This is a genomic window from Chloroflexus sp., assembly GCF_034434295.1.
Lineage (GTDB): Bacteria > Chloroflexota > Chloroflexia > Chloroflexales > Chloroflexaceae > Chloroflexus.
Window position 1 is genome coordinate 1 of sequence record NZ_DAOTZQ010000010.1, and the last position, 57,671, is coordinate 57,671.

Annotated in this window: 53 protein-coding genes, 1 tRNA gene and 1 pseudogene (1 of these 55 running past the window's edge); 25 read left to right on the forward strand and 30 right to left on the reverse strand. The window is 55.5% G+C overall.

Annotated features, from left to right (window positions below; all coding sequences use genetic code 11):
* The first annotated feature begins 625 nt into the window (after positions 1-625).
* Both VAE57_RS02105 and VAE57_RS02110 read left to right on the forward strand, forming a co-directional pair.
* On the forward strand, positions 626-2,359 hold the full coding sequence (locus tag VAE57_RS02105) for a hypothetical protein (protein WP_322820263.1): 1,734 nt from the start codon (positions 626-628) through the stop codon (positions 2,357-2,359).
* Positions 2,360-2,369: 10 nt separating this feature from the next.
* The gene (locus VAE57_RS02110) at positions 2,370-2,660 is read left to right on the forward strand and encodes a hypothetical protein (RefSeq protein WP_322820264.1); all 291 of its coding nucleotides are present in this window, start codon (positions 2,370-2,372) and stop codon (positions 2,658-2,660) included.
* A gap of 217 nt (positions 2,661-2,877) precedes the next feature.
* Here the strand turns inward: VAE57_RS02110 and thpR are convergent, their stop codons facing one another.
* The 10 genes from thpR to VAE57_RS02160 form a co-directional block, all read right to left on the reverse strand.
* On the reverse strand, positions 2,878-3,450 hold the full coding sequence (gene thpR / locus VAE57_RS02115; protein WP_322820265.1) for an RNA 2',3'-cyclic phosphodiesterase: 573 nt from the start codon (positions 3,448-3,450) through the stop codon (positions 2,878-2,880).
* A gap of 206 nt (positions 3,451-3,656) precedes the next feature.
* Positions 3,657-4,439, reverse strand: a complete 783-nt coding sequence (locus tag VAE57_RS02120) for a DsbA family protein (RefSeq protein ID WP_322820266.1) — start codon at positions 4,437-4,439, stop codon at positions 3,657-3,659.
* A gap of 372 nt (positions 4,440-4,811) precedes the next feature.
* Entirely contained in the window at positions 4,812-7,184 is a 2,373-nt protein-coding gene (gene lon / locus VAE57_RS02125) for an endopeptidase La (protein WP_322820267.1), read from the reverse strand.
* A complete protein-coding gene (locus tag VAE57_RS02130) occupies positions 7,181-7,588 on the reverse strand; it encodes an Hsp20/alpha crystallin family protein (RefSeq protein WP_322820268.1) in 408 nt (135 codons plus the stop codon). The genes lon and VAE57_RS02130 overlap by 4 nt, the downstream gene beginning before the upstream one ends.
* Positions 7,589-7,606: 18 nt before the next feature.
* The gene (locus VAE57_RS02135) at positions 7,607-7,867 is read right to left on the reverse strand and encodes a hypothetical protein (protein ID WP_322820269.1); all 261 of its coding nucleotides are present in this window, start codon (positions 7,865-7,867) and stop codon (positions 7,607-7,609) included.
* Positions 7,868-7,988: 121 nt separating this feature from the next.
* Positions 7,989-8,306 carry a chaperone modulator CbpM gene (locus tag VAE57_RS02140; RefSeq protein WP_012256213.1) on the reverse strand — a complete coding sequence of 106 codons (318 nt, stop codon included), beginning with the start codon at positions 8,304-8,306 and terminating at the stop codon, positions 7,989-7,991.
* A gap of 18 nt (positions 8,307-8,324) precedes the next feature.
* Positions 8,325-9,515: a S1C family serine protease gene (locus tag VAE57_RS02145; protein ID WP_322820270.1), complete on the reverse strand. Its 1,191-nt coding sequence runs from the start codon at positions 9,513-9,515 to the stop codon at positions 8,325-8,327.
* A 141-nt stretch (positions 9,516-9,656) separates the two neighbouring features.
* Positions 9,657-10,586, reverse strand: a complete 930-nt coding sequence (locus tag VAE57_RS02150) for a DnaJ C-terminal domain-containing protein (protein WP_322820271.1) — start codon at positions 10,584-10,586, stop codon at positions 9,657-9,659.
* A 112-nt stretch (positions 10,587-10,698) separates the two neighbouring features.
* Positions 10,699-11,880: a VLRF1 family aeRF1-type release factor gene (locus tag VAE57_RS02155; protein WP_322820272.1), complete on the reverse strand. Its 1,182-nt coding sequence runs from the start codon at positions 11,878-11,880 to the stop codon at positions 10,699-10,701.
* Between the two features lie 20 nt (positions 11,881-11,900).
* On the reverse strand, positions 11,901-12,122 hold the full coding sequence (locus tag VAE57_RS02160; RefSeq protein ID WP_322820273.1) for a DUF2905 domain-containing protein: 222 nt from the start codon (positions 12,120-12,122) through the stop codon (positions 11,901-11,903).
* Between the two features lie 251 nt (positions 12,123-12,373).
* Here VAE57_RS02160 and VAE57_RS02165 point away from each other — a divergent pair, with 251 nt between their 5' ends.
* The 3 genes and pseudogenes from VAE57_RS02165 (at position 12,374) to VAE57_RS02175 (ending at position 15,512) form a co-directional block, all read left to right on the forward strand.
* A complete protein-coding gene (locus VAE57_RS02165; protein WP_322820274.1) occupies positions 12,374-13,309 on the forward strand; it encodes a prohibitin family protein in 936 nt (311 codons plus the stop codon).
* A 368-nt stretch (positions 13,310-13,677) separates the two neighbouring features.
* Positions 13,678-14,298 (forward strand): annotated as a pseudogene (locus VAE57_RS02170) (ApaLI family restriction endonuclease).
* 11 nt (positions 14,299-14,309) lie between these two features.
* On the forward strand, positions 14,310-15,512 hold the full coding sequence (locus VAE57_RS02175) for a site-specific DNA-methyltransferase (RefSeq protein ID WP_322820275.1): 1,203 nt from the start codon (positions 14,310-14,312) through the stop codon (positions 15,510-15,512).
* A gap of 647 nt (positions 15,513-16,159) precedes the next feature.
* Here VAE57_RS02175 and VAE57_RS02180 read toward each other — a convergent pair.
* The 5 genes from VAE57_RS02180 to VAE57_RS02200 form a co-directional block, all read right to left on the reverse strand.
* Entirely contained in the window at positions 16,160-17,257 is a 1,098-nt protein-coding gene (locus tag VAE57_RS02180) for an ABC transporter ATP-binding protein (RefSeq protein WP_322820276.1), read from the reverse strand.
* 22 nt (positions 17,258-17,279) lie between these two features.
* Complete coding sequence (locus tag VAE57_RS02185; protein ID WP_322820277.1) at positions 17,280-19,004, reverse strand: iron ABC transporter permease; 1,725 nt, start codon at positions 19,002-19,004, stop codon at positions 17,280-17,282.
* A gap of 42 nt (positions 19,005-19,046) precedes the next feature.
* The gene (locus VAE57_RS02190) at positions 19,047-20,177 is read right to left on the reverse strand and encodes a Fe(3+) ABC transporter substrate-binding protein (protein WP_322820278.1); all 1,131 of its coding nucleotides are present in this window, start codon (positions 20,175-20,177) and stop codon (positions 19,047-19,049) included.
* Positions 20,178-20,392: 215 nt separating this feature from the next.
* Positions 20,393-21,205 carry a YwiC-like family protein gene (locus VAE57_RS02195; RefSeq protein WP_322820279.1) on the reverse strand — a complete coding sequence of 271 codons (813 nt, stop codon included), beginning with the start codon at positions 21,203-21,205 and terminating at the stop codon, positions 20,393-20,395.
* A gap of 40 nt (positions 21,206-21,245) precedes the next feature.
* A complete protein-coding gene (locus VAE57_RS02200) occupies positions 21,246-21,566 on the reverse strand; it encodes a cupin domain-containing protein (RefSeq protein ID WP_322820280.1) in 321 nt (106 codons plus the stop codon).
* Between the two features lie 959 nt (positions 21,567-22,525).
* On the opposite strand from VAE57_RS02200, the gene lysS reads away from it, so the two are divergent.
* The 8 genes from lysS (at position 22,526) to argC (ending at position 28,914) form a co-directional block, all read left to right on the forward strand.
* Complete coding sequence (lysS, locus tag VAE57_RS02205) at positions 22,526-23,653, forward strand: homocitrate synthase (protein ID WP_322820281.1); 1,128 nt, start codon at positions 22,526-22,528, stop codon at positions 23,651-23,653.
* A gap of 15 nt (positions 23,654-23,668) precedes the next feature.
* On the forward strand, positions 23,669-24,925 hold the full coding sequence (locus tag VAE57_RS02210; RefSeq protein WP_322820282.1) for a 3-isopropylmalate dehydratase large subunit: 1,257 nt from the start codon (positions 23,669-23,671) through the stop codon (positions 24,923-24,925).
* Positions 24,926-24,947: 22 nt separating this feature from the next.
* Positions 24,948-25,448 carry a homoaconitate hydratase gene (locus VAE57_RS02215; protein WP_322820283.1) on the forward strand — a complete coding sequence of 167 codons (501 nt, stop codon included), beginning with the start codon at positions 24,948-24,950 and terminating at the stop codon, positions 25,446-25,448.
* A complete protein-coding gene (locus VAE57_RS02220) occupies positions 25,448-26,440 on the forward strand; it encodes an isocitrate/isopropylmalate dehydrogenase family protein (RefSeq protein ID WP_322820284.1) in 993 nt (330 codons plus the stop codon). Before VAE57_RS02215 ends, VAE57_RS02220 begins: the two co-directional genes overlap by 1 nt.
* A gap of 20 nt (positions 26,441-26,460) precedes the next feature.
* Entirely contained in the window at positions 26,461-26,628 is a 168-nt protein-coding gene (lysW, locus tag VAE57_RS02225) for a lysine biosynthesis protein LysW (RefSeq protein WP_322820285.1), read from the forward strand.
* A 44-nt stretch (positions 26,629-26,672) separates the two neighbouring features.
* Entirely contained in the window at positions 26,673-26,840 is a 168-nt protein-coding gene (lysW, locus tag VAE57_RS02230; RefSeq protein ID WP_322820286.1) for a lysine biosynthesis protein LysW, read from the forward strand.
* Positions 26,841-26,902: 62 nt separating this feature from the next.
* Positions 26,903-27,751: a lysine biosynthesis protein LysX gene (gene lysX, locus VAE57_RS02235; RefSeq protein WP_322820287.1), complete on the forward strand. Its 849-nt coding sequence runs from the start codon at positions 26,903-26,905 to the stop codon at positions 27,749-27,751.
* Positions 27,752-27,879: 128 nt separating this feature from the next.
* Positions 27,880-28,914, forward strand: coding sequence for an N-acetyl-gamma-glutamyl-phosphate reductase (gene argC / locus VAE57_RS02240; RefSeq protein ID WP_322820288.1), 1,035 nt, complete (start codon positions 27,880-27,882; stop codon positions 28,912-28,914).
* A 108-nt stretch (positions 28,915-29,022) separates the two neighbouring features.
* Here the strand turns inward: argC and VAE57_RS02245 are convergent, their stop codons facing one another.
* Complete coding sequence (locus VAE57_RS02245; RefSeq protein WP_322820289.1) at positions 29,023-29,295, reverse strand: hypothetical protein; 273 nt, start codon at positions 29,293-29,295, stop codon at positions 29,023-29,025.
* A gap of 258 nt (positions 29,296-29,553) precedes the next feature.
* On the opposite strand from VAE57_RS02245, the gene VAE57_RS02250 reads away from it, so the two are divergent.
* Positions 29,554-29,985 carry a DUF3592 domain-containing protein gene (locus VAE57_RS02250; RefSeq protein ID WP_322820290.1) on the forward strand — a complete coding sequence of 144 codons (432 nt, stop codon included), beginning with the start codon at positions 29,554-29,556 and terminating at the stop codon, positions 29,983-29,985.
* 672 nt (positions 29,986-30,657) lie between these two features.
* Here VAE57_RS02250 and VAE57_RS02255 read toward each other — a convergent pair.
* The 4 genes from VAE57_RS02255 to polA all read right to left on the reverse strand — a co-directional run bounded on the left by VAE57_RS02255 (position 30,658) and on the right by polA (position 37,873).
* A complete protein-coding gene (locus VAE57_RS02255) occupies positions 30,658-31,683 on the reverse strand; it encodes an SPFH domain-containing protein (RefSeq protein WP_322820291.1) in 1,026 nt (341 codons plus the stop codon).
* Positions 31,684-31,697: 14 nt separating this feature from the next.
* Positions 31,698-32,717 carry a glycosyltransferase family 2 protein gene (locus VAE57_RS02260; protein ID WP_322820292.1) on the reverse strand — a complete coding sequence of 340 codons (1,020 nt, stop codon included), beginning with the start codon at positions 32,715-32,717 and terminating at the stop codon, positions 31,698-31,700.
* A 274-nt stretch (positions 32,718-32,991) separates the two neighbouring features.
* Positions 32,992-35,031: an ArnT family glycosyltransferase gene (locus VAE57_RS02265; protein ID WP_322820293.1), complete on the reverse strand. Its 2,040-nt coding sequence runs from the start codon at positions 35,029-35,031 to the stop codon at positions 32,992-32,994.
* Between the two features lie 13 nt (positions 35,032-35,044).
* Positions 35,045-37,873 (reverse strand): DNA polymerase I, encoded by a 2,829-nt coding sequence (gene polA / locus VAE57_RS02270; protein WP_322820294.1) that lies wholly within the window; start codon positions 37,871-37,873, stop codon positions 35,045-35,047.
* 146 nt (positions 37,874-38,019) lie between these two features.
* Here polA and VAE57_RS02275 point away from each other — a divergent pair, with 146 nt between their 5' ends.
* The 4 genes from VAE57_RS02275 (at position 38,020) to VAE57_RS02290 (ending at position 41,607) form a co-directional block, all read left to right on the forward strand.
* A complete protein-coding gene (locus VAE57_RS02275) occupies positions 38,020-39,078 on the forward strand; it encodes a histone deacetylase (RefSeq protein WP_322820295.1) in 1,059 nt (352 codons plus the stop codon).
* Complete coding sequence (gene hisH / locus VAE57_RS02280; RefSeq protein ID WP_322820296.1) at positions 39,075-39,713, forward strand: imidazole glycerol phosphate synthase subunit HisH; 639 nt, start codon at positions 39,075-39,077, stop codon at positions 39,711-39,713. The genes VAE57_RS02275 and hisH overlap by 4 nt, the downstream gene beginning before the upstream one ends.
* A gap of 2 nt (positions 39,714-39,715) precedes the next feature.
* Positions 39,716-40,441 (forward strand): 1-(5-phosphoribosyl)-5-[(5-phosphoribosylamino)methylideneamino]imidazole-4-carboxamide isomerase, encoded by a 726-nt coding sequence (gene hisA, locus VAE57_RS02285; RefSeq protein ID WP_322820297.1) that lies wholly within the window; start codon positions 39,716-39,718, stop codon positions 40,439-40,441.
* Between the two features lie 68 nt (positions 40,442-40,509).
* Positions 40,510-41,607 carry a hypothetical protein gene (locus tag VAE57_RS02290; RefSeq protein ID WP_322820298.1) on the forward strand — a complete coding sequence of 366 codons (1,098 nt, stop codon included), beginning with the start codon at positions 40,510-40,512 and terminating at the stop codon, positions 41,605-41,607.
* A gap of 482 nt (positions 41,608-42,089) precedes the next feature.
* Here the strand turns inward: VAE57_RS02290 and VAE57_RS02295 are convergent, their stop codons facing one another.
* Entirely contained in the window at positions 42,090-43,118 is a 1,029-nt protein-coding gene (locus VAE57_RS02295; RefSeq protein ID WP_322820299.1) for a methyltransferase domain-containing protein, read from the reverse strand.
* Positions 43,119-43,282: 164 nt separating this feature from the next.
* Between VAE57_RS02295 and VAE57_RS02300 the strand changes: the two genes are divergently transcribed.
* Positions 43,283-44,524: a hypothetical protein gene (locus tag VAE57_RS02300; RefSeq protein WP_322820300.1), complete on the forward strand. Its 1,242-nt coding sequence runs from the start codon at positions 43,283-43,285 to the stop codon at positions 44,522-44,524.
* A 133-nt stretch (positions 44,525-44,657) separates the two neighbouring features.
* On the opposite strand, the gene trmD is transcribed toward VAE57_RS02300, so the two are convergent.
* Genes trmD through VAE57_RS02315 form a run of 3 tightly spaced genes read right to left on the reverse strand, consistent with a single transcriptional unit; the run spans position 44,658 to position 46,933 of the window.
* A complete protein-coding gene (gene trmD, locus VAE57_RS02305; protein WP_322820301.1) occupies positions 44,658-45,419 on the reverse strand; it encodes a tRNA (guanosine(37)-N1)-methyltransferase TrmD in 762 nt (253 codons plus the stop codon).
* Positions 45,420-45,424: 5 nt separating this feature from the next.
* Positions 45,425-46,336 carry an alpha/beta hydrolase gene (locus tag VAE57_RS02310; protein WP_322820302.1) on the reverse strand — a complete coding sequence of 304 codons (912 nt, stop codon included), beginning with the start codon at positions 46,334-46,336 and terminating at the stop codon, positions 45,425-45,427.
* Positions 46,337-46,345: 9 nt separating this feature from the next.
* Entirely contained in the window at positions 46,346-46,933 is a 588-nt protein-coding gene (locus VAE57_RS02315; protein ID WP_322820303.1) for a GNAT family N-acetyltransferase, read from the reverse strand.
* A gap of 238 nt (positions 46,934-47,171) precedes the next feature.
* Between VAE57_RS02315 and miaA the strand changes: the two genes are divergently transcribed.
* Positions 47,172-48,062 carry a tRNA (adenosine(37)-N6)-dimethylallyltransferase MiaA gene (gene miaA / locus VAE57_RS02320; protein ID WP_322820304.1) on the forward strand — a complete coding sequence of 297 codons (891 nt, stop codon included), beginning with the start codon at positions 47,172-47,174 and terminating at the stop codon, positions 48,060-48,062.
* Here the strand turns inward: miaA and VAE57_RS02325 are convergent.
* Positions 48,032-48,835 carry an RDD family protein gene (locus VAE57_RS02325; protein WP_322820305.1) on the reverse strand — a complete coding sequence of 268 codons (804 nt, stop codon included), beginning with the start codon at positions 48,833-48,835 and terminating at the stop codon, positions 48,032-48,034. The two genes, miaA and VAE57_RS02325, sit on opposite strands and share 31 nt — an antisense overlap.
* Positions 48,832-49,509, reverse strand: a complete 678-nt coding sequence (locus VAE57_RS02330) for a histidine phosphatase family protein (RefSeq protein WP_322820306.1) — start codon at positions 49,507-49,509, stop codon at positions 48,832-48,834. Before VAE57_RS02330 ends, VAE57_RS02325 begins: the two co-directional genes overlap by 4 nt.
* A 339-nt stretch (positions 49,510-49,848) precedes the next feature.
* On the opposite strand from VAE57_RS02330, the gene VAE57_RS02335 reads away from it, so the two are divergent.
* Entirely contained in the window at positions 49,849-51,474 is a 1,626-nt protein-coding gene (locus VAE57_RS02335; protein ID WP_322820307.1) for an FAD-dependent thymidylate synthase, read from the forward strand.
* Between the two features lie 250 nt (positions 51,475-51,724).
* Here VAE57_RS02335 and VAE57_RS02340 read toward each other — a convergent pair whose 3' ends face one another.
* Positions 51,725-53,101 carry a mercuric reductase gene (locus VAE57_RS02340; protein ID WP_322820308.1) on the reverse strand — a complete coding sequence of 459 codons (1,377 nt, stop codon included), beginning with the start codon at positions 53,099-53,101 and terminating at the stop codon, positions 51,725-51,727.
* Positions 53,102-53,449: 348 nt separating this feature from the next.
* Here VAE57_RS02340 and VAE57_RS02345 point away from each other — a divergent pair, with 348 nt between their 5' ends.
* Together VAE57_RS02345 and VAE57_RS02350 are read left to right on the forward strand one after the other, a co-directional pair.
* Entirely contained in the window at positions 53,450-53,698 is a 249-nt protein-coding gene (locus VAE57_RS02345) for a glutaredoxin family protein (protein WP_322820309.1), read from the forward strand.
* Between the two features lie 469 nt (positions 53,699-54,167).
* Positions 54,168-54,521: a hypothetical protein gene (locus tag VAE57_RS02350; RefSeq protein WP_322820310.1), complete on the forward strand. Its 354-nt coding sequence runs from the start codon at positions 54,168-54,170 to the stop codon at positions 54,519-54,521.
* A gap of 90 nt (positions 54,522-54,611) precedes the next feature.
* On the opposite strand, the gene VAE57_RS02355 is transcribed toward VAE57_RS02350, so the two are convergent.
* The 3 genes from VAE57_RS02355 to VAE57_RS02365 all read right to left on the reverse strand — a co-directional run bounded on the left by VAE57_RS02355 (position 54,612) and on the right by VAE57_RS02365 (position 56,217).
* Positions 54,612-54,686: transfer RNA gene (locus VAE57_RS02355), tRNA-Lys, on the reverse strand.
* A 48-nt stretch (positions 54,687-54,734) separates the two neighbouring features.
* Positions 54,735-55,469, reverse strand: a complete 735-nt coding sequence (locus VAE57_RS02360; protein WP_322820311.1) for a PIG-L deacetylase family protein — start codon at positions 55,467-55,469, stop codon at positions 54,735-54,737.
* 136 nt (positions 55,470-55,605) lie between these two features.
* Positions 55,606-56,217, reverse strand: a complete 612-nt coding sequence (locus tag VAE57_RS02365; RefSeq protein WP_322820312.1) for a 2Fe-2S iron-sulfur cluster-binding protein — start codon at positions 56,215-56,217, stop codon at positions 55,606-55,608.
* A gap of 172 nt (positions 56,218-56,389) precedes the next feature.
* Here VAE57_RS02365 and VAE57_RS02370 point away from each other — a divergent pair, with 172 nt between their 5' ends.
* Both VAE57_RS02370 and VAE57_RS02375 read left to right on the forward strand, forming a co-directional pair.
* Positions 56,390-57,310, forward strand: coding sequence for a 1-acyl-sn-glycerol-3-phosphate acyltransferase (locus VAE57_RS02370; RefSeq protein ID WP_322820313.1), 921 nt, complete (start codon positions 56,390-56,392; stop codon positions 57,308-57,310).
* Positions 57,307-57,671, forward strand: partial view of an MFS transporter gene (locus tag VAE57_RS02375; RefSeq protein WP_322820314.1) — the 5' end (the start) only. It continues 847 nt past the right edge of the window; the window shows 365 of its 1,212 coding nt (coding positions 1-365); the start codon lies at positions 57,307-57,309; its stop codon lies beyond the right edge, outside the window. The genes VAE57_RS02370 and VAE57_RS02375 overlap by 4 nt, the downstream gene beginning before the upstream one ends.

Genomic DNA, 57,671 nt, shown 5'->3' on the forward strand with positions numbered 1-57,671 from the left:
CGCCCCCACCCTCACCCGCCCCCGCTGGGGGCGGGAACTATCGGTACAGAATGGCACCCGCTTTCTCAAACCTGCCACAGCACCGTATGCACCGCACCGGATTGGCAACTATCGCGACAGCACCTGCATATCCGGTGCCACTTGTACGCAAGCCAACCTACGCAATGCCGGGATAGAGGCGCATGGGAAAGACACGGAGATTGATCACCCCGCCTGCCTGTTCATTTCGGTATTGTTTGTGGCAGGCCGTTCATTATACTATATACCATTGGGAAAAGTGTTCTCCTGCTGCACTGTGGATACAAATCACCACAACCGGCCGGATGGATTGCTGCGTGTGTCACACCCGCTGCCACAGCGACTATGATCGTGCCCACACCGTTCGACATGATTTGCGCACGATGCCGGTCGGAGCACACGATACGAACAATGGGTATGGAAGCACGTCTCAAAGGGAGGTGATGACGAACCAATTCTTCGCCAAACCCGCTCGTCAGTACCAGAACGTTCGCATTGTCGTCGGCACGAAGAAAGCTGGCAGGAGATGGGGCAACTGTTATCAGGGTATTCGGTTGCTGTTCCTGTACGCAATCTTCCTTACACAACAGCACAGAAAGAGAGACGTATGAACAACCATCGTGGACATTTCCTCGCAGGACGGCAACCGACTCGTCGTAGGCTCATCAGTATCGCAGGTGTGCTTCTCTGGAGCGTTATCCTGATGATCGGCTCTGTTCAGGCTGCTCCCCTCGGCACGGCTTTCACCTACCAGGGCCAGCTTCAGAAGAATGATAGTCCCTTCACCGGTACCTGTAATTTCCAGTTTAGTCTGTGGGATGCGGTCAGTGGCGGCTCGCAGATCGAGAGCACCCTTACCCAGACCGGCGTAACCGTCAGTAACGGCCTGTTTACAGTCACACTGGATTTTGGCACCGGCGTGTTTACCGGCGATGCGCGCTGGCTGCAGATCGCCGTGCAGTGCAGTGGCGATAGCGGCTATACTACCCTTTCCCCACGGCAAGCCCTGATAGCAGCGCCGTATGCATTGGGGCTATGGCCAGGGGCGCAGGTCATTGGGTCGGTTATAGATGCCAGCTTGTTGGTACAAAATACAGCCGCAGGTGGGTTCGGTTACGGTGTCTTCGTTAGGACCGACAGCACCAGTTCTGGCGCTGCAGGTGTCATGGGCTACGCTGCTGCCAACAGCGGCACCACCTACGGTATCTATGGTAAGAGCAACAGTCCGAACGGTACAGGTGTCTACGGCATTCACCAGGCATCATCAGGTTCGACACCCGGTATTCACGGCGTCACGAACTCTACCAGTAATGATGCGGTGGCCATTCTGGGAGAGGTACCATTTTCCTCCCTTCCTGGGGCCATCTCCATCGCGGTGCGTGGATTGAATGAAGGTACTGGAGGAACCGGGATCGGGGTGTGGGGATCACATGACGGTGGTGGATGGGGTGTCTATGGAACGAGTGTATCCGGCGTTGGTGTGTATGGTCATACCACTGCCACGAGCGGCACCACCTACGGCGTAGTTGGTGAGAGCACCAGCACCTCCGGCAGCGGCGTGCGTGGTGTAGCTACTGCCACGAGCGGCACCACCTACGGCGTAGTTGGCAAGAGTATCAGCAGCGACGGCTACGGTGGGTATTTTGAAAACACAAGCGATGGAATCGCCCTCTACGCTGAGGGGAATGGCAATGGCCGCAATAAGGCTGCGTTGCGGGTGAATAATACCAACACCAGTCAGGGAATGGCAGCCTACTTCACCAACAATAGCGGGTTCCACACCGCCCATTTCTACAATGCACAAAGTGGGAATGTCCTGTACTTGCAGGGGAGTAATACGGGGACCGGCGACTTTATCACTGCCGTGAACAATGCAGAAACCAATAAATTGTTCCGGGTGACATCGACCGGTCAGGCGCAATCCGATGTAGGCTTTAGCACGCCTGCCGCCGATTTTGCCGAGATGCTGCCCGCTGTTTCTGGTCTGGAACCAGGGGATGTGCTTGTCATCGGTGCAGATGGCAAGCTGGCCAGCAGCACGCAACCCTATCAGGCTACTGTTGTTGGGGTCTACTCAACCCGACCGGGTTTTATCGGTGGTCAGCCGGTAGATGGCAACCTGGAAGGCCATATCCCGCTGGCAGTAGTGGGGATCGTACCGGTTAAGGTGAGCACGGAGAACGGCCCTATCCAACCTGGCGATCTGCTGGTTGCCTCGGCGACACCTGGTCACGCGATGCGCGCCGGCACCAACCCACCGCAAGGAACGGTCATCGGTAAGGCGCTGGAAGGGCTGGATGATGGCACAGGTGTTATTCGGATGCTGGTCGTGCTTCAGTAGGAGGTAGACAATGCGACGTATCCGTAGACTTCTCGTTCCTGGCCTGATTCCGCTTCTTCTGCTGCTATCTGCGCTTGCCCTGGCCTCTTCCGGCGGCCCTTACAACCTGAACTGGTGGACGGTAGATGGTGGCGGGTATACGGTCAGCACCGGCGGGAGTTACTCGCTAGGCGGTACGGTCGGGCAGACCGATGCCGGTGTACTGAGTGGCGGCAGCTATACATTGAGTGGTGGATTCTGGGGTGGTGCGGCGGTGACGTATCAGGTCTGGACGCCGTTGATAATGCGTGATAGTCCGTAAGCGCGAACGTGGCGTGCGCTGTGCTGTACCATGCCGCAGTACGATGCGCAGCACACGCTGCCGCTGGTGTCTCCCGATACGCCTGATGATCGCATCAGATATGCGTTTATCGGGAGGCACCGGCGTGACCGGTAGCAACCATCTCCCATGTGGCGACCACCGGCCACAAGCCACTACGCATCCTATACCGCCGGTATATCGGACGTGTCCGGAATCGTTATCCCAACACCGTATACACCGCGCCACGTGGGGTCAACTGGCTGCGGAAGAGGCGCGGCGGATCGCTCTGCCAGGTCAGCATTTGCGGAGCAACGGTGTCCAATGCGGTGCGCAGGGCACGCAGATCGGCGGGTGTAGCGTTGGGTCGCGCACGAGCCAGAGTGATGTGGGGTGCAAAAGGCCGCGTGTCGGTCGGTAGGCCGAGCGAGCGGATGACTGTAGCGAGTGACCGGTGCAGGGTGGCAAGCGCTGCCAGATCGCCACGCAGGCCAATCCAGACTACGCGCAAGGTGCCGTTGGCCGGAAAACAGCCCAGGCGGTCGAGGGTGAGCGAAAGGGCAGGCGCCGATACCGACCGCAAACCGGTTAGCAATGGTTCAACCAGGCGCTCCGGCGTTTCGCCGAGAAAGTGTAGGGTCAGGTGCATCCCGGCCGGGTCTGCCCAGCGTGCGGCCCGGCTGTGACCTTGTAAACGCAGTTGAATGCGCTTCAGCTCATCGCGTACTGTCTGTGGCAGTTCGAGCGCGATGAAGAGGCGGAGGGTTGGTTCAGCAGGTGGGTTTTGCGACATACGGAACACGCTTTACGTTCAGATCATCTTTGCCTGTTTGCATGACAAGTGTAACTGAGAAGATAGAAAATAGGAAATAGAAAATAGGAGATTAGAATTAGGCATTAGGGGATAGGAAACAGGCATTAGGGTGAGGAGCGAGTGTCAGGTAGATATGTTGAGGGAGATGCCTCCCTCCTGCCTCCTATCTTCTTATTTCCTATTTCCTACCTTCCCCTTCCCTCCCCCAACACATCACGCCAGCGTGCAATCGGTTGGGCACCAGCAAAAAGCTGATTGTTAATGAAAAAGGTCGGCGTACCGAATACACGTAAGGCATGCGCTTCGCTCACGTGGCGGGCCAGCGTCGCCTGGGTCGCCGGGTGTTCCATACAGCTTTGCAAGGCGGCACTATCCAGACCGAGATCGGTCGCTATCGCGATGATCCGCTTGCGGGCAGTGGTAGTATCGCTGTACCAGGCATCGCCGGCGGCGAAGAGCTGGTCGTGCATCTCCCAGTATTTGCCCTGTTCGCCGGCACATAGCGCAGCCAACGCCGCCTGATCACCCTGCGGGCTGGTGACCGGGAGCTGTCTGACCACGTAGAAGACCTGGCCGCTGGAAATGAATTCTTCCCGCAAGGCAGGGAAGGTGAGCAAGTGGTGGCGACGGCAGAAGGTACAGCCAAAATCGGTAAATTCGATGATGGTCACCGGTGCGTTGGGATCGCCCAGGATTGCATACGGTTCGGCACTGATGCCAAGCTGCGCCATATTGGCGGTGGTGATGCCGGCCGCAGAGATAACCGGCGTTGGGATTGGTGTCGGGGTGAATACGGGTAAAGGGGATTCGCTCAGGCGAATGATGCGTGGGGTCGGTGTGCTTTGCGACAATTGTTCGGGTGTGACTGTAGGTAGGCGAAGAATGGCTGTAGGCGACGGCACCGGTGTCGCTGCGGTACAGGCTGTCAGCGAGAGCAACAGTATTAGCACCAGGAGACGAACATGCATGCGCAGAACCTATCTTTCAACTCAAGTTGCTACCTTTGTCACCACAGAGACACGGAGGACACAGAGAATGGGCATAACCTGGGTTGCTACCGTGAGGCGTGACGTAGCACGTCCATAGGAACTGGCTGCTCCCCCTATCGTGTATCGGGTAAGCCACATCTTAAGCAATTATCGTGACTGCATCTGACCCGACAGATTGCTCATACAGGGGATACAGCCCTTTGCCGGATGGTATGACGTGGCCGGTAATACAGAGTCGTTCCCCGGTAACACGGGCTTCAGGCTGGACATCATATCAAATTCGATGACAGGTATAGGGGCGACACATGCGTCGCCCCTACGCCGACGCCAATCCACCAGCGTGTCGCTCGATTACTCACTCACCGGTTGCGGGGCAATTTCCAGACCCAGTTCGTGCAGTACCTCGTCCATGTGCTTGACCAGCACAATCTCCAACTGCTCCTTCGTTTCGGCAGGCACATCGCGAAGGTCGATCTCGTTTTCGGTGGGGAGCAGCACTTTGCGCACACCGGCCCGCTGTGCGGCAAGTAGCTTTTCTTTGACGCCGCCGATAGGCAATATCTTACCGCGGAGGGTCACTTCACCGGTCATCGCGATCCGTTTGTCAACTTCGCGTTTGGTCAACGCCGAGATGAGCGCACTGGCGATGGTGATGCCTGCCGATGGGCCATCTTTCGGGACGGCACCAGCCGGCACGTGAATGTGAATGTCACTCTTCTGGAAGACCTCTGGATCGACACCCAGAGCGGATGTACGCGAACGGGCGTAGGTCAGGGCGGCTCGCGCCGATTCTTTCATCACATCACCCAACTGACCGGTCAGGATGAGCTGACCATTACCCGGAATGACACTCACCTCAACGAAGAGCACGTCACCGCCGGTCGGTGTCCAGGCCAGCCCGGTAACCACCCCCACTTCATTGTCGCCGAGGATGGTCTCGCTGCGGAAGCGCGGCGGCCCCAGCAGGTCGTCGAGATCAGCCGCATCAACCTGATCGGGTAACGTCTGCTCCGAGGCCAGACGGGTCGTCATCTTGCGATAGATAGCCCCAATCCGCCGTTCCAGATCACGAACACCGGCTTCATGGGTATACTCGCGAATGAGACGCTGCAAAGCGGCTGTGGTCAACGCTGGCCCGCGATTTGTCATGCCCTGTTCACGGCGTTGGCGCGGGATGAGATAGCGACGGGCAATTTCCAGTTTTTCTTGTTCGGTGTAACCGGCAAGTTCCAGCAGTTCCATCCGGTCGAGCAACGCCGGCGGAATGGTATCAGCCCGGTTGGCCGTACAAACAAAGAGTACTTTACTCAGATCAAACGGTACATCCAGATAACGATCAACGAACGCGACATTCTGTTCAGGATCGAGCACTTCGAGCAATGCCGCCGCCGGATCGCCCTGAAAACCGATGCTGAGCTTATCCACTTCATCGAGCAGCAGCACCGGATTGTTGCTCTTGGCCCGACTCAATCCCTGAATAATCCGACCGGGTAGGGCACCGATGTAGGTGCGACGGTGACCACGAATTTCGGCTTCGTCACGCACACCACCGAGGGCAACCCGGACAAACTTACGCCCTAACGCCCTGGCAATTGACGCACCCAGACTCGTCTTGCCCACGCCGGGCGGGCCGATAAAGCAGAGGATCGGACCGTGCGCTTCGCTGTCGGCACCTTCTTCGCGGCGTAATTTGCGCACCGCCAGATACTCGACAATCCGCTCCTTGATGCGTTCGAGATCGTAGTGATCTTCATCAAGCACCTGCCGGGCCTGGCTAATATCGAGATTGTCCTCGGTACTGGTGTGCCACGGCAGATCGAGCAGCCAGTCGAGGTAGGTGCGGGCAACGGTGTATTCGGCTGCGCCAGGGGGCATCCGTTCAAGGCGCGACAGCTCGCGCTCTGCTTCCTGACGGGCTTCAGCCGGTAGGTTTGCCTCTTCGATGCGCCGTCGCAACTCGGCAATTTCAGCGGCGTGATCGTCGGTTTCGCCTAGCTCGCGCTTGATGGCTTCGAGCTGTTGCCGCAACACGTATTCGCGCTGGTTCTTCGAGACCTCTTCCTGGGCTTTGCGGCCAATTAACAGAATTTCGCGCTCACGCTCAAGCAGGCGCAACACCAGTTGCAGCCGCTCATGCACATCAAACGTGTCAAGAACCTTCTGCTGATCATCGAGATTCAGATTCAGGTTGGCCGCGATCAGATCGGCCAGCATGCCCGGATGGGGAGCATTCGCGGCAGCAATCGCCAGTTCATCGGGCAGATTCGGGCTTTGCTCAACGATCTGCTGGAAACCAGCCAGTACCGCTCGCGCCAGGCCGGTGGTCTCCATCGAAACATCAACCGGATCGAGAGCGACCGTGACATGCGCCTGGGGGTATGGTTTGACGGTCACCCACCGCTGCACCTTAATCCGGGCCTGCCCTTGCAACAACAGTTGCACACCACCCTGGGGCAGGCGCATCATCCGTACAATTAAGGCTGCCGTGCCGGTCTGGGCCAGCATCTCCGGCTCAAACTCGGTGCCGGACTGAATGCGGCGGAAGACGCCGATGATCTTGGTTGAGAGTGCTGCCTCGTCAACCAGCCGTACCCAGGCTTCACCACTCACCACCAGCGGCAAAAACATGCCGGGGAACAGGATCGCGTTGTTAATCGGCAATACCGGCAAGACGTCCGGTATCTCTGGCATGGGCGGACGTTGCATTGGGGTTGGATCATTCACGATTGTTCTCCCTCCAGCACTGGAATAACGACCTGGCGTAGTGCGCGTCCGGCAAAGGGCAGGCGAATCTCAAGCAACCCGTGCACCGAGCGAGCACTGGTCTGTTCGGGATCGATCAATCGTTCAAATGGCACCTCAAGTTGAAACACACCGGCCGCAATCTCCATCCGGTGCAGACGGCGCAGGCCGGTCGGCAGCGTGAGCTGCCGGACACCAGCGATCCTGACCAGTTCGGGATAGGCTTCGATCTGCAAGGTCGCCGGATCAACCCCGGCCAGCTCAATAACCAGAATCATCTCCCGGTCGGTCTCGAACACGTTGAGCGGTGGCGTCCAGGGTCGCGTATCAAACTGGACGTAAGGCAGTCGGGTACGCAGAATACGAATGTACGAAGAATCACTCATTGCTCACGTCCTTTTCTACTACGCCTCGATGATAAACGAGCGCTTGAACAGTTCATAACGACGTTTGACCTGTCGTACCCGCCAACCCAACACCAGCAAGACCATCCCAATCGCGATGAAAAAGGTAGCGGCGAGGAAGGCCAGCAGCTCCGGCCAGATAATCACCGCCACACCCAGCGCGATCAGGGCAAATCCCTGCGACAGGTAAAACCACCAGAGCGCCGATAGTTCGGCGGTCAGGTAATCGAAAGGACGAAAATCTATCGAATAGATGGGCATAACGCACCTCCTATTTGTGATCTAAATTATGCTATATGGCCAGACTCACCTCCACACCGCAACACACCCTCACGAGCCGGCACTTCGCACCACCAGACGCCATGGTGTTCGCTTGATGACGCTACTCGTACCACTCAGCATCGATCCAGTTGCGACTATGTTCAAACGCACGCCGATACGCCAGTTCTGCCCGTAACCGGGCAATTTCACGCTGCATCTCCAGCATTCGTCGGCGCATGTGCAAAATGATGTCAACCGCCTCTGATGGCACCTCCAGATCATTGATCAGGCGGCGGATCAGGCGTAACTCAGCAAACTCGGCTGCCGGTAATTCGGGCACGGGATGAATGTACCCCATGTCGGTCAGGTATTGCAAGACCGGCACCGGCAGACCAACTGCTACAGCTAGCTCCTCTAAACTCATCCGTCGCACAAGCATAGGCGGTGTCTCCTTAGCTTAGAATTGCAATTCAGCCAGCGCTACCGGCACCACCTGCTCACGACCATCACGAATGACCTTGACCTGCACCGTTTCGCCTACCTGTGTCTCGGTCTCAAGATAGACGAGCAGGTCTTGACTGGTCGTGATGGGCCGATCATTGACGGCAACGATGACATCGCCGCCGACCGGCAGGTTTAAATTACCTACCCGCACAAGACGATCAGGGCCGCGTAATCCAGCCTGGGCCGCCGGCCCGTTTGTGATCAGCTCTGTGATCAGCAGCCCCTGCGCTACCGGCAACTGCATACCGGCTCGCTCGAACAGACTAGCCCGTTGTGGGGTTAACTCGATCACACGCACACCCAGTGACGGATGCGGATAGCGTCCCTCACGGATCAGGACGGGAACAACCCGCTGGACAGTCCGGGCCGAGATGGCAAAACCGATCCCGGCATTTGCCCCGCTCGGACTGAGAATCGCCGAGTTAACACCGATCACCCGACCGGAGAGATCGAGGAGCGGGCCACCGGAGTTACCGGGGTTGATCGCAACATCAGATTGAATCACTTCGCCGATAAAGCGCTGGTTGGGACTCTCAATCACTCGGCCCAGCGCACTGACGATACCAAAGGTTAGAGTACGCTCCAACCCGAACGGATTACCGATAGCCAGCACAAATTGACCCACATAGATCTGAGTTGAGTCGCCAATTGGCAGCGGACGAATTGTTGCTGTCGGCAAATCAACCTTGATCACGGCCAGATCGTTCGACGGATCGCTGCCAACAATTCGGGCCGGCACCGTCTGACCATCGGCCAGCATCACCTGTAGTTCGTCAGCATCGGCGATCACGTGATAGTTGGTAACGATATGTCCATGGTCATCGTAGAAAAAGCCCGAACCACTACCCTGCCGTGGTACCGGGTTGAAGAAGAAATCGTAACTGATCGAGCGACTGGTAATATTCACCACACTGGCACCAGCTTCGCGATAGACGGCAGCGATCTGAGCCTCCAGGTCGGTGGCGGTGAATGGTACGACCGTCGGCGCCGGCAATACAACCGGTGTAGGAGACGGGGCAACGACGGCGGTCGCCCGACGATTGCCGGTAAATGCTGTCCAGACAAAAGCGCCGGCAATTACGACAAGCAGGGCCAGCTCGATAAAAAGAACGATCCAGCGACTGCGTCCAGATTGACGCTCCATAATCACCTCGCAATGAGTAGCTTTAATGTGGTGCATTTCTCACCACCGAGACACAGAGGACACAGAGGATATGTTACCCACATTGCTACCTGATGTATCGCTGGCAATCTCTGTGCTCTCGGTGCCTCTGTGGTGTATCTCTCACCAGCGCTGGCGTTTCCGCACCAATTCACGCAACGTAGCCAGCTCCGCGTCACTCAACGGCTCCGGCAACACCAGCTTCACGCGGGCAAAGAGATCACCGCGCTCGGCGGGATTCTCCAGGCGCGGCATTCCTTTGCCACGTAGACGGAACACACGATCTGCCTGCGTGCGGGGCGGAATCTTCAGCGTCACCGCACCGTCAATCGTCGACACCCGCACTTCACCACCTACTGCCGCAGTGAAGGCATCGACCGCAATGGTTGTTGTCAGATCATCACCGTCACGCTCGAATTGCGGATGCGGTGCCACCTCAACGACCAGATAGAGATCGCCGTCCGGGCCGCCGCCAATACCGGGTGCCCCCTGACCACTCAACCGCACACGGGTACCCGTGCGCACACCGCGTGGGATACGGGCTTCAATCCGGCGGTCACCGACCTGCAGCGAGCGGGTTGTGCCTGAGAAGGCCTCTTCGAGTGAAACGGTTACCGACGCCTCAAGATCGCGTCCGCGAGCCGCCCGACTCGCACGCCGGAACTGGGGCTGACCGAAAATTGAACTGAAGAAATCAGAGAATGGGCTATCGGCGCCAAACAGGTCCTCAAGGTCTTCCGGCGAGACATTGTAGGTATAGACCTGCTGGCCGGGTGCAGCCTGCCACTGACTCCAGTTGAAATCGCCGCGGCCACCGCTGCGTTGCCAGCGCTGATAATACGAACGCAATTCATCATACTTGCGCCGCCGTTCGGGATCGCTCAGCGCCTGATACGCCTCATTTATCTCTTTGAACCGCTCTTCGGCCTTCTTATCGCCCGGATTGACGTCAGGATGATATTGACGGGCCAGCTTGCGATAGGCTTGCTTGATGGCCTGTTCGTCGGCATCCGGGCTAAGTCCTAAGATGGCATAGTAATCTTTGAATTCCATAGTCTTCTCATCACCGTACGATGATGTTGTGATCGTAGGATAACACCGGTAATCAGGTGTAGCGCGCAATAATAATGACCGCTACACCATGCCGGGATAGTGAGCCGGCAACTTACCAGCGCAACAATCCTGCCAGACCGCCGAAATCGCGAGACAGGTGCTCCTGGGCAGGGCCAGACACAAATTCCAGCCGCGTCGCAAATGCGGCACAGGCATCAACCAGAACATCACGCAATGCAACCGGCTGTGCTTCGCCATCGGGAACCAGGGTCGCAATTTGCTCACGACTCCCGGCCAGCAACCCATCAGGCGCCATCCAGACCTGAGCATCGAGCTGCCAGGGAGCAATCAGCACGCTCAACCTGCCCTCTTGCAATGCATTGAGCGTTGGATCAATCCCCCATACACCGGGTTGGCGCGTCACCTGTTCCAGCAATGCCTGTTCATGGCTCTGCTCGACCTGCTCCAACACCGGCAGCACCTTTGCCAGTACGTGGGCTGGTGACGCATCGGGATGCGGCAAATCGGCTACATGTGCAACAACCATCTGCCGAACAGAACGCGGTAACAGATCGGCAAACTGTTTGGTTGCCTCTTCGCGACCGAGCAAAACCAGCCGGCGAATCCGGAGATGATCAAGGGCGCGTTCGGTTAGTTCGGCCAGCCGTCGCAGATAACGTGCCGCAATATTCTCCATGCGCCGGGCAAACCGATCACGATTACCCATCGCCTGTGCCCGCAGCTCATCCCGCAGTCGGCGGGGGTCAAACTGAGTAACCTGCTGCCAGAGATCGGCTTCAACGCTTCGGAACACGTCAGTATGCTCAACGATCTCACCCAGGAATACCTCAAAGAAACGCCAGCCTTCACCGCGTAACCAGACAACTGCGGTGCGCTCGTATTGATCAAGAGCGTAAATCAAAGGCGCAATGTACGGTTCACCCCAACGTGCCTCTACCCTCCCGTTCGTTATGTCGATTAAAGGTAGCGTGATATGGAGTGGCACCTTCGTCATCGCTACGGTTGCACTCTTGCGCTCGGTTGCAGGTGCGGCAGCGAACAGAGCCAGCGTGCGTGCTTCCGGAGCGATTTCCGCCTCAAGGGCTGCAAGCACCACTTGCTCAACCTCAGCCGGCACTGCCAGAGCTTTCACGGCATTACGTGTGCGCAACACCCAGGCGCGCCGCTCATTTTCGGGCTGGATTGGATCAACCTCAACGTACAACGACAGGACTGGCGGCTGTAATGCTCCCAGCTCAGCCCGTATCTGCTGTACTGCTTCCCGATCAATCATAAGCGCTTCCTTTCCGACCATCATCGCCACCAGCGGGCAATCAGATTGGCGATGACAGTCAATATCAGACTCACCACCAGCATCGTGCCAAGCGGGATGAAAATCGTCAGATTATCACGCTCGATCAGGATATCACCGGGAAGGCGGCCCAACCAGGGCAAACGGCCGGCAGCCAGCACGACCAGCCCGATCACAACCAACATGACACCAGCACCAATCAACCAGCGTCCAAGCTCGGTCATAGCCTCACCTCAAGGTGGACGTAGCGACGTCCCTATGATTTCTGCTTCAGTATTATGATGGATCGATATTAGTCACCGGTCAACGAGGTGCTAATAATGTATTAGAGAGCTGATTGACAGGGCAAAGATGTGGAATTAATCCCCACTCACGTACCATCCAGATCAGGTATACTGCCATTATAGAGATATGTAGCCTGTCAATCAACGGTCTGACAATCGATGATTGGATGATATATAGAAGGAGCAAAACGATGAATCAGAATCGTCAACCATTTCCTGCCCCAAATATGCGCGGATGGTCAATGTCAGCAGCGGTCGGGATTGTGATCCTGGCCATGATTGCCATCTTTGTGGTTAGCAACTCAGTGACCACCATTGAAGCCGGTACCCGCGGCGTGCTAAAGACGTTCGGCGAGATCACCGGCATACTTGACGAAGGACTGCATTTCCGCACTCCTTTCATCACCTCAGTCACAGTGGTTGAAGTCCGTACTCAGCGCTACGAGTCGAACTCAAGTGCTGCCTCGCGCGATCTTCAGACCGTGACCACCCAGGTTGTCATCAACTATCGTCCCGACGCTTCGCAGGTTGATCGACTGGTGCGCGAGATCGGTGTAGATTACGAGCGCCGGGTTGTCGATCCGGCCATTCAGGAAGCGCTCAAGGCGGCAACTGCTCGTTTCACTGCTGAAGAGCTGATCACTCGCCGCCCGGAAGTATCGGACTTGATCCTGAACATCTTGAGTGAACGGCTGACCCCACGCGGTGTGATTGTCGAGAGTGTTTCAATCACCGACTTCAATTTCAGCCCTGAATTTGCCCGTGCCATCGAAGCCAAGCAGGTCGCCGAACAAGATGCCCTACGCGCCGCACGCGAACTTGAGCGGGCACGGATTGAGGCGCAGCAACAGGTTGCCCGTGCCGAAGCTGAAGCCAAGGCACGCCTGGAAATCGCCCGCGCCGAAGCTGAGTCGCTGCGGTTGCTGGGGGAAGTCGTTAGCCCACAACTGCTCCAATTGCGCTTCATCGAACGCTGGGACGGCATCCTCCCCCGTCTGGTGAGTGGTGACAACGGCTTGCTGACCATGTTGAGCATTCCCACCGACGGTATGCTCGGTGAAACACCAACCGCTCAACCAACACCCCCGAACAGCGAACAACCGGCGGGAACGGCGGGTGGTGAGTAGGAGCGTGCGTAGCCGTTCGTTTGGACCAGGATATAATCTTGCTCCTCCAGCCGCTTATTGCGAAAAGCGGCTGGAGGTAAAAGCAGCAATGTGTCACATCGAGCATATTATCTCCTTAAGAAGCACCTCTCACTGGAACTTAACCTATTAAGCCATACATCCTGCTAGCACCGACCAATGAACATTTACAGTCCATTTTGAATAGCAACCCCTGCGTCCTCACAACCGAGACGATAGCGGAAGGGTACCGTATATTCCCGGCACACCTGATAAAAGCCAGTGCAGACACCCATACTGCCTGGCCGATGATCAATTTGCTCTATAATATGAATGCTGACCTCACAGATACACCGTAAGGGCACAGGTATATGGAAAGTGTTACAGACAAAATTCGTTCATTAGTATCAAAGTATGCTCAAGAGCTACAACACAAGATCGAAATTCGCATCAAAGAATTAGAAAGCGACGATCAATCACACCATTTGATATACAAAGTTCTAGGAATACAAGATAACGAAGGAAGATTAATCGATCTGTATCAAAATAAAGGACGATTTCTTTAAAAATATGCTGGTGCATTTCTGGAAGAAGCTACCTTTCTCTGCTTCAAAGAACGCTTCCCTCATGCGAGACGTGCGCAAGTAGAGAATAGGTCTGGGCAGCGTCCACGACAGTTTCATATAGATTGCCTGATAGATAGGGAGACTATAGAGATCAAATGGCGTGATGCTACCACCGATGGTGATCATATTATCAAAGAACATGCACGGATAAGGGTTATCAAAGATCATGGTCTTTATCCAGTTAGAGTTATGTTCTTCTACCCTAATCGAGATCAGGCCAAAAGAATACAAGAGACAATAAAAACTGTGTATCAGGGTATTGGAGGAGCATGTTATACCGGAGACGACGCCTGGGAATATGTAAAAACCAGAACAGGTATTGATTTAAAAGCGATTCTGGTCAACATTGCAAACGATATGCAATGAAAGGAGTGAATATGACAGTACTTTGTGGGGACTGTAGAATTGTTTTACAAAGTATAAGTGATGACAGCATTGATCTTGTGTATATGGATCCGCCATTTTTTTCACAAAAAAATCATGCCCTTGTCAAACGCGATGGTACTGCATCGTATTCATTTGAAGACACCTGGGACTCTATCGAAACATATCTTTCCTTTATGAGAGAGGTTTTGTTACAGTGCAAACGTGTGCTTAAGGATACTGGTAGCATCTTTGTTCACTGTGATCGGTCAGCATCTCATCATCTTCGCGTACTTCTTGATCAGATATTTGGACCAGAACACTTTCAAAGCGAGATTATCTGGACATATCGGCGATGGTCAAACTCAAAAAAAGGTCTTCTCCCTGCTCATCAGACAATATATTTCTACAGTAAGACAGAGAACTTTAAGTTTAATGTTCTTTTTACTGACTATTCACCAACCACAAACATTGATCAGATTTTACAGGCAAGAGCGCGGAATGAGCAAGGGAAGTCGGTATACCGTCGTGATCAACACGGTAACATTGTTACAGGTAAGGAGAAAAAAGGAGTTCCGCTTTCTGATGTCTGGTATATCCCGTTCCTAAACCCAAAAGCAAAGGAACGAGTTGGCTATCCTACGCAGAAGCCTGTTTTGTTGTTGGAGCGAATCATCAAAATCGCAACCGACAGTGGGGACAGCGTCCTAGACCCTTTCTGCGGTAGTGGTACAACACTCGTTGCGGCAAAGTTACTCGGACGAACATATATTGGCATTGATATATCGCGAGATGCGGTTTCCCTGTCGGAAGAACGATTACGCCAGCCTATCAAAAGCGAGTCACAGTTGCTCGTTGTTGGCGAGGAAGGGTTTCGGATGAAGTCTGACTACGAACGAAACCTGTTGAAGGCACTTGATGCCGTTCCCGTCGAAAGGAACAGCGGTATAGATGGATTTTTGTTTATAGATGATCAGCCCATACCTGTACGAATTCAAAAAGATGATGAGGATATTGCAACTGCCAGGCAAAAGTTGAAAGCTGCGAGTAGAGCAAGACAATGCTCATCGATGATTTTAATTAGAACAAGGGCTGAGAACAATCTATGTCTTTTTGAAACAGAAGATGATGATGTCTTGATTATAGATGCTTACGATCTTCCTATCCGTTCCTGGCTTCATAAACGGAAGTATCGTAAGAAAACCGTAGTTCCATAGCGTACATTCCTATCGAAACTACGTTTCTATCGAAAGCATTGGCCGCTAATAAATTGTCGATCACGGTTTGTGGAAGACTGCTGCAACACAACGCGGCAGGGATGGAAATCATGCTTCTGCACTCCAAACCACCCAAAACGGGAACCCTGAGCGTGAACGGTAGCCAATCCAACGCGTGAGAGCTCGGTGTACTACGCGGAAACGCTGATTCTGCGCTCAGGTACTGCCCCATGGCGAAGTTGGACTGCGTACAGTGAATTCACTAAAACCAGATCTGATATTATCGATTTAGCACATAACACGTTCTGGCAATCGGTTCAGACAGCGAGGACATCCACAATGGCAGCGACAACGCTAACGAGAGCAGGCAATGTAATCAACGCACCAATAGGGTTGCAGACCGGTGCTCCAGACCATGGTATCGAACTATGGGTGATAGGTTGATGAGGAGAATGAGAAGCAGGCAAACTAGCCCCTGCACCACAGCACGACAACGTAACAGTGGTACGCATCGTCAATGACCGGTGCGCTGGCGCAACTCACAGGAAGAGATGGAATTAGAAGTCTGGCTTCTGCACGCCAAACGACAAACTCTTTCCTCGCGCCTCTTTCCTCTACCCTATTTCCTCGCGCTTATTGTCTATCTCCTATCTTCTCTCCACAATCTCCCCCCTGCCAACATCAGTAACCGCACGACCATTCTGGAAACACACCAGATCGTGACCAGGGTGCAACGCGACACGCACACGAGTGCCGGGTGCGTAGATACGGGTATGCGGCATCAGACTGTAAATGGTGCGGCCTGACGGCAACGCAATCTGATACATACAATGCATCCCTTGAAAACCGGTGCGCGCAATGTACGCCTGACCGGTCTCATCTGGATGTACAGTCAGATCGTCGGGACGAACCAGGATTTTCACTTCCGCCCCCGAAGCCAATGAGAGACGTTGTGGCAGAAAACCAAGCTCGGTTTCCAGACCCTCAGCAGTGGCCCGCCCTGAAATGAACGCTGTATAGCCGAAAAACTCAGCTACAAAGTGAGTTGTGGGTTGGTGGAACACCTGCTCAGGCGTTCCTACCTGTTCGATACGCCCCTGATTCACAACCGCCACCCGGTCACCAAGGAGTAATGCTTCTTCCTGATCATGCGTGACAAAGAAGGTCGTGATATTGATCTCTTTCAGAAGACTCTGAAGCTGCTCGCGCATTGCGGTTCGCAAACCGGCATCCAGACTGGAAAATGGCTCATCGAGCAACAAAATGTCAGGCTGTGGAGCCAGGGCACGCGCCAGGGCTACGCGCTGTCGCTCACCACCGGATAGCTCGTGCGGGTAGCGGTCTGCCATATGGGCCAGATGCACCATCTCGAGCATCTCGTGCACACGCCGTTGCACATCAGCTTTTGACCGGCCATGGAGGCCAAACGCCACATTTCTGGCTATCGTCATATGCGGAAAGAGGGCATAATCCTGAAACACCAGCCCTACACGTCGTTTCTCTGGTGGCACAAAGACACCCTTACCACTGACGACGCGGTTTTGGATCGTGATGCTACCCTCATCCTGTACATCAAGACCGGCGATCAAACGCAGCAGAGTCGTCTTGCCACAACCGCTAGGCCCAACGATCACCAGGCATTCACCCTGCACCGCCGCCAGGGATACGTTATTCACAGCGACAACCTTACCGTACCGTCGGGTAACATTTTGCAGTTGAAGTGCCGGTTCTGCGCTGAAATTCATCAGACGTCTCCTCTAACCAATGCTATGCTATCTCAACGGAATATCTGCCTCTCAGGGTTGCCGACCGAATAAGAATACCTACCACCAGCAAATCGGCGACCACGATGGTCAACGCCGGTAAAGCCGCTTCACTCCACAACGACTCAGCCACGTTCTGCCAGATCCAGAGCGCCAGTGTTTCGTAGCCAAAGGGTCGGAGCAACAAGGTGATGGGAAGTTCCTTCATCACATCGACAAAGACCAGGGCAGCGCCGGTCAGCATACCGGCGCGAATCAGTGGCAGATGCACGTGCCACAAGACACGAATTGGTCTGGCGCCCAGGGTACGGGCTGCGGCTTCAATGCCGGGCGAGATCTTCTCCAGACTGGCTTCAACGCTCGAGTGAGCTACCGCCATAAACCGCACGACATACGCATAGATCAGACCGGTGATGGAACCGGTGAAGATTAACCCCGGCAACACACCCCACCACTGGTAGGTCACATCGTTCAAGGTATGATCCAGCCAGGACAGCGGCAGAAGAACACCCAACCCGATCACGGCGCCCGGAATGGCGTAGCCGAGGGTTGCCCCCCGCGCAGCCAGACGGGTCAGCGGCGAACGGCTCAGGTGTGTGCCATAAGCCAGCAACACCGCCGCCAGGACGGAAATGACTGCACCAGCACCGGCCAGAATCAGGGTTGCCCGCACATGGCGCCAGTAGATAGCCAGCAAGCCATCAGGCATCCGTTGCCACAACTCATGCACACTCCACTGGATCAATTGCGACACCGGGAGCAGAAAGGCCGTGGCCAATACAAAGCTGCATACCAGAGTAGCGGCCAGACCACGCCAACCGGTTAAGGACACCTGGGCAAGACCGTGTCCACGTGAACCCTCTTGCACATAGCGGGCACGCCCTCGCGTATAGCGTTCGATCAGCAACGCGCCGAAAGCAAACAGCAGGAGCACTGCGGCTGATTGCAGCGCTGCATCGCGATCCATCATGCCATGCCAGATTCGAAAGATACCATCACTCAGAGTGGGAAAATTCAAAAAGCGTACCGTACCGACATCGGTCAAGACTTCCATCAACACCAGCGAAAGCCCGGCAACCAGTGAGGGGCGCGCCATCGGCAGCACAACCCGGAAGAATGCCTGGAGACGGGTTACGCCGAGTGTGCGGGCAACCTCGAACGTCCCCCGGCCATGTTCGTGGAATGCAGCACGCGCCAGCAGATAGACATATGGGTACAGGGTCAGCGTCATGACGAATATCGCTCCGCCTCCAGAGCGGATCGATGGAAACCAGGCGCTGCTCCCGAACCAGGCGCGCAATGCTTTTTGCACCGGGCCGGCATAATCGAACGTCGCCATGAAGACAAAAGCCAGCACATACGAAGGCACCGCCATGGGCAGCATCAATGCCCAATCGAACAGCCGCTGACCAGGAAAACGATACGCCGTCACCAGCCAGGCCAGTGCCGTACCCAGCAGCGTTGTACCGATACCGACCCCGATCAACAGCACAACCGTGTTGGAAAGGAACTCAGCCAGCCGGGTGGCCCAGAGATGCTGCCACACATCGGGGGCAGGCTGCACCAGCATGCGCAGAATGATCGCGATCGGCAACAATGCCAGCCCAGCGATCAGGAAGGCAATAATACTCCAGCGATCCGGGAGTGACCAGTTTCCGGCAAGTTGTTGGCGTTTAATCAGCATGACGTTCCAATACCGGCGAGTCAACGGGACGATCATACTGCGCATCGCCCGTTGACTCCTCATCTATATCATCGGGTACAACCCGGCTTATTGATACCCGGCTTCGTTCATCAGCTTGATCGCATCGGCTTGCAGACTGCCAATCTCGCTAATCTGCAGCGTATCGCGCTTGAACTCACCCCACTGCTGGATCAGCTCATGCGGTGCCACATTGGGGTTTGCCGGATACTCGAAATTGCTATCGGCGAACAGACGCTGACCGCGCTCGGTACTCAGCCACTCAAGCAAACGAATGGCATTCTCTGGATGGCGGGCGTAGGTCGTCACACCGGCGCCACTCGCGTTCACATGCACACCCTGCTCGGACTGATTGGCCCAGAGGAGCTTAACCGGGTAATTGGCATCTTCGTTGAGCAAGCGGGCCAGATAGTAGTGATTGACAACACTGATGTCGCATCCTCCCTCGGCAATGGTCTGCAAAATTCGCGTGTCGCTGTCAATATACTCTTTGGCATTCTGTGCCCAGCCAGTCACAATCTCTTTGGCCTTGTCGTAGCCGTGGTGGACAATCAGGCTGCTCACCAGCGACTGGGTGTACGACTTGGTTGACGGGCGCCAGCAGATGCGTCCTGTCCACTTCGGATCGGCCAGCGACTCGTAGGTGGCGATCTCTTCAGGATTTACCCGATCTGGATGGTACGCGATGGTGCGCACCCGCAGGGAGAGAGCATACCACTGGTTACTCGGATCTTGCAAATAGTCGGGAATGTTACTCTCCAGTGCATCCGAATTGATCTGACGCAGCAGACCTTCCTGCGCTGCCAGCCAGAGATTGGCGGCATCGACCGTGAACAGCACATCAGCCGGAGTGAAGCGCCCCTCGGCTTTCAACCGCTCACGCAATTCGGCATCGCTGCCAAAGGTAAACCGCACCTCAATACCCGTCTCTTTTGTAAATTCGGCAAACGCCGTTTCCATCTGGCCGTAGTGACGAGCAGAATAGACGTAGACAATTGGTTCCTCAACCGGCACTTCCACCGTCTCGCGCACAACTACCGTCTCCCGAACAGGAACTTCCTGGGTGACGACTACTGTCTCCCGAATAGTCTGAGGTGCAGTCTGTGATGCGCTCTGATTCGTACAGGCCACCAGCGATACGACGAGAAGGATGAGCCCAACAAGTGTTATTCCGGCCTTTTTCCTTCGCGTGAAGAGCATGTATCTCCTCCTCAATTACTATAATCTTATTGGCTTTGTTAGTATACACTAATAATCTAATTTAGTCAACCAAATACTTCTTAAATTAAGACTACCGTCTCGACCATCGCCAGGAGGTTTTCCGCATTGTGTCACTCTACCTGCATCCCAATGGAGAACAGCGACCGGTGTCTCTGCACCACAGAGAGGACGGCTAGAACAGGCGCAACGTATTGTTATGACAATCCAAACCTGACTCCCACCACCACAAGCAACGTTACGATCACCTCTTGCACACCAACCAGTGGCGTTGGCGTAGCAAGACTACGCGGCAACAGACCGATCCAGCAACGCAGAAACAAAAAGGCAAATACCAACAGTACCGGCCAGCTTACCCAACCGATGCTTAGCAAACCGGCCACGATCACAAGCGCCGCCAGGTGCAAGAGCAAGGCCGGTGCGCGATGGGCAGGTTCGTTGTGCGCCAATCGCAGGCGAATTCTGACGTAGACGATAGCGGTGACTGCCTGCAACGAAAGTAATAACCACAGCCCAAGCGCCGACCACAATGTCCAGCCGGCTGCCATCACAATCACGGCTGTCAGCGCACTGATGGCGATAGCACCTGCCAGTTCGGCAAGCAGCGCCCGGCTTTGTTTCCGGAGATCGAAGAACAACTGAACCACTGCGAAGGGGACAGCCAGTATGATTGGCGGCCAGAAGGGGAACGCCGCATACCACCAGGCCATGCCAACAGCGATCAAGGTGATTGCACCATAACCCAGCACAAACCGCTCGGCCCAAACGGTGCGTGGATAGCGCTTCCCACGGCGATAATCGCCAACCGCCAGCTTCAGTGGCTGTCGCGACAGAAAGGCGCCCAATGCTGCCAGGCTCAACCAGAATCCGGCTGGTGATGGCGCCAACCATAACCCTAACGCGATTGGCGCACCCACCATGCTCCAGCCACCGTGTTCAACCGGTAATGCAATTGGGCGCAGGCGTACTGGTGCTGGCTTGGTTGTTGCGGCAGAGTTATGCTGTTGCATATGTCCATCTCAACAGTGTGTAAACCAGCAGATATGCGTCCTATCGTGCGCCACGTAACAGCAGCAAGAGCATGATCACCGGCGTATGCGCCTGAAGACTGTGAGGCAAGCGTGCCGGCATATGCACCCAGGTACCTGGTTTGGCTTCAACAACCTCTTGACCAAGCGTCACCCGTGCTTCACCCTGCACGAAGTACATGATGACAGGTGTGGCCGCCGTATGTTCGGAAAGCTCCTGACCAGCGGCGAAACCAAACAAGACCGCCTTGATCTGCTCGTCCTGATAGACAGTGCGGCTGATGGTACTATCGTCCGGGATACTGATCTGCTCAAGTAAATGACGAACGGTTGCCTGGTTCATAGTTCCTCCACCTGCTCAGGGCCAGTTTTGACGGCAGTTAAGCTGGAATACATAAGCGATTGCATAGGTATGTCGACAAACCGGCGAGTAAGTGATTGCGGTACTCTTTATCTGTGAACGCTGAGCGTAAGCATACGCTAATATAAAAAATTTGTCAACGTAAATCTTTCTAAATTATGGGTGATGAAGTGACAACTTTCCATACCAATTTGTTATAAGCATCATCGAGTAGAGGGATAACAGCGTGAGCGGAATGGGGCTACCGGGTATCCTTTCGTCACACCTCATGCATACCGTGCCACACCCGACATCCCCGTCTGGCAGCGCAATCAGGACAACCACTCCATCCGCAACCAGAAATCCCTTGAACCACATTCATCCATCGCGATGACACTGTGATCAATAACGCGCAACGTCTGTAGGGGCGGGTTTTGAACCCGCCCCTACCTGCCAATGCCCGGCCCGCAATCCACCACGTACCCTTTCGCCCCCTCGTTCACCGCATCCCGCGTAGTGTAGGTGGTGCCACTGCTAACGGTATCTCCCCGTCCATCTGGGTCGTGCCGGTAATACCCCCGGACTTTACCGATGGAAGGGCCAGTCATAGATCACCGCGCATTATTTCCGGCGTGGATTTACGACATAGCTCCTCCACCAGGAGCTGGTCACTTGACACAATCAGCGACTCCTGATATATTCGTGGCGCTATGAGAAATATGCATCTTTTCGCCAAGCAGAACAAGCGTGCTAAGAAGCCGGACGAGAGGTCTGGTTAGCTCCGCTTGTCTGCTGCGCGTAAGAGACAAGACCCGGCTCACCAGACCGACGGTGCGCCGGGTCAATTGTTTGTACGGAGGGAAGTATGAAACACATTGCTACCGTCAGCCCAATCGCCTACACACCACGTTATTGCCGACCAGAACTCTTTGGCTCCTGTCAAGTGAGAGAGGTGTTGATCTATGTCACTGCCTGAGCGCTTGTTTTTTGTTGATACGACATTGCGCGAAGGCGAACAATTCGCCAGCGCTCGTTTTACAACTGCTCAACGAATTGCCATTGCTGAAATGCTCGACGCCTTTGGCGTAGAGTATATCGAACTCACCTCCCCCGCTGCCTCACCGCAAAGTGCGCGTGATCTGGCAACTATCGCCCGCCACGGTTTACGTGCCCGTATCCTCACCCATATCCGCTGCCATATGGCCGATGCCCGGCTCGCCGTCGAGCATGGCGCCCAGGGTGCAAATCTGCTCTTTGCCACATCTGAACCGTTACGCACGGTAAGCCACGGTCGAAGCCTGAGCGAAATTCTGGCTGAGGCCGAACGTGTGATTAGCTATCTCCGCGACCACGACATTGAAGTGCGCTTTTCGTGCGAGGATAGCTTTCGTACCGATCTTGCCGATCTGATCCACATCTACCGCGCCGTTGAAGCAATGGGTGTGCAACGGGTCGGTCTGGCTGACACCGTAGGCATCGCTACACCACGCCAGGTCTACGACGTGGTGCGGGCGGTGCGTAACGAAGTACAGTGTGACATCGAATTTCATGGCCACAATGATAGCGGCTGCGCAATTGCCAATACCTTCTCGGCCTATGAGGCTGGCGCCACCCATCTTGATGTAACGGTGCTCGGTATCGGTGAACGGAACGGGATCGCCAGTCTGAGCGGTATGATTGCACGCATCGCCAGTATTGATCCTTCTCGTGTGCAACGCTATCGCCTCGATCTGCTGCCCAAAATTGATGAGACGGTTGCTACGATGCTCGGCATTGAGATTCCGTTCAACCAGTGTATTACCAGTCCGACTGCATTTCACCATAAGGCCGGAATGCATACTAAAGCGGTGTTGAGCGACCCGCGCAGCTATGAAGTGCTTGATCCCAATCTGTTCGGTCGGCAGCGCACTATCGCGATTGCCCATCGGCTGGTTGGATGGCACGCTGTTGCTGAACGTGCGCGCGAACTGGGCATTACGCTTAGCGAAGCACAAGCCCGCGCTGCCGCTGCCCGAATCAAGGCGCTCGGTGATGAACACGAACTTGATGGCGCAATGATTGACGAGATTCTCTATAGCTACGCAGAGTAAGGGGAGGATACGACTATGCCAACGATGAGCGAGCAAATTTTGAGCCGCGTCGCCGGGCGAACGGTGCGCGCCGGTGATGTGGTGACGGCAAACGTTGATCTGGTCATGGTGCACGATAGTCTGGCCCCCGGTATTATCCGCATCTTGCATCAAGAGTTAGGGGCAGAACGGGTCTGGGATCCGCAACGGGTCGCCGTTGTGATCGACCACGTCGCCCCCGCTGCCAGTGTCCAGACCGCCGAGAAGCAGCAAGAGGTGCGGCGCTGGGTACATGCTCAGGGCATTCCTCATCTGTTTGATGTTGGGCGCGGCATCTCGCACCCGGTGCTGGTCGAGGAGGGGCTGGCCCAGCCGGGGATGCTCATTCTGGGAAGTGATAGCCACAGCACGGCCTATGGCTGCGTAGGTGCGTTTGGTACCGGGATGGGCAGTACCGATATTGCTCTGGCGCTGGCCACCGGCAAGACATGGCTGCGCGTACCTGAAACGATTGTTGTCCGGGCAAGCGGTAGATTTGGATTTGGCGTTGGCCCCAAAGATCTGGCGCTGCGTGCGGCCCGTCTGCTGCGCGCCGATGGTGCAACCTATGCCGCAATTGAATGGCACGGTGTCGAATTCCTGAGTGTGATGGAGCGCATGACGTTGGCGACACTCTCAATTGAAATGGGGGCAAAAGCCGGCATTGTGCCGCCAACCGGTCTCAATGTCACTGGCCCGCTCTTGCCCATGATCACTGCTGATGCCGGCTATCAAGAAGTGGTTGAGATCGATCTTGACCAGCTTGAACCACAAGTCTCAGCTCCTCATTACGTTGACAATGTCGCCAATCTCAGCGATCTGGGTCGGGTCGCGGTTGATGTCGTGTACCTCGGCACATGCACCAACGGTCATTACGAAGATATGGCGGTTGCTGCCCAGATTCTGGCCGGACGCCGACTCGCGCCGGGTGTACGCATGATTGTGGTGCCGGCCAGTGCGCAGGCCCTGCAGCGTGCTGCTGCCGATGGCACACTCGCGACACTCCTGGCTGCCGGTGCCACCATTGGCACACCGGGATGCGGTGCCTGCATCGGTCGCCACATGGGGGTCCTTGCCCCAGGCGAGGTCTGCCTGTTTACCGGCAACCGCAATTTCCGCGGTCGGATGGGCAGCCCTGAAGCGCAAATCTATCTGGCATCGCCGGCCGTTGCCGCAGCTACAGCACTTACCGGCTATCTAACCGATCCGCGCACGGTGATGGATGGACAACCGGCTATCGCTTCCCGGAACTAAGTGAAGAAAGAGAGGTATCGCTATGGCTCGCGTGTGGCTCTTTGGCCCCGATATCAATACCGACCAGATCGTACCCGGTCGCTACGCACCCTACATGCTGAAAGACGAGAGTGAACTACGGCGCTATCCGTTTATCGAGCATCGGCCAGATTTTGCGACCAATGTGCGGCCGGGAGACATCATCGTGGCCGGTAAGAACTTTGGTTGCGGTAGTTCGCGTGAATACGCCCCGCTGGCGCTGCGAATGGTGGGTATCGGCGCAATTATTGCTCCCCTCTTTGCCCGCATCTTCTTTCGGAATGCGCTCAACCTCGGCATTCCATGCTTTACCGCCGATCTTACCGGCGAGCTAGCTGATGGTGATGAGGTTGAACTCGATCTGGAACAGGGACGTATCACAACCGCCGATGGGTGCGTGATTCATCTGCCCCCACCACCGCTCTTCTTGCGAGAAGTCTGGGCGGCGGGAGGGATCGTACCCTTTTACCGTACCTACGGACGTTTTCCCGGTGAGGTGGCCTGATGCAGATCTGTGTTATTCCCGGCGATGGGATCGGCCCGGAAGTCATGGCCGTGGCAACTGCGGCACTGCGTGTGCTGGCCCCCGATCTGACCATCAAAGAGGCGGAAGCGGGATGGGACGTTTTTCAGCGCACCGGTACGGCACTTCCTGAAACGACCCTTGCCCTGGCGCGTGAAGCGACGGCAATCCTCTTTGGTGCGGTCGCATCACCAAGCCATCCGGTTCCCGGGTATCGCAGCCCGATTGTCGAATTGCGGCGCACCCTCGACCTTTACGCCAATATTCGACCAACAGTGGGCAATGGGGTTGACCTGGTGGTTGTACGCGAAAACACCGAAGATCTGTACATCGGACGGGAACGGTTTGAAGATGATGGCGCGACCGCCATTGCCGAACGTGTCATTACCCGGGCCGCCTCGGCCCGGATTGTTCGTGCTGCCTGCGAACTGGCCCGCACGCGCCAGGCTTACGGCCATCCTGGCAAAGTGACCATCGTCCACAAGGCCAATGTCTTGCGGGTCAGCGATGGTCTTTTCCGCACGGTAGCGCTCGAAGTCGCCGCCGATTATCCCGAACTGACCTTCGAGGAACGGCTCGTCGATGTTGCGGCCATGCAACTCGCTGCGCAACCGCAACGATTTGACGTGATCGTAACTACCAACATGTTCGGCGATATTTTGTCGGACATTGCCTGCATTCACGGCGGTGGATTGGGCGTTGCCGCCAGCAGTAATCTCGGCCATGGCCGGGCACTGTTTGAACCGGTGCATGGTGCAGCGCCCGACATTGCCGGACGTGGAATCGCTAATCCAACCGCAGCACTCAATTGTGTCGTCATGCTACTCGACTGGATTGGTCGTCCGCATGCGGCGGAACGCCTCCGTTCCGCTATCACGGCTGTGGCGGCTGCCGGCATTTGTACACCCGATGTCGGTGGTCAGGCAACCACCCGTGAAGTTTCCGATGAGCTTCTTAATCAGTTATCTGCTTAGATGTGAAAGGAGAATCAGTCATGCACGCCGAATGCCCTGAATGTGTTGCCCAGATCACCTTACCCGCCAGCACGCTGGAGAGCGAAATTGTCGCCTGCCCCGACTGTGGTGCTGAGCTGGAGGTCGTCAGTCTCAACCCACCCACGCTTGTGCTGGCACCAGAGGTCGAAGAGGATTGGGGAGAATAGCCAGATCATCTGCGATGATCAATACACCAACAAGGAGTACACCTATGCACGCTGAATGCCCTGAATGTGGCGCAACCATCACCTTACCGGCTGGAACCATGGCTAATGAGATCGTTGCCTGCCCCGATTGCGGCGCAGAGCTGGAAGTCGTCAGCCTCGATCCACCCACCCTCGCACTGGCGCCTGAAGTCGAAGAGGATTGGGGCGAATAGGAATAGCTGTTCAGTGCGGGGTCGTGAACGACGACTCCGCCCATCGCCAGGGAGAAACCATTATGCGCATTGCTGTTCTTTGTTCACGGATTCGCGCTGAAGAAAAACTGCTCTTTCAGGAGCTGGAGCGCCGTGGCCTCGATTATGTCAAAATTGACGACCGCGAGCAGATTTTTGATCTCCATACCACAACGTATCCCTTCGATGTTGTGCTTGAGCGCTGTATCCAGCATAGCCGCGCCCTCTACATGCTTAAAATCTTCAACGACGCTGGCGTGCCTACGGTCAACACCTATCACGTAGCGCTCACCTGTGGCGACAAATTCCTGACCACACAGGCCCTTATTCATGCCGGCGTTCCCACGCCACGCTGCCTGCTGGCATTCACCCCGGAAAGTGCCCTCGAAGCCATGGAGCAACTCGGCTATCCGGTTGTGCTCAAGCCGGTGATCGGATCGTGGGGGCGGATGGTGAGCAAGATCAATGATCGCGATGCTGCCGAAGCCATTCTCGAACATCGTGATGTACTGGGCAATTATCAACACTCCATTTTTTACATTCAGCAGTACATTCACAAACCGGGACGCGACATTCGCAGCTTTGTGATCGGCGATGAGTGTATTGCCGCGATTTACCGCACCAGCCCGCACTGGATCACCAACACTGCACGCGGTGGCGTTGCCACCAACTGCCCGGTTACCCCAGAACTGGCCGACATTAGCGTGCGTGCTGCCCACGCCGTCGGCGGTGGGGTGGTGGCAATTGACTTGCTGGAAACGCCCGAAGGTGAGCTGCTGGTCAATGAAGTCAACTACACTATGGAGTTCCGCAACAGTATCGACACCACCGGCGTTGATATTCCAGCCCGGATTATCGACTATGTACTAGAAGTCGGACGCGGACGCGGCTAGCGCACCACCCAGGATAAATTTCAGTACAGGCGGAGAGCGAATGTCCGCTGACGGCCAGACTCCCACGGATTAAAACATGTTTGCATGGCTACCACCAGAAGAGTCTGCCGTTACAAGCAAGGTGTTGTATGAGCTTACGAGTCAGCATTGTGGGGGCAAGCGGTTATGTTGGCGGAGAACTCCTCCGCCTCCTGCTCGATCATCCCCACGTATCAATCATACAGGCCACCAGTGCCCGCAATGCAGGACGGTATCTCTACCAGGTACACCCCAACCTGCGCGGACGCACCAACCGGCAATTCGTCCACCCTGACACCCTGCAACCGTGTGATGTGCTCTTCCTGGCCCTCCCGCACGGTGAAGCAGCTCAGGCTATTGAACGCTATGCCAGCCTGGCCGAACGAATCATCGACTGTTCAGCCGATTTTCGCCTGCGCGATCCGGCAGTGTACCAGCAATGGTACGGCAGCGCTCACCCGGCCCCGGCATGGCTCGAACGCTTCGTGTACGGGCTACCCGAAGTGAATCGGGCAGCCCTGACCGATGCCCGCTACGCCAGTGGGGTCGGTTGCAATGCTACCGCCACCAACCTGGCCCTATTGCCACTGGTTGAAGCGAATCTGATCGACCGCAATCGCCCGATCATTGCCGACGTGAAAGTCGGCTCATCGGAAGGTGGAGCCACCGTCAACGAAGCCAGTCATCACCCCGAACGGTCTGGCGCGGTGCGCTCCTTTGCACCGGTCGGACATCGTCACCTCGCCGAAGTCGAGCAAGTGACCGGTCTGCGCAATGTTCATCTCTCGATTACCGCCATTGAGCTGGTGCGGGGTGCACTGGCCACCGTTCACGCTTTCGCCAGTCGCGAACTGAGCGAAAAGGAACTCTGGCAAGCCTACCGGGCCTTCGCCCGCGAACAACCGTTCATCCGTATCGTCAAAGAGCGGCAGGGTATCTACCGGTATCCTGAACCAAAGATTCTGGCCGGTACCAATTACGCCGACATCGGCTTCGCGTATGAACCAACGACCGGGCGAATTGTGAGTATCTGCGCTATCGACAACCTGATGAAGGGTGCTGCCGGTAGTGCTGTTCAATGCATGAACCTGATGTGCGGCTTTGCGGAGACGACAGCCTTGACATTTGCCGGTTTACATCCGTAAGCAGGAGAACAGTGAGGCGAAACTGTATCTGTAGCTATAATCACTACCCGGCAACAGACTCAGAAAAGGGCGCACCGTTGTGCGCCCTCAACCACCGAAGCCTGTTCGTTATTCCTGTTCGTGACCGGTCAACGTCTGATCGGCCAGCTCAGCCTGCAACGCCTGAATTGCAATGAGCAAATGGCGTTCACGCTCGGCAAGAGTGGTAGCCATAGCCCGCGCTGCCGATAACTGAGCTGCCCGAGCCAGCGCAGTAGCCCCAGCCGGAACTGCTTCATTCTCCAGACGCGCTACCGACTGCCGGGCACGTTCAAGACCGGGGCGTAGACTATTCAGTCGGGACGTTAAAACCTCGATGCGCTGACGAACGTATTCTTCCATTGATCACCTCACACATACATTCGCCGGGCGCACCAGGCGCGCCGCGGCGACAATGACCAGAGCGGCACCGTCGCCGCGACCTCACTATTATAAGTATACTGTGATTGCATATTTTTTGCAATGCACTTGCAGTAATAATGCACAGTTATTATCAATCGTCTACCCGCTATCATGCAGGCAACACCATCATGAATGATACGAAACATCTCGACGCACCGGTTGTATGAAGGAAAGGTGATAGCCATTGTGCGACGACGTATGACGACACTCATTAGTTTATCAGGGCTACTTGTTGTCGGACTTGGCTTGCTCATACTGGGCTGGCAGGCATTCATCAACACATCACAACGAATGAAGAACACGGTCGCCACCCAGGGCACCGTGGTTGAGATTAAGCCCCGGTCGGTCAATACCAATAGTGGTCAACGTACATTCTTCTACCCAATTGTTGAATTCCGCACGGCTACCGGCGAAACCATTCAGTTTGAGAGTGAAGCAGGAGGCAACCCATCTGCCTATCAGATCGGTGACCGGATAGAGATCATGTACAACCCAGATCAACCGCAGACCGCATTCATTAACTCGTGGGAGTTGTGGCTGCCTTATACCCTGTTCCTCGGTACGGGTGGTCTCTTGTTGATCGTGAGCGGCATCGCACTCCTGAGCGCCCTGAGAGCACTATTCCGCTAGAGTCTGTCAGGCCCACGCGGCCAGCGAATCATCCCAGTATTGCACGGCTGGTCGTTGCCTCCAGTGTTACCTGGCGATCCAGTGAGATGCTGAGCGACAGTGAACGGTGCAATGATGCGAGACACACACTTCCGGGACGTAAGATGGTAGATGTAGAAGCCTGACGCCCACACACCGAATATGACGTACCACGACTTCTGCCGCCTCAGAACGCCCCAATGCAAACCATTGCGCTCCCCTCTCCCACGCGCTGCGCGGGAGAGAGGCCGGGGGGAGGGTGTTCAGGGCATCGCCTGGCCATCGCCTGGCCTCGCTCGTATCGCCCCCACCCCAACCCGCCCCCGCTGGGGGCGGGAGTCGCCGTTCCTTTATCTCACGTTACCCTGCAGGAATGAACAGAAAATATGATCGAACACGATTTCAGCTGCATCAGAACGCCCCAATGCAAGCCACTGCGCTCCCCTCTCCCGCGCAGCGCGGGAGAGGGGCCGGGGGTGAGGGTGTTCAGGGCGTGCTCAAGCCCTATCTCCTGCATGCGCTCCCACGTTCTGTTCACTTTTGAACGGCAATAGAATCGGGCATTCCTTACCGGAAATCAACCGTGAGACGCTCTAATTGCGGGGTGGCAGTTATGTAGTTCGCAAAGACTGCCACCCGCGTCAGCAATGACCGCTACGGACTGACCGATGGCTCAGTTAGCGCAGGCGGAGTTACCGATTGGCCGGCACCGGGTTGCGGGATTACCAGCGCCTGGCCTTCCCCGGCCTGATTATTCAGCAACAGTGTCAGGTTGGTATTTGGATCCACAAACCAGATGTTGCCATTCGCCATCATCTGCACCAGCAACTCGCGCTTACGCAGCTCAAACAGCTCTGGATTTTCGCGCCAGTAGCGGCCTTCGATAGCCCGCACTTGGGCCTCGCGATTCGCTGCCTCAAGCGCAGCAGCCGTAATACCGCGTTCGCGAGTCAACGCGACCAATGCCTCCTGTTCGGCCTGGAACAGGTTATTGGCCTGTTGCGCCTCGATCTGCTGCCGTCGCTTCTGCTCGGTCTCGATCTGCACTTCGAGATTAGCCTTCTCGGCCAACAACTGGGCATACGTCTCGCCAACCTTAATATCGAGCACCTTCACCGCCTCAATCGTGATATAGAGCTGATCAACCGGTGCCCGCTGACCATCACCGGGAGGTGTCGTCAAGAAACGTCGAATCCGCTCGGCAAACGCTCCCCGGTCGGAGAGAGCCTCATCGAGGGTAAACTGGGTACTGGCGCTCTTGAGGGCATCGTTGATAAAGCCATCGAGAAAATCGTTGAGCTGGGCATCGCTGACACCAATTTCCGCATAGGCTGAGCGCAATGCCTGCTCGGTGGGCAAACGGCGAAAATCAACCTGAATATCGATGTCGTACAACTGCTTATCGCTACTCGCCACATTCTGCGAAATCTGGCGCGACTGACGGCGAATATTGACCAGTTCGATCTCGGTAAACGGTGCGAAGGGACGGAAAATCGGGCCTGGGCCATGGACAGCGACAATACGCCCCTGCACCAGTTCGATGGCCGCCTGTCCTTCATCCACCTGCACATACTTCATCGTGCTGAGACCAATGCCGACAATGATCAGCAACAGGATGAATCCACCGACCAGCGATAGCCGTGACGTCATCGATCCTCTAACTGGGGTGCGCTGCGACATACCACTCCTCCTGACTATTTAACAGATGTTGACTGTTCCATATGGGTTGTACGCACTGAAGCTGGAGAAGTTGCAGGTTCTTCTTCCACCCCTAGCGCTTCGGCCACAATGTAGAGCGGGCGTCCCTTCACTTCATCGTAGATACGGCCCACATACTCGCCGATAATGCCGAGTGAAATCAACTGCACAGCGCCCAGAAAGAGGACACTGGCCAGTGTGCTGGCCTGACCATAGAAAGCCGGTTCCGGAGCAGACGGATCGGCAAGCCGCATCACAAAGACCACCAGCAAGAAGATCATACTGATGGCAGCCACAATAAAACCGAGATAGGTTGCCAACTGGAGCGGCAAATACGAGAAACTGGTAATCCCATCAAGCGCGAAGCGCAGCATCTTGCGCAGAGGGTATTTTGTCGTTCCGGCAGCACGGGCATGACGGCGGTAGGGTACACCGGTTTGCCGAAAACCGACCCACGCCGATAGCCCTCGCATGAAACGGTGGTGTTCACGCATCCGCTTGAGTGCATCAACGACCTTGCGATCCATCAGACGAAAATCGCCGGTATCAACCGGAATATTGACATTTGTGATACGCACGATTAGCCGGTAAAAGATCGCGGCAGTCGTCTTCTTAAACCACGTTTCACCTTCGCGCTCTTCACGCACACCGTAGACGACCTGATATCCTTCCCGCCAACGCGCAATCAGCTCAGGGATCACCTCTGGCGGGTCTTGCAGGTCAGAGTCGATCACCACCACTGCCTTCCCGGTGGCATAATCAGTACCGGCAGTAATGGCGATTTGATGACCAAAGTTTCGCGAAAAGTTAATCACCTTAATGCGCGGATCGCGCTGATGCAGTTCACGCATAATCTCTGGTGAACGATCACGACAGCCATCATTCACCAGCACCAGCTCAAACGGCTCGCCGAGTGGCTCAAGCGCGGCAATGACCCGGCGGCAAAACTCAGCAATCAGTTGTTCTTCGTTGTATACCGGTGCGACGACCGAAAAGGTTGGTTGTTGTTTCACCATACTGCCTCCACGCCATCAATAGTGATGGCTCTTCGTTGCGTTATGCTGATGATAACAAATCTGGCCGGGTTTGTGTTGAGAGGTGGTAAGGGGGAAAGAGATTGTCGCAAATGTATTATAATTTTCATGAAAACCAGCTTATAGCTTTTAAAAATGCAGATCAACAATACAGTACGTTATCAAAATGATATACAGATCAATCCTCACAGCACGAATATTGCCAGCCATTGTCATTCAACTTCAGCGTCTCGTCACATTTATTTTCTGCAAGCCGTTACCAATTCATAACACCATATCCGGCAAGTTCTGCTTCCGCCAACATCAGATGAAGCACAACCCATACTTTCAATATGATTAACATAATAGATGCAAACCTATCAGCCCATGTACCAGCTTGCTGAAAGCGATAATACATTTGGGAAAGAAAAGAAAGTGCACATACGATCAGAATCGGTATAATCGGCATAAAGAAACGCTCTTTATTGGCAGTTAGTGCAACAGCAGCAACATATACCCCCGTCCAGACTAACATTAAACTGTATCGCTTATCAACATTCTGAACTACTGCCAGCATAACACCGCACAAAGCCAGCAAGCTGATCGGCCAGATGAATAAACGATGTATCACGTCCGTACTAAACCGAATAACATTCTGCATCCAATGCTGCCAAAGAATTGCCGGATCATGATTGACGATAAACCATACCTGTTCAAGATTTGACCCAGCCGGTAAAGGCTCGGTCCGTCCATAGGCAAAGAGCCAGATATTGGTATATTGCGTGTTGAAAAATGGATACCCAACATCACGAATATCCAGTATCCATTGTGGTGCAGTCGCCAGCAAAAAAGCAAAAAGAAAAGCTCCTGACTTTACCAACCGTGCCCCGTAACGTAACCTGGAGAAACGTGTAGCAAGATCAGGTGGTGGTTGAAGCACAAGCCAGAGTATCGTCGCAGGAAGCAAAATCATAGCCTGAAACCGGAAAAGGTATGCACATCCAAGCAACAGCCCAGCGATCATTACCTGACGAACGCTTATCTGTGGACTCCAACAGAGAGCCAGTAAAGATGCTGTGGTGAAAGCAACCATTGGTGCATCTGTACTGGCCAGCACACCGTGTGCAATCAGCACTGGCGACCCTAATGAAAGCAACGCAGCATACCAGGCCCAGGAATGACCATAAAGTCTCCAGGCCAGTGCAACAGTAGCACCAATCGTCAGGAGTACCGAACCTGTACCAAATGTACGTCCAAAGAGAAGCGCCTGATCACCAGCTAACTGACCGAGCCACAGAACGAGCGGAAACCCGAACGGATAGTATGCGTGAGCGCGAAAAACTCTTTCCCACGAGCCGCCATGGTTAAGATGCCAGCCATAATCAGGACCTTCCACCATCCAATACGATTGTAACGTTATTAGCAGTGCCAGGCCAACGAGAAAAACGATGCCGGCCACAACAACAGCTTTTTGCCAACACTGTCTGCTGTAACGAATGAAACACATCCCGACTAACGTGAACGTTAGTAATTCTGGCAGCCAGACAAGGGGAAGCCAGGTATGATCAACTACTGGTGGATGCCAGACGAGTATCTCATAGAGGATAGGAGTGGCAATTGCTGTCACAAAATACAGGGGAAATTGTTTACCACACAGTGGCCAGAGTAGTCCTGTAAGAGAGACAATACTTAAACTGACAAGGATAAATGGCGCTGGTGAAATGTTGTATCCATCGACTTCATGAAAGCGTATACTGCTAACTGCAACTCCAAGTAGACGATTGTCTGGCGGTATAGAGCGTTCCTGAGCATAAATAGTTATTCGACGAACACCCAGGCCACCATACCAGTTACTGATGAATGATGAAGGCCAGAGCACACGATAAGTACGAAAGCCAGGTTGGGCTTCTACCAGACCAATGCGACGCTCACGATCTCTGAATTCAAAGAAGTACGGCTCACCAGTGGCAGTATCCGCTCGTATTGACACCAGGTAGGCACTACGAAGCCAGGGAATGTTAATAACTGCCGGCCCATTTGTCCATCGAAATGGGATGTTGTCTACCGACACCTCTTTCGTATAAAAGCCTGTACCAAGGAATGCTGAGTCCTGATCGCCAATAGAGACATGTACTTCCCACGGACGAGCGGTGAAAAACCAGGTGACAGCCAAAGCGACAATAAGCGTTATCAGTGAGATAACTAATTTCCCAGTCAGATGAACAAACTTTTGATTCATTATCAAAATTTGATGTCTATATTGCTTCTCAATATTTCCTGAACAAGTGATGTTGTGCAGGTAGGAAAGCCCAGGCAAAACTGGCTAACACCTACACCACCGCCAGCGGACTCATCTCATCCCAATTCGGGCCAGCTTCGAGATTAACGCTCAGTGGTACGACCAAATCCCGGTACACACTGCTCATCACATCGCGCAAGAGTCGTGCGGCTGGCTCAACCTCATCTTCTGGAGCCTCGGCGATTAACTCGTCGTGTACCTGTAGCAACAGGCGTGTACGCAATCCCTGCTCACGCAGCGCACGATGCACATTGACCATCGCCATTTTCATTAGATCGGCAGCAGTGCCCTGAATGGGTGCATTAATTGCTTCGCGTTCGGCAGCAGCACGTCGTGCGCCACTGGCGCGCAGGTCTTCCATCACCCGCCGACGACCAAAAAGGGTTTGTACATACCCATGCTGCCGTCCAAATTCGAGCGTTTGATCAATGTAGCGGCGAATACCGGGGAACTGAGCAAACAGATTATCGATCAGTTGGCGGGCCAGATCGCGTTCGATTCCTAAACGCTGGGCCAGACCAAACGCACTGATCCCATAGATCACGCCGAACACCACCGTCTTCGCAACGCGGCGTTGATTCTTATCGACTGCTGTTGGTTCAACCCCAAACAGTCGGCTGGCCGTCGCCGCGTGAATATCAAGCCCCTGTTGGAATGCTGCGATTAGGTTCTCGTCACCACTCATATGAGCCAGAACCCGTAGCTCGATCTGCGAATAGTCGGCAGCCACAAAGCGCCAACCAGGTTCAGCGACAAAGGCACGCCGAATCTCGCGCCCTTCCTCAGTGCGTACCGGTATGTTTTGCAGATTGGGATTGTTCGACGACAACCGCCCGGTGGCCGCACCAAGCTGATTGTACGAGGTATGGAGGCGTCCGGTCCGTGGATTGACCAGATCAGGCAGTGCATCGATATAGGTACTCTTGAGCTTCGTCAACTGACGGTAGGTCAGAATATCGGCAGCAATCGGATAGAGCTGGCTCAGCTCTTCCAGCACCTCCGCCGTAATCGAGTAACCGCCACTCTTGAGCTTACTCAGACCATGTGCACGGGGATCGATCCCCAATCGTCCAAACAGCACATCATTCAACTGCTGGCCGGAATTGATATTGAACGTACCGCCAGCCTGCTGATAAATCCGCTCGACCAGATTGGCAATCCGTTGCGCAAAATGTCTGCCCAATTCACGCAAATACTCCTGATCGAGACGAATACCGGTCAGTTCCATGTCGGTCAGCACCTCGATCAGTGGTAATTCAACCCGGTAATACAGATCGTGAAGCGCAGGTTCAGCCTCTAGCTGGCGCTGCAAGCGCTCGGTGAGCCGCAACGTGTAGAGGGCATCGGCCGCCGCATACGGAGCCGCCTGCACAACCGGCACCTCAGCAAAGCTGATCTGCTTGTTGCCCCGCCCGATCAGGTCTTCAATCGTAGTAGGCGGCTCTGGGAGTTTCAACTCGTAGAATGCCAGGTCTTTCAAACCCTGCCGCTTGCCCAGCATGGCCGCTGCAATCATCGTATCGAATGCCAGTCCGGCCACCTTAATCCCGGCCCCGGCCAGAACTTCCATATCAAACTTGGCATTGTGGGCAAACTTTGGCTGCTGAGGATTGGCAAAAAACGGGGCCAGCGCAGTGACAACCTCTCCACATGGCATCTGCGTCTCGGATTGATGGCCGACCGGAATGTAGCAGACGGTATCGGGCGCGATAGCAATTGAAATCCCAACCAGATCGCTGGCAACCGGTTGCAGACTGGTACATTCGGTGTCGAACGCAAAAGCTGGCGCATTGCGGAGACGCGATACCAGATCGGCCAGCGCCGTAGCATCTCGCACAATTGTAACCGGTGGCGGTTCGGCTGTCGGCTGAGCGGATTCCGACTCGCCGGCAAAGAGCGAAAGCTGCGTTGGTGCAGTCGTGAGTGGTGCAGCGGGCAGATCGGCAGGCAGTTCGGCCAGTGTCGGTGCCTGAACGAGTGGCGGTAGCTTCTTGATCAGGTTTGAGCTAACCCCAAACTCCAACTCTTGAAAGAGGGCCATCACTGCCGAACGGTCATAGACGCCGATTCGGGCAGCTTCCAGATCGAGCTGTACCGGCACATCGGTGACAATCGTCGCCAATTGGCGCGAGAAACGTGCCGCCTCGGCCTGCTCGCGGAGTAATGTCTGGTAACGCTTCGGCGCAGCATCAACCTGATCGAGCAATTTTTCGAGCGAACCAAACTGCTTGAGTAAAGCAATCGCCCCCTTCTCGCCAATCCCGCGCACACCAGGGATATTATCTGAGGTGTCGCCCTTCAGACCGCGCAGATCGGCCAGTTGATCTGGCTCAAGGCCATCGTACCGCTTACGCACCTGCTCCAGATCGTAGAGCGTGACACTTGTCTTACCGCCGTAGGGATTGGCTAATGCCACCCGCACGTGATCATTCACCAGTTGCAACACATCAGAATCGCCGGTGAGAATAATGGTATCAACACCGCGTTCCGTCGCCTGACGGGCCAGCGTCCCAATCACATCATCGGCCTCGTACCCTTCGGCGGTGTAGATCGGGATATTGAGCGCCTGTACCAGTTGCTTAATCCGCTCAAACTGGGGATAAAACTCTTCTGGTGTCTCGGCACGCCCGGCTTTGTATTCGGCGTAAAGATCGTCACGAAAGGTACGCCCAACATCGAAAGCAACGGCGGCGTAATCGGGACGATACTCAGCCAGTGCAGTCAGGAGAATTTGCGCAAAACCAAAGACAGCATACGTCGGCTCACCATGGGACGAACGTAACCCACTCTCGCGCAACGCAAAAAACGCCCGATATGCCAAAGCGTGACCATCAACTAACACCAATAGCGGATACGCCATAGACTGTCTCCAATCCGCACAGATTTGCTAGTGAATTATACCACGGCGACATACGCTTCCCGCTATCCACCAGCCTCGTGGTACAATGGAGGCAATTGTCGTAGCGAGAGTATCAGGCTGCGCTCCAGGGTGGTACAGGTACAGATATGACCACTGCAATTGTGACCGATCAGCGCTTTGATCTTCACACATGGCACGGGCACGTTGAGCAGGCCGAGCGGTTGCACGCCATCCGACGGGCAATTGAGGCCGATGGGTTGTGGCCGCGTTTGCTTCAGTTACCCGTTCGTCCGGCCACTGAAGCCGAATTGCTTGCTGTCCATAGCTCCAGCATGCTTCATCGCGTGCGTCAGTTAGCCAGTTATGGCGGTGGACAGATCGATAGCGACACCTACGTCACTGCCGAGTCGTGGGACGTTGCGCTGCTGGCAGCAGGCGCAACGATTTGTATGGCTGAAGCCCTGGTAAGTGGACGCTGCCACAATGCGTTTGCGCTGGTGCGGCCGCCGGGCCACCATGCGACCGATATACGCTCGATGGGTTTCTGCCTCTTCAATAATATTGCAGTCGCTGCACGGGTGTTGCTGGATCGCCACCATCTCCGGCGCATCGCGATTGTTGATTTCGATGTTCATCACGGCAATGGTACGCAGGACATCTTCTACCGTGATGGGCGAGTCCTCTTTTGCTCAATCCATGCTGCACCGCTCTACCCGGGCACCGGCAGTCTCCACGAAATGGGTGATCCGCGCACTGCTGGCGGCACCACCCTCAACGTGCCGTTGCCTTATGGAACCGGCGATCATGGCTACGAACAGGTGTTTCAGCGCGTCATCGGGCCAGTACTCCGCCGTTTTCAACCAGAGATCATCCTGGTGTCAGCCGGCTTTGATGCCCACTGGAGCGATCCCATCGGGCCAATGGCGCTCTCGATCCAGGGCTTTGCCCGTATCGTGCAGTACCTGTGCGATTGGGCCGACGAGTTGTGTGACGGGCGGATCGGCTTCGTGCTGGAAGGCGGGTATAGTCTGCCGGCGCTGGCAGCGGGTGTGGTGACAACGCTCCGCCTGCTGTTGGGGATGCCGGCCGGCTCTGACCCCATGGGCAAGATGAATGCACCCGAACCGGCCATCGAACATATCATCACCAGTCTCTACACCTACCATCCTCTGCTGATGCAGACAACATATCAGGGAGAAGCATGATAGCAGTGATTAACTACGGTGCCGGCAACCTGCCCAATGTGGTACGGGCACTGCAACGGGTCGGCGCTACACTCACCGTAACCGATAACCCAGAGGTAATCCGTTCTGCGCAAGCGGTCGTTCTCCCCGGTGTTGGCGCTACCGCTGATACCATGGCCAGTCTGCGCCACCTGGGTATTGCAGAGGTCTTACCGGCAGTGATCGCTGCCGGTACACCGTTTCTGGGTATTTGCGTCGGGATGCAGGTCTTGCTGAGTGAAAGTGAAGAGTTTGGTCTCCACTCGTGTCTCGATATCATCCCCGGCACAGTACGCCGTCTTCCCGATCACGCCGGTAAGATACCGCAGATCGGCTGGAACCAGCTTCAGATTACCTCCACATTCCGCAGCCATCCTCTCTTTGCCGATATTCCTGATGGGGCCGATGTCTATTTCGTGCATTCGTATTACTGTGCGGTTGCCGATGAAGCGATCATCGCGGCCCGCACCGACTACGGCATCCCCTTCCCGAGCGTCATTATTCGCGACCACCTGGCGGCTGTGCAGTTCCATCCCGAAAAGAGTGGCGACTACGGCTTGCGCCTGCTGGCCAATTTCGTGCGCTGGAGCGAGGCCGTCCAGCCAAAAGGAGTGTGACAATGGAGATTATTCCGGCAATTGATATAAAAGATGGTCGCTGCGTCCGTTTGTATCAAGGCGATTTCGCGCAGATGACGGTCTACGCCGACGATCCGGTTGCGGTGGCCCGAAGCTGGGAAGCGCAAGGCGCCACCAGACTGCACCTGGTCGATCTCGACGGTGCCCGTGCCGGACACCCCCAGAATGTCGACGCCGTTCTTGCTATCACACAGGCGGTGCAGATTCCGGTGCAGTTAGGCGGTGGTTTGCGCCGAGAGCAGGATGTTGAGTCGGCATTAGCCCTCGGCGTCGAGCGCGTTATCATCGGTACGGCGGCTATTGCCGAAACAGACCTGGTTGCCCGCTTACTCGACCGCTTCGGCGAGCAGATCGTGATCGGGATCGATGCCCGCAACGGCCTGGTAGCTACCGATGGCTGGACAGTAACCTCTTCAGTCAAAGCAACCGTGCTGGCTGAACAGATGGCAAACCTCGGCGCCCGACGCATCATCTACACCGACATCAGTCGTGATGGCGCACTCAGTGGACCGAACTTTGCAGCCTTGAGCGAATTGATCACACCGCACGGCCCGGCGATCATCGCCAGCGGTGGTATTGCCAGCATTGACCACGTGCGCCAGCTTGCCCAACTCGGCGTTGAAGGCGCAATTATCGGCAAGGCATTGTACGTTGGTGCAGTAAAACTGGCTGAAGCGATGGCCGTTGCTCAAATGACAAATGTATAGCTACCGGGTTGGCATGCCAGAGTGATGGTAAACCGTTGGCACGCAATACCACACGATCAGGAGTTGTTATGTCAAATTCAGACCTGACGGCGCGCTATGAAGAAGAGCGTCTGCGAGCGCAAGAACAATCGCAACTCGTCTACCTGCAAGGCCAAATTGACGAATTACGGCGCTTGCTGAAGGATCAGACCAACAAGTATCAGTGGGCGATGGAACAAATCCGTAAAAATGAGGGCACCATCGCCCAGATTCAGAGTCTCTTCGACCGCCACACCGATGAGGTTGCTCAGGCCAATGAAATTGTGCGCCGTGATGTTGTCGCCCTGCGTCGCGAAGTGGCAGCCGCGCTGGTCAAGATTGAAGATGGCCTGCGGCCCATTCGCGATATGCAAGCGCAAATTCGGCAGGTTGCCGAGGCGCACAAACAGGACCGCGATTTTCTGGCCGGTTGGTTGAGCCGAATTGAACAGGTTGAGCGTCAGATTACCACCCTCTCTTCACAGGTCAAAGAGCTTGACGAGCGTCAGCGGCAATTGATGTTACAACTCGAACGCTTACGTGAAGCTGATGCTGCTGTGATACAGGAAGTTCGTCGTTTCGGTGATGATTTGCAGGTTGAGAAGCAATCCTTGCGTCGTATGGCCGTTGAGTCACAACAGTTTGTTGCCGATTTGCGGCCGGCTGTGGAAGAACAACGATCTCGCATCGACCGTCTGGAAGAGATTCGTCAACACATCGACCTCTTCGCCGAAATGCTACCATCACAAATCAAAGAGGTGGCAGCAAAAATACCTGACCTGGTTACCGAAGTTAAACGGATTGAACGCGTTTCGATGGAACGCTTCCTGATGAATCAGGAGCGCCTGGAAGAGCTGCGGCAGATGGCCGATGAGCGGATGAGTACCCTGCAGGAGACTGACGAGCAATACCTGCGGCAAATGACCGCCTGGCTTGAGCGCATCGATAGCTGGCTGCGTGAGCTTGAACAACGACTATCACGCACAACCGACCGGATTGAGCTGGAACAGAAAGCGCATCTCTTGCGCATTATGGAGCTTGAACGCCGTGAGGTTGATACCCTTCAGGTGCAATTTGATGCACTACGACGACGTCTGGAACAGGTCCGTGCAGCACAAATTGAGTCTGGCGGAGGGAGTGCAGGGTAGTACACTGAGTGGCGATATGCATCCGCCAACCAGCGTACATCTAGCGTACATCCATGGTTGACGTGCTCGCGGCGTACTATAGCATTCACACTCAGAGGCAGCGTCAGGATGACCGATGGCGAGGGTGTTGTGCGTGCGCTGCCCCCAGCAGTAATCTGCGACACGCCCCCACCCCAACCCGCCCCCGCTGGGGGCAGGAGAATGTTTTACAGTAGCCCAATTTGCTGAAAGCGAATGTAGACAGTTCAGTGTGGGTCAGTAGCGCATGCTGGGCCAGGTAATAAGTGCGCTGGAGGCGTGCCCTCCCAGTTCCCCTTGAGTGCGCCGGAGGCACGCGCTCCCCTTGAACGCGCTGGAAGCTCGCGCTCCCAGCGCTCCCAGAGGGATGTCAGCGTTCGCACACAGGGGTGGAGTGCTCACAACCACCGTGTCTGGGTGACAGTAGATAGCAGATCATCATGGCTATTAAACCAGATTCGATATTACCCGGTACGCCGTAATACAAAGATGCGCGGGTAAAGTCCACCCAGATCGACACGCAGTTGTTGATCAACACGCCATTGCGGAAGCGTAGCCAGCGAACGTTCCATCAACCGCACTTCGTGGCTGATCAGCACGGCTCTTCCGCCCGGACGAGTCACCCGCGCCGCTTCGGCCAACAGTGCCGGGTAGAGGGTGAGATTAGTTGTGTGCGAGCCAACCAGGTGACCAAACGGCAGATCGGCGAGCACCACGTCAATACTCGCCGAAGGGAGCGGCAACTGACAGGCATCCCAATCGTACAACTCTACCCGCTTACTCAAACCCGCAGCCCCCAGATTACGCCAGGCACAGGCCAGTGCCGTCGGATCGGTATCACAGCCAATCGCCTGTGCTGCCGTTGTGATGAGTAAGCGCTCGATCAGCAGCGTCCCCGAACCACATCCGACATTCAACACTCGATCTCCGGCGTGTGGCTTACTCAGCACTACCATTGCGTGTGCGACCGGCCCATTCAGTGCCCCTTCGCGATTACACACCCGCCACGAGCGTGTCGCTAAAGGGCGTGGCGTGAGACGGACCAGCACGTCCCAGCCACTGCGATCCCTGCTCGGGCGTAAGCGGATCAGCATGTCGCCGTCTTCCGTGCCAATCGTCAGACCAAGCCGTTCGCCAATCATCTGCTTAAATCGTTGCAGAACACTGCTATCGGCACCGGCCGCACTGAGAAAGAGGGTCTGGAACGTTCCCGCCGGATGCAGGCGACGCACCATCTCAAGCATCGCGACTACTGCCCGAAAATGCTCATCACCGAGTAATGCCCGCGGACGGGGTATCGCAAACCGGCGCACAACAAAGACTGATATGACAGATCGCAGATCGAACAGTGCCCGCAACGCACCGTGCATCGTCGCTCGGATGACACCACGTTCGGTCAGCGGTTCAAGACGTAAGCCGGTTATACGCTGTACTTCCACACATGCCAGTTCCTCCAGACCGGCCGGTACGACGATTTCAATCTGGTGCGACATTGTTATACTATATATATTCATTCCGTACCTGCCCTTACCAGATAGGGCAGTGTAGACAATGCGCATCATCATAGCAGATAATTCTGTCACACGTGACAATCATGGCCTGTAGGATAGAAGTATCGTGAATGCCTATGGACATCGGAATAACGATTTGGCCACCTATGCCGGCCCAACCACAGGCACTGCCCGCGAGCTGGTCGAGTTACGATCACGGCGCATTGCGTGAATTCTTACAGCGTGCGCACGACGTTGGGTTACGGCAGGTTCGCTTTGACTTGCGCTGGGCCGAGGTACAGCCGGGAACGCAGCGTATCTCGGTTACAGCCCTCAATGGCTTCCAACGCGGGCTTGATCTGGCTCAGGCGAATCACATGCAGGTTGTCGTCTCGCTCATGAGCGCCACTCTGGGGCCGACCCTGCATTTACCCGATTGGGCATTGGGGATACCGACACAGGCCCTCTCAACGCAGGCGGTAAGTGCTTTGTTGAGCGCACCCACCCTCACGATTCTTGATAATTCCTTTTACCGTCAGGAGCCGGTACGTGATCTCTACACCGACCCAGACATGCGGGCTGCCCAACACTACTTGTTGCGCGAGGTAATCGGCAATTTTGCCGACCACCCGGCGATCAGTGGTTGGCTGCTGGCTGCCGGTTTCGAGCGTGTACGTCCACCGACAGACCATCGTGATATGGCGGCGTGGTGGGCCGATCTGGCCGAAAAGGCCCGCTCTTACGGCGCTGAGCGGTTATTTGGACATATCGATGCCGCAGCCCTCAGTAGCAGAGTGAGCCTGCGGCCTTACGACATTGCAATGGCCGGTGGTGCTGTTGTGGTCAGTGTTGGGCCGTGGCCACCCCTTGGCGACGGACCACCGGCTCACGGCGCGGCTACCTGCTTCCTGCATACCGTTGTCGCCGGTCTCCTCGCCGAGGAAGTGAACGATACGGCAGCTGCGCAGGTCGTGGTTGCCGATCTGGGCTGGCCGACGGCACCGCGCACGAACCTGTCCGGCTGGCAGACCGACCAGGTATTTGCTCAACCGGCCCACACATTCCTTGCCGATGAAGAGGCTGCGGCAACCGCGTTGCAAGAATCTCTCACCACCCTGGCGCGCGCTGGGGCCGCCGCGGTCTGGCTGGCCGGGATGGTTGATCCACCTGAGGCACAGTGGAACATCCCCCCGTTCGACCGCAGTTGGATAGCGCGCACCTGGGGCCTGTGGACAGCAGACGGTCGGGCAAAGGCAGGATGGGAAGCACTCCGCGAGGCGATTCGCCAGATGCCCGCAACGGCGAGATTGCCGGCATTCCCGATTGATCCAGATCGCTTCTGGCGTGATCCGGCCAATGAATTACGACGCCTCTGGCGCGAATACCGCACCGACACCCTGCCATCGTGATCTGATGAGAGGGTCGGTAATCGTCATCGGCGATACTGCACCCCGAACCCACAGGAGGGGCAGGCGTTCGGCCTGCCCTTCCCTATGCCCTAATCCCTGTTGCATTGTACAGACTGTTGTGGCACATTCGATATTACGCGCCGTCAGATGCTTCAGGACGCCAGCCTAACTCGGCCAGCAGCGCCAGATCGGTTTTAGTCAGCACACCAGCCGCCGCCGCCCGTGCCAGCAGATCCGGACGACGGGTCAGCGTGCGCCGTAACCGTTCGGCCCGTCGCCAGCGGGCAATTTCACCGTGGTGACCAGATAGAAGCACGGGTGGTACTGCCCGCCCCTCCCACACTGCCGGGCGCGTATAGTGCGGATATTCGAGCAAAAAATCGCTGTGACTCTCCTCAACAATCGACTCGCTATCGATCACACCGGGCACCAGCCGGGCCACAGTATCAACAACCACCATTGCCGCCAATTCGCCACCGGTAAGCACATAATCACCAATACTCAGCTCACGATCAATCAGCGTCTCGCGTACTCGTTCATCGATCCCTTCATAGTGCCCACACACCAGGAGCAACCGCGGCAAGGTAGCCAGTTCACGCACAATCTGTTGCGTGAGCAGTTCACCGTCGGGGGTCAGCAAAATAGTCACTCCAGGCCGGTCATCAGCGGCCCGCACTGCCCGAATCGCCGCCGCCAACGGCTCTGCCTTCATTACCATACCGGCACCACCACCGTATGGCGTATCATCAGCCGTTCGATGGCGATCCGTCGTCCATTGCCGAATATCGTGCAAGTGAATCTCAATCCGCCCGGCCTGTTGGGCACGCTTGAGAATACTCTCGGTCAATGGCCCCTGAAACATGGCCGGGAAGAGGGTCAAAATATCAAACCGCATGGGAACTACGCCTCAACACTGCGCAGATACTGGTCGAAAAATTCGACCACGCGCCGACAGTAGCCAACCCGATCAACAAAATAACCGCCACAGTGTTCAGCTCCGGGTATTTCCCACACCAGCCGTGGTTCACGAGCTGCCGCATACAACTGACGAACATGGCTGACCGGGACAAGCGAGTCATCAACACCGTGGATCAGGAAGACTGGACGAGGGGCGATCTGTCCAATCGCGTCAATTGGGCGAGCCTGACTGAAACGATAGCCGTGGCGACGGGCAACAATCGTGTCGGCCAGGCGCACCAGCGGGCGGAGAGGCACGCGCAGCACCTTTTCGACCGCATCGGCAACCACATCATCACCAGTGGTAAACGAGCTATCGGCGACCAGTGCTCTCACCGATTGATCGCGTGCCGTCGCCAGAATGCCGACAGCGGCACCCATTGAATAGCCGATAACGCCAATTGCTGCTTCTGGCATTCGCTGCCGCACATACTGTAGCGCAGCCAGCAGATCATCAACTTCACGACTAACGAGCGTTTGCGGCCAGGGATCAGACTCACCACGCCCTCGATAGTCGAACAGTAAGACATTATAACCGGCCCGCCAGCAATAGCTGCCAATGCCGAGCAACTCATCTTTGCGTCCAGCGTGGCCATGACTACCAACGATCACGGCATTTGTCTCGGGACGCGGCAACCACCAGCCAACCAGACGCAAGCCATCACTACTGCGAAATTCAACAGTTTCGTAAGGAACCTCAAGCTCCCACGGGGTAAAGGTATAGCTATCAAGGTAGGTTCGGCGCGGCGGCGGACTGACGCGAAGGCTTACGTAGTATGCAGTGATACCTCCTAACAAACCGAAGGCGCCAGCCAGCGCCATCGGCAGTAGACTCCAGCCAGGTTTGACAGCCATAGCACTCTCCTATTTATTTTTGACAAACTCAAACTCTGTGGCACTTTGTGGCTGTAGCAGTACATGTATTTCGTACAGGCCATCTGCATGCCGGCCCTGAAAGGGCAAACCTAATCCCATCGCCAACCGGATCATAGGGGTATTATCGGCATGGGTTAAAAAGATCAGTCGTTCAAGCCCGGCGGCCCGTGCTTCGGCCAAAAGTAATGCTAACAACTTACGCCCAACCCCTGTTCCCTGATAATCATCACGCACCAGAATGGATGCTTCTGCAAGCTTTGGGTTGTGCGGTAGACGGGCAAAACGGGCCACGGCAATGGCCTCTTCTGACCCTTGCTCATCGGCAAGCGCAATCAGTGCCGCTTCACGACACGGATTGATCGCTGCCAGCCGCTTCGCCGATTTGTGTACCAGTTCTGGTGAAGCATGCTCGGCGGCAATGAAGAAGCGGCGGTAGATCGTCTCCGGGGAGAGGCGATAAAACATGCGCTCGAGGAGCACTGCATCGCTGGCAGCAAGGCTTCGCACTCGCAATGTGCGCCCATCACGGGTGGTGATGGTTGTCGGGATGTCCTGACATACCGGTTGATTGTTCATTATATCCTCTAACATCTCTCGTCAACAGCGGATGTTCGATAGAGCATGGCAGGCGAAGCATTCCACAAAACCCGGCACCAGCAAATGCGTTCCGTTGTAATCACACCTATTTGGTGCTACACAGGTATTGTAGCATGAGAATGAAACGGACGTGAACATAAATAACGCACTGCGTTATACCTGTATGATATGATGGTGAGGTGAAATATAACATCATTGCGTCAGATGAGGAACACGCTTGGAAGAGCTTATTGCCATCGTCGGACCAACCGCTGTCGGTAAGACAGAGCTGGCTATTGACTGGGCCAAACGTATCAACGGCGAGATTGTATCTGCCGACTCACGGCAAATCTATCGCTGGATGGACATTGGTACTGCCAAGCCGTCGCCTGACGAGCAAGCACAGGCGCGGCACCACCTGATCGACATTCGCGATCCCGATCAACCGTTTTCACTGGCCGAGTTTTGCGATCTGGCCACGGCAGCAATCGCCGACATTCGTGGCCGAGGGCGCATCCCACTTCTGGTTGGTGGTACCGGCCAATACCTGGCAGCCTTCCTGGAAGGCTGGCAGATACCACGTGTAGCGCCACAACCTGACCTGCGCACCGAACTTGAACTCATTGCCGCACGTGAAGGTCCGGCAGTGCTTCATGCACGCCTGGCCGCTGTCGATCCGGTAGCAGCATCACGCATCCCCCCTACGAATGTTCGGCGTGTGGTACGAGCGCTGGAAGTGTATCTCGTCAGTGGTGAACCAATTTCGCGTCTGCAAGAGCGAAAAGAGCCTCCTTTTCGCCCACGCACCATCTGGCTCCATCGGCCACGTGCCGAATTGTACGCCCGTGCCGATGCGCGGATTGAACGGATGATCGCTGCCGGTCTGGTCGAGGAAGTTGCCGGTCTGTTGGCCCGTGGCTACGACTGGTCGCTGCCGGCTATGTCGAGTCTCGGTTATATTCAGTTTCGACCATATTTCGCCGGCGAAGCCGATCTACCGACCTGTATCGAGCGGCTGCGCTTCGACACGCATGCGTTCATCCGCCGCCAGGAGATGTGGTTTCGGCGCCTGCCCAATCTTGAAATCTGGACGCCTGATCATCCGTCCTGGCGTGAGATCACGGCTTGAGCGACGTGGTACTCGCGCAGCACATGTTCAATAAAACGTTCTGGATCGCCAGAACCCGGTGGCAAAGCCAGCCGCTGCCGGAGAATAGTCGCCAGATGAGTAGCCAGATCGCTCCGCGCCTCGGCCTGTAACTCATCGCGCCGCTGTAAAAATTCAAGCAACAGGGCCAGATCGGCAGCAGTCAATCGTTCAACATTCGGGACAAGCGGGGTGGGCGGGGCATCGGGCGCTCGCGGTGGTACCTGGACAATAACCGGCTGCATCACCCGCTCAAGCGTCAACGGCATCGCTTCGTGAACAACAACGGTACCGGCGGTAAGATCACCCAACCGCCGCTGATAGCGATCAACAAACATCGTTACCAGACCAATCCCGTAGAGGAAAGGGAGAAAATCAATCGCCCGCATCAAATTCCGCACCACGATGGCACCAATGTCAACCGGACGCCCACCCTCTCGCAAGACGCGCAGCCGTAGTAACCGCTTCCCTGGTGTCTGACCGTTCCAGATCCATTCAAAGAAGACGAAGTACCCCCAATTCACAACAAACACCAGAATTGCCAGCAGGGCCAGGATCACATCCTGGTTCGCGCTACTCGTGCCTTCATCTATAGCGGCCGCAGCCAAAACGGTCGCTAGCAACGTTATGATGATGACATAATCCACGAGTGCTGCCAGACTACGGCTTGCCAATCCAGCAGCCGTGTAGACGACCTGCACACCTTCTGGTGTAATCACCAGATACGGCTCACGCCATGAGGGTGTCGTGTTCATTGCGCTGTATCGGGTAACTCAGCATCGTCGGGTGGTGCCGAAATCAGTTCAGCCTTATGCGCTGCCTCTAAATGGCGCATATCATTGACCGTCTTCACCCGCCAGTGTTTATAGCCGATTTCCAGGATGGTGATGGATGTGTTACCAATATGGTCGTAGCGGCCAAAGCCAACACCATCAAAAGTTTCGGCGTGAGCAAGCAAGACCCGAATACAACCACCGTGCGTCACGAATGCTAGCGTCTGCCCACGGTGCTGCGCCACCATTGCCTCAACGGCTGTAACGACCCGCTGGCGGACTGCGGCCACCGTTTCCCCGCCACCACGCGGAATATCGTGACCCTGGATCATCTGTTCCCAATCATCAGCAAAGCGGGTGCGCACCTCTGCCGTCGTTAAACCGCTCCAGGCTCCAACATCAATTTCGCGCAATGCCGGCAAGAGCTGCACCGGTACGCGCAAGACTGCGCCTATCTCCCACGCTGTCTGATACGCTCTGGCCAGATCACTACTGTAAATAGCGCTAAACGGCACCCCTTCATTGGCCAGCCGCCGTGCCAGCAAGCGTGCCTGCTGATAACCAATCTCATTCAGCGGAACATCAGCGTGTCCCTGCCAGCGTCCCTGCATATTCCAATCGGTTTCCCCGTGACGGATCAGGTAAACGGTTGTCATGCTATTCCTCGTGCACAATCTCCTCGCCTGTTACTATGGTAACATATACCAATAACCAGGATTATGAACAGTTCCCCCTACCTGTACCGATTGCAACCATGCCCGGCAGCGACTGTTATGAAGGTTGCAGCGTGAACGCCATCTGCGCCTATCTGACATTGGTCAGGGTAGACGTAGTCAATTCCGCTATCTGATCTGCACCCTGGGCAAATGCCCTAAAGTCAACAGCCTGTGATGAAAATGGTACAATGCCGGCGTTGACCTGCGTTCAATGATTTATGACCGGTACACACTCACCGGCATAATGATATAAGCACGCCGAGTGTCAGAGGAAAACGCATGGAGACCCAACAGCCTGAAACGTTTACCGATCAGGAAATCGAGCTGCTTCAGCCGTTTGTGACCAATGTGGATCGTCCTATCTTCTGTCTGCGCAACCTACCGGAAGTGGTGAAAGGTGCTCTCTTTGCCCGCTACAGTCGCAGCAGCAAAAGTCTACGGCGGCTCCTGCTCGACGAGTTTATCAACGAACCAGAATCTGGCTTTTCCGCCATGGTATCAGCCCAGAATCACAATCCGGCAACACAACTGATCGCTACCCGCCAGGCAGAGGCGTTCTACGACCGGGTGCTCATCGGGTACGGCGACGACTCGGTGGCTGAACTTGGCGGGGCACATCTGGCGTGTGAGGGGGTGAGCAACATCGCCGCCAAACTGCTTGAAGATAGCCGGCTCGGTATCTCACCACTTGAGAAATCAACCCGCTACGTTCGCTTTGATCGCAAAGGACCGGACGGTTATCCCTACCTGCGTGAACCGGCGATTATGGCATCGCCATTGGCCGACCGCTATGTCGCGGTGATGGATCATCTCTTTACGACCTATAGCGAACTGCTGGAACCTGTTCAGACCTGGCTCCAACAGCAGTACCCGCGTGACGAGGCAACAACCCCACGTGCATATCGCAATACCATCCAGGCCAAAGCGCTTGATCTGTTGCGCGGACTTTTGCCGATGGCAACCCAAACCAACGTCGGCTTGTTCGGCAATGGCCGGGCTTTTGAATACCTGATCATCAAACTGGCCGCCTCACCGTTTGTCGAAGCGCAGGCGCTGAGCAAGATGATTCAGGCGGAACTGGATCAGGTCATTCCATCGTTTGTTAAGCGTGCCCGCTCTGAGCGTGGGCAGGCGTATGCCGACTATCTTGCGACGACACGGGAACAGTTGGCAGCGCTGGCCCACCAGATACCGACCGAAGCCGATTCCACCACGTCGGTGACTGTCACGCTGGTTGATTATGATCCGCACGCCGAATGGAAACTCGCCGCAGCAATCCTCTATCCCCATCTCGATCTCCCATTGTCTGCTATCGAAGAGCTGATCGCAGCCATGCCGGAAGCGGTTCGCCACGCCCTGATCAACACCGCCGTTGGTGATCGGGCCAACCGCTTCCATCGTCCCGGTCGGGCATTCGAGGAGCCGTACTACACCTTCGATATCCTGGCCGACATCGGTGCGTATCGCGATCTACAACGCCACCGCGTCCTCACCCAGGAACGCCAGCGCTTCACCGTGCGTCATGGCTATGTCACGCCACCAGAACTGGCGGAGATCGGGGTGGCCGACCGGTACCGGACGGCTCTCGAACAGGCTGCCGAGCTGGTTACGGCGCTTGAGACCATGCTCCCTTACGAAGCGCAGTATGCGGTACCGTTTGCATTCCGGGTGCGCTGGCGGATCAAACTCAACCTGCGTGAAGCCTACCACCTGATTGAACTCCGCAGCGCCCGGCAAGGCCACCCCAGCTACCGCCAGATCGCACAGCTCATGTTTCGCGAGATTCGCGCCGTCCATCCCTTCCTGGCGGCTGGGATGCGCTTTGTTGATCACAATGAATACGACCTGGAACGTCTCGCCGCCGAACAACGGATTGATCAAAAGCGACAGCAGGTGGGGAGGTAAGATGAACCATAGCGACATCGCATGTGATGTCGCTGTGGTGATCATCTGATGGCTAGATAGATCTGCCAGGCTCTGAATGTTCAATCCGGTAACAGCACCAGAAGAGAGCGTGAAGCGGACAGGTCTGGCAGTTAAGCACAGCAGCAGTCCACCACACACCTGAGATGCGGCGACATTGCGGGTATTGAAGAGAGGCCGTTCAGCAACGTGCCCATCCCTACGCAACAGGCAGCAACCTACAACACAGCTTCTAGCGAGCAAAGAGATTGTTTAGCGACTCGGCGAGGGTTGGGTGAGCAAAAATACTATTGTGCAGATCCGTTGCCGTCAATCCACCCTGCATTGCCAACTGCACCGCACTCATAATCTCGCCCCCATCAACCCCAAGCATGGCGAAGCCAAGAATCTGATCAGTATGAGCATCAACAACTGCCTTCATGAAGCCACGGGTTTCACCCGTCGTAATAGCACGTGCGACCGAACTCATCGGCAGCGTAAATACGTTAATGTCACGACCTTCAGCGCGGGCAGCTTCCTCACTCAGTCCCACTCTGCCCAATTGTGGATCGATAAAGACGGTATAGGGAACGAGACGATTACGCCTGGTACGATTACCACCCTCCAAAAGATTTGCCTTCAAGATACGGTAATCGTCGTAGGAGACGTGTGTGAAAGCCGGTACGCCGACAACATCTCCCACCGCATAGATACCGGGAACATTGGTAGCGAGGCGATCATCAACGATGATATACCCTTGCCGATCAGTTGTCACACCCGCAGCAGCCAGATTCAACCGGTCACTATTCGGCATTCTTCCCACCGCAACCAGCAGATGGGAACCATCGATCACTCGTTCACCTTCAGGCGTCTCCACCGTCAGACGAATCCCATTCTCGCCTGTACGCTCTACTTGCCGGGCCGAACTATTTAAGAAGAGAGTAATCCCATCTTCGCGCAAAATAGTCGCTACTGCTTCGGCAACATCAGCATCCTCACGAGTTAACAGCCTTTCACCGCGCTGTACAATTGTCACCTGACTCCCAAACCGGCGAAACATCTGCCCGAACTCCAGCCCGATATAGCCACCGCCGAGGATTACCAGGTGTTCCGGTAAATGTTCAAGCTCCATAATTGAGGTTGAGTCAAGGAACGGCACATGCTCAAGACCAGGCAAATCAGGTATACGAGGACGGGCACCGGTATTGATAACAATGGTTGACGCTTGCAGATAGCGGGTTTCGCCATTATTACACGCCACAACTACCGTTTGCGGATCGACGAACTGCGCAAATCCCATGAGTAATTCAACGCCATCAGCCTGGAGGTGACGTTCACTACCGATACGCCAGGCTGTCACAATATCATCTTTTCTCTGACGGATAAAGCTGAAATCAACGTTCATCGCACCGGTTTGCACACCAAAGTCAGGCGCCCGCCGGGCAAGGTACGCTGCGCGAGCACTCGCAACCATTGTTTTGGTTGGTGTACACCCTTCATTGATACACGTTCCACCCACATGCACTGCTTCAACCAGCACAGTACGACGTCCCGAACGCGCAAACGCACCGGCCAGCGGGCCTCCAGCCTGACCAGCTCCAACAACGATAGCATCAAATTGTTCAACCATGAAAACACTCCTGGCGATGGCCGTATTCCGTTGTCAACGTTATAACATACTAGTCGACGGAATGACCGCTGACTGTAAGACAACTTACAAACCACGCGAGAATACCCGCCACAGCAGCTCTCTCCGCCTATCCGGTACGATGGCGGGTTCGACGGCAGATCCATTTCTCGATCCCCAAAGGAAACTACTTGCATGACCTGTCACAAACTGTAATTGTGATCACTGTTTTTCTCTGTTCCAAGGTATATCTTCAATAGCAGTGATCCCATCTATTGGATCACAGAGGGTCGGCCCGGCAGCGTGGCTGGGCCGACCCTTGCCAGGCAGTTTGTACTAAGGAGCACGACAATGACACAACCACTCGTGACTATCTACGGTGCCATGTGGTGCGGCGACTGTCGTCGCACAAAGCGCTTCCTCGATCAGCATGGCGTACAATACACATGGATCGACATCGAGCAACATCCAGCAGCCGCCAGTACGATGGCGCAACTCAACGGTGGCAGGCAAAGCATTCCGACACTCGTATTTACCGATGGGAGTGTGCTGGTTGAACCTGACAACCGGGAATTGGCCCAGAAGCTTGGCCTGGGGTAAGCATTCGGGATAACTTGTTCAGGAGAGATGTGATCTGAGATTTATGTTGAAACCCTACATTGCTTCACGACCGGCCTGGTCAACTGCAAACAAGCCCGTCTCACAACCAGCGGCCTCGTCAACACGAGAGAGACTACCCCGTGCCACCAAATAGCACAAGGAGAAGTTCAATCTGCTGCCCGGTCGGGCTAAGGCGATCTCCGGCAAGCCACAAGCTCATGCGGGGCCAGCATCAGACACGGGGGAGAAACCACTCTGTTCAATTAGCCCTACAGGGTTGCATACCTTGAGGCAAGGCTCTCACTCACCGACTGCATTGAACATGAGAGGGAGCAATTTACATCAATCTTGATAAAACAGATCAACTGCCTCTCCTGAATAATATTCTGTAAGCACTCATCCAGAGTAGTCTTGTATTCGCGTTGTACACTGATTGAGGACTCTTGAACACAGAGCAAAGGAAGCTCCGATGAAAGTAGCAATACTGGTACTGGCCGGAACAGAGTCACACGAAGGGTTGGGACGACTGGTCAATGCCCTTGAAACCGCTAAAGAGTTGAAAGAAGCGGGAGACGATGTAATCATCATCTTCGACGGAGCTGGTACAGAAGGTTTGGCGACATTGAGTGATCCTGGTCATCGCCGCCACGAATTATACCGTGCCGTCGCCGACCGGATTAGCGGAGCGTGCAGTTTCTGCGCCAATGCTTTTCATGTTCGTGATCGACTCATTCACGCTCAGATCAAGCTGTTGAGTGAGTATGAAGACCATCCCAGTATCCGGCATTTGCTTGTAGAAGGGTATCAGGTTCTCACCTTCTGATCCAGATGAGCAAGAAACCAAACTGACTGGTTACTCTGACGGCATCCCGAAAATACAAAAGCCTGATGTCATAACGACATCAGGCTTTACTGGTGAGCCGGGTGGGGATCGAACCCACGACCCTCTGATTAAAAGTCAGGTGCTCTACCTCTGAGCTACCGGCCCGCCAGAAGTAGTATAGCCGAGTCTGGCGCTAGCGTCAAATGCATGCGCTTAATTCTCGACTCGATGAAACGCCTCGGCCAGTGGTAAACCAAACTCTTGTCCACGCTCGGCAGCCCACTGCCGTACCCGCTCGGCCAGTTCGGTCTGATCGGCGCCCAACTGCGAGACATGGCAACGCAACGCAGCCAGTTTCTGCTCGATGGTAGCGCTGATGTCTACCGCAAAGTTTAACACCGGTGCGCCGGTAATATAGACTTCACGCACCTTGCTCGGCGGATAGCCTTCGGCCAGTAATTCGGGAAAATCCCAGCCGTTTTGCGCTGCTGGATAGACCGCCGCCAGAGTCGCGTTAGCGGCTGCCAGATGATCGGGATGAAAGCGCGGAATCGAATATTGCGGTGTCCACACCCGGTCTGGCGACTGACAGACGACACGCTGCGCCCGGACACGCCTGATCTGACGCACAATATCACGCCGCAACTCAAGCGTCGGTTGCAGCATACCGTCGGGGTAATCGAGAAAGATCACCTCTTTGAGGCCGAGCACCTTCGCCGCTTCCTGCTGCTCAGCCTTGCGTATCTCGCTGATCCGTCGTCGAGCCGCCGGACCAACATCGGTGGCATCATCGGGGCCACCACCACTGCCATCGGTACAGATCACCAGAGTAATCTCCCAACCCTCCGCCGCCCACGCTGCCAGCGTGCCACCACAACCAAATTCGGCGTCGTCAGGATGGGCAACAACGACTAATGCTGTTTTTGGTTCGTTCTGTGTTTGCTGCATGGTAACTCCTTATCAAATTACTGTGCTGATAAGTAGCATACCATGACTTTTGACACATCAAGAGATGTGAGTAGCTAACGTTCCAGGTGGCACTGTTAACCAGCAACAACGCCACCCAGATCAATTCCCAGATCAATTATTCGCTTGCCCGCCGTACCTCAGCGGCGGCTGCCCGCACCCGTGCCAGCGGGTCACTCGGCGGAGCCGGTGCCGGCGAATTGAGGGTCTGCTCTACGACTTTCCCAATATCGGTCAACCACTGATTGAAACGCTCCATCGATTGCCAGGGATTAATGATCCGGCCCAATCCAATCGTCGCAATCGCGTTCAACATATTCCACGGATAGCCGACCAGTTGGTCAATATTCTGTTGTGTCAGATTGGTGATCAGCGCACTGACATTCGTTGCCACGCTGGAGCCGACAGGTGGGTTGATAACTGCAAACGCCTGGCGCCGTAATTCCTCGGCGTTGGTAATAACTGCAATCGGCCCTCTGCCACGTACTGACGCCTGACAACCGAGACGCCATCCTTCCTGTAAACGCGCTTCTGGCAGCCAGTTCTTCTCGCGATCATTCGGTGGGCTGAGAAACTCAGCCCCTGACAGCACCCGTACTTTGCAGGTTTGACAAAAACCGGTGCCATCACAGACGAAACCAATGTGCGCACTGTTGCGACGTGCAATATCGAGAATGCGTTCACCGGGACGGGCCGTCATTTCGACATCGTTTACAATGACTGTCACCATACCTGTTCTCCTTTAGCAGAAAGTGAGTGTATATTCATTGTAACGCGATTTTGGCCTGATATAGTGGTATGATACCTATACGAGTGGAAATACTATATGGTGCCGTGTAGCATTGTTGGCCGATGACCGGTGCGCTACAACCGACCATCTGATAGGATCATCTTTGCTCAATATGGTGTTATCAACGACTCAGCAGACGGATGCCGTCCGTGTTGAACAATGCATTGCCACTGCCGATGCTTTATCGTCCGCAACGGCCGACCTGACCTGGCTCAATACTGCCGACATGTTGCGTGGTTTTGGTATCAGCAAGCCACCATGGTTATATGGGCTGGCTACCGTGTTGGCCCGCCCACCAGCCCTACGCTTTGCTCGCCAGTTACTGACATTCGATGCACTGGTTGGTCAGGCTGGATTGCCGGCTGGTTGCGCCTGGATCTGCTCACTTTTTGCACCTGGTCTGGACATCATCGGCCCACAACCACCTGCCCAGGGACCGTTACTCATTGTTGCCAACCATCCCGGCCTCCTGGACGCTGCGGCACTCATCACAGCTCTCAACCGGAATGATCTCAAGATCATCGCCATCGCCCGCCCGCTGTTGCGTACACTTCCCAATACTGCAGCAGCAATCATCCCCATCGGCACTACCCCTCAACACCGGATGAATGCGCTGCGAACTGCTTTACGTCATCTCCAGCAGGGTGGTACTGTTTTGACGTTTCCTGCCGGACGAATTGAACCCGATCCGGCTCACGATGACACTGCCAGTGACAGCCTGGAAGACTGGTCGTCCAGTCTTGATCTCTTTGGCCGGATCGCCGGCGGTGTGCCGGTCGTGACTGCGATTGTCAGTAATGTCCTTGCACCGGCAGCCCTGCATCACCCGCTGACCTTGCTGCATCGCAATCCAGATGACCGCCGATGGCTGGCAGCCATTCTTCAGGTGTTATGGCCACACCTGGTTACCACACCGGTCCGTATTCAATTCAGTGCTCCATGCAGGGCCAACCATCAGATGCGTGCAACCGTTCTACACACTGCCCGGCAATCTATTTATCAAGCACGTGCCACGCAAAGGAGAACACCGTGAGTCGACACCACGTCATCGTCGCCGGTTCTGTCCTGGTTGATATGTTAGGGTACGGCTTGATCATGCCGTTATTGCCTTTTATCGTTAAAACGTGGGTGAGTGACGCCACAGTGATCGGGTTGCTTGGCTCTTTATATGCAGCAATGCAATTACTGGCAGCACCGCTCCTGGGCACCCTCTCCGACCGCATCGGACGCCGACCCGTCTTGCTGATCTGCCTGTTTGGTTCAGCAGTAGCCTACCTCGGTCTGGCGCTGGCCGGCTCACTGCCGCTGGTCATCCTGGCCATCGCGCTAGGTGGTGCAGCCGGATCGAGCATGCCGGTAGCTCAGGCCTATATTGCCGATACCACCACCGCAGA

Excerpts from the sequence above, each read along its gene's own strand:
- VAE57_RS02105 (WP_322820263.1), top strand. The coding sequence starts at position 626 with ATGAACAACCATCGTGGACATTTCCTCGCAGGACGGCAACCGACTCGT.
- VAE57_RS02110 (WP_322820264.1), top strand. The coding sequence starts at position 2,370 with ATGCGACGTATCCGTAGACTTCTCGTTCCTGGCCTGATTCCGCTTCTT.
- thpR (WP_322820265.1), bottom strand. The coding sequence starts at position 3,450 with ATGTCGCAAAACCCACCTGCTGAACCAACCCTCCGCCTCTTCATCGCG.
- VAE57_RS02120 (WP_322820266.1), bottom strand. The coding sequence starts at position 4,439 with ATGCATGTTCGTCTCCTGGTGCTAATACTGTTGCTCTCGCTGACAGCC.
- VAE57_RS02130 (WP_322820268.1), bottom strand. The coding sequence starts at position 7,588 with ATGAGTGATTCTTCGTACATTCGTATTCTGCGTACCCGACTGCCTTAC.
- VAE57_RS02135 (WP_322820269.1), bottom strand. The coding sequence starts at position 7,867 with ATGCCCATCTATTCGATAGATTTTCGTCCTTTCGATTACCTGACCGCC.
- VAE57_RS02140 (WP_012256213.1), bottom strand. The coding sequence starts at position 8,306 with ATGCTTGTGCGACGGATGAGTTTAGAGGAGCTAGCTGTAGCAGTTGGT.
- VAE57_RS02145 (WP_322820270.1), bottom strand. The coding sequence starts at position 9,515 with ATGGAGCGTCAATCTGGACGCAGTCGCTGGATCGTTCTTTTTATCGAG.
- VAE57_RS02150 (WP_322820271.1), bottom strand. The coding sequence starts at position 10,586 with ATGGAATTCAAAGATTACTATGCCATCTTAGGACTTAGCCCGGATGCC.
- VAE57_RS02155 (WP_322820272.1), bottom strand. The coding sequence starts at position 11,880 with ATGATTGATCGGGAAGCAGTACAGCAGATACGGGCTGAGCTGGGAGCA.
- VAE57_RS02160 (WP_322820273.1), bottom strand. The coding sequence starts at position 12,122 with ATGACCGAGCTTGGACGCTGGTTGATTGGTGCTGGTGTCATGTTGGTT.
- VAE57_RS02165 (WP_322820274.1), top strand. The coding sequence starts at position 12,374 with ATGAATCAGAATCGTCAACCATTTCCTGCCCCAAATATGCGCGGATGG.
- VAE57_RS02175 (WP_322820275.1), top strand. The coding sequence starts at position 14,310 with ATGACAGTACTTTGTGGGGACTGTAGAATTGTTTTACAAAGTATAAGT.
- VAE57_RS02180 (WP_322820276.1), bottom strand. The coding sequence starts at position 17,257 with ATGAATTTCAGCGCAGAACCGGCACTTCAACTGCAAAATGTTACCCGA.
- VAE57_RS02185 (WP_322820277.1), bottom strand. The coding sequence starts at position 19,004 with ATGCGCAGTATGATCGTCCCGTTGACTCGCCGGTATTGGAACGTCATG.
- VAE57_RS02190 (WP_322820278.1), bottom strand. The coding sequence starts at position 20,177 with ATGCTCTTCACGCGAAGGAAAAAGGCCGGAATAACACTTGTTGGGCTC.
- VAE57_RS02195 (WP_322820279.1), bottom strand. The coding sequence starts at position 21,205 with ATGCAACAGCATAACTCTGCCGCAACAACCAAGCCAGCACCAGTACGC.
- VAE57_RS02200 (WP_322820280.1), bottom strand. The coding sequence starts at position 21,566 with ATGAACCAGGCAACCGTTCGTCATTTACTTGAGCAGATCAGTATCCCG.
- lysS (WP_322820281.1), top strand. The coding sequence starts at position 22,526 with ATGTCACTGCCTGAGCGCTTGTTTTTTGTTGATACGACATTGCGCGAA.
- VAE57_RS02210 (WP_322820282.1), top strand. The coding sequence starts at position 23,669 with ATGCCAACGATGAGCGAGCAAATTTTGAGCCGCGTCGCCGGGCGAACG.
- VAE57_RS02215 (WP_322820283.1), top strand. The coding sequence starts at position 24,948 with ATGGCTCGCGTGTGGCTCTTTGGCCCCGATATCAATACCGACCAGATC.
- VAE57_RS02220 (WP_322820284.1), top strand. The coding sequence starts at position 25,448 with ATGCAGATCTGTGTTATTCCCGGCGATGGGATCGGCCCGGAAGTCATG.
- lysW (WP_322820285.1), top strand. The coding sequence starts at position 26,461 with ATGCACGCCGAATGCCCTGAATGTGTTGCCCAGATCACCTTACCCGCC.
- lysW (WP_322820286.1), top strand. The coding sequence starts at position 26,673 with ATGCACGCTGAATGCCCTGAATGTGGCGCAACCATCACCTTACCGGCT.
- lysX (WP_322820287.1), top strand. The coding sequence starts at position 26,903 with ATGCGCATTGCTGTTCTTTGTTCACGGATTCGCGCTGAAGAAAAACTG.
- argC (WP_322820288.1), top strand. The coding sequence starts at position 27,880 with ATGAGCTTACGAGTCAGCATTGTGGGGGCAAGCGGTTATGTTGGCGGA.
- VAE57_RS02245 (WP_322820289.1), bottom strand. The coding sequence starts at position 29,295 with ATGGAAGAATACGTTCGTCAGCGCATCGAGGTTTTAACGTCCCGACTG.
- VAE57_RS02250 (WP_322820290.1), top strand. The coding sequence starts at position 29,554 with ATGACGACACTCATTAGTTTATCAGGGCTACTTGTTGTCGGACTTGGC.
- VAE57_RS02255 (WP_322820291.1), bottom strand. The coding sequence starts at position 31,683 with ATGTCGCAGCGCACCCCAGTTAGAGGATCGATGACGTCACGGCTATCG.
- VAE57_RS02260 (WP_322820292.1), bottom strand. The coding sequence starts at position 32,717 with ATGGTGAAACAACAACCAACCTTTTCGGTCGTCGCACCGGTATACAAC.
- polA (WP_322820294.1), bottom strand. The coding sequence starts at position 37,873 with ATGGCGTATCCGCTATTGGTGTTAGTTGATGGTCACGCTTTGGCATAT.
- VAE57_RS02275 (WP_322820295.1), top strand. The coding sequence starts at position 38,020 with ATGACCACTGCAATTGTGACCGATCAGCGCTTTGATCTTCACACATGG.
- hisH (WP_322820296.1), top strand. The coding sequence starts at position 39,075 with ATGATAGCAGTGATTAACTACGGTGCCGGCAACCTGCCCAATGTGGTA.
- hisA (WP_322820297.1), top strand. The coding sequence starts at position 39,716 with ATGGAGATTATTCCGGCAATTGATATAAAAGATGGTCGCTGCGTCCGT.
- VAE57_RS02290 (WP_322820298.1), top strand. The coding sequence starts at position 40,510 with ATGTCAAATTCAGACCTGACGGCGCGCTATGAAGAAGAGCGTCTGCGA.
- VAE57_RS02295 (WP_322820299.1), bottom strand. The coding sequence starts at position 43,118 with ATGTCGCACCAGATTGAAATCGTCGTACCGGCCGGTCTGGAGGAACTG.
- VAE57_RS02300 (WP_322820300.1), top strand. The coding sequence starts at position 43,283 with ATGCCGGCCCAACCACAGGCACTGCCCGCGAGCTGGTCGAGTTACGAT.
- trmD (WP_322820301.1), bottom strand. The coding sequence starts at position 45,419 with ATGCGGTTTGATATTTTGACCCTCTTCCCGGCCATGTTTCAGGGGCCA.
- VAE57_RS02310 (WP_322820302.1), bottom strand. The coding sequence starts at position 46,336 with ATGGCTGTCAAACCTGGCTGGAGTCTACTGCCGATGGCGCTGGCTGGC.
- VAE57_RS02315 (WP_322820303.1), bottom strand. The coding sequence starts at position 46,933 with ATGAACAATCAACCGGTATGTCAGGACATCCCGACAACCATCACCACC.
- VAE57_RS02325 (WP_322820305.1), bottom strand. The coding sequence starts at position 48,835 with ATGAACACGACACCCTCATGGCGTGAGCCGTATCTGGTGATTACACCA.
- VAE57_RS02330 (WP_322820306.1), bottom strand. The coding sequence starts at position 49,509 with ATGACAACCGTTTACCTGATCCGTCACGGGGAAACCGATTGGAATATG.
- VAE57_RS02335 (WP_322820307.1), top strand. The coding sequence starts at position 49,849 with ATGGAGACCCAACAGCCTGAAACGTTTACCGATCAGGAAATCGAGCTG.
- VAE57_RS02340 (WP_322820308.1), bottom strand. The coding sequence starts at position 53,101 with ATGGTTGAACAATTTGATGCTATCGTTGTTGGAGCTGGTCAGGCTGGA.
- VAE57_RS02345 (WP_322820309.1), top strand. The coding sequence starts at position 53,450 with ATGACACAACCACTCGTGACTATCTACGGTGCCATGTGGTGCGGCGAC.
- VAE57_RS02350 (WP_322820310.1), top strand. The coding sequence starts at position 54,168 with ATGAAAGTAGCAATACTGGTACTGGCCGGAACAGAGTCACACGAAGGG.
- VAE57_RS02360 (WP_322820311.1), bottom strand. The coding sequence starts at position 55,469 with ATGCAGCAAACACAGAACGAACCAAAAACAGCATTAGTCGTTGTTGCC.
- VAE57_RS02365 (WP_322820312.1), bottom strand. The coding sequence starts at position 56,217 with ATGGTGACAGTCATTGTAAACGATGTCGAAATGACGGCCCGTCCCGGT.
- VAE57_RS02370 (WP_322820313.1), top strand. The coding sequence starts at position 56,390 with ATGGTGTTATCAACGACTCAGCAGACGGATGCCGTCCGTGTTGAACAA.